Genomic DNA, 57,671 nt, shown 5'->3' with positions numbered 1-57,671 from the left:
CACCACGCTCAAGCGCCTGTCGGATTTCCTCAAAGAAGGCTTCCACCATATCTTTGGCTTCACGCTTGCTCATCCCGAGCTGGGTGAACAGGTGCTCTGCAATGTCGGCTTTGGTAAGCGCCATAGATCAATCCCTCAAGGATGCATTCAACTCTTCACCAAGGGCCCGCACGACATTGTCTACGGTCTCGGCAATCTCTTTCTCCTCCAGGGTGCGCTGGGTGTCTTGCAATACAAGACTGATGGCCAGGCTCTTCTTGTCCTCTGCCATACCAGCACCCTGGTATACGTCAAACAAGTTTATTCCAACTACCTGATTTCCGCCAACTTTTTTAATTACCGCAAGCACATCACCTGCCAGAACCTGACGATCGACTACCACGGCAATGTCGCGACGGTTCGCCGGGAACTTGGAAACTTCGGCCGCAACCGGCACCTTGGCAGGGGTCAGCTTATCCAGCTCCAGCTCAAACATCACCGCGCGGCTCTTGAGGCCCAGCTTCTTCTCGAGGCTCGGGTGGATCACGCCGATGTGGCCGATGATCTCGCCATTGCGCAGGATGGCTGCGCTCTGGCCCGGGTGCAGGGCGCTGTGCTCGGTGCGCTCGAAGGTAAAGGTGGCCCCTTCGGCGGTCAAGTCCAGCACCGCTTCCAGATCTCCTTTCAGATCAAAGAAGTCGGCTGCGCGGGTTTTGATATCCCAGTGTTCGTCGCTCTGGTTGCCAGTGATGATACCGGCCAGCATCGGCTCCTGACGGATACCGTTCTCGGCGCTTTCATCCTTGATGAAACGCAGACCCTGCTCGAACAGACGCACACGCGGCTGCTGACGATTCTGGTTGTAAACAACGGCTTGCACCAGACCCGGGAACAGAGAGACACGCATGGCGGACATCTCGACCGAGATCGGGTTCGGCAGCACGATGGCATCGCTCTGCGGGAACAGGGTTTGCTGGGTCTTGGGATCGACGAAGCTGTAGGTGATCGCTTCCTGGAAACCGCGGTCAACCAGCAGGTCGCGCACGCGCTTCAAGGTCACCTGCCCTTCTGCCTGCTCCACCATCGCCAGAGAAGCGGCGGGTTTCAGGTTCGGGATGTTGTTGTAGCCGTAGATGCGAGCCACTTCCTCAATGAGGTCTTCCTCTATGGCGATATCGAAACGCCAGGAGGGTGCCAGCGCAGTCCAACCGTCAGCATCCACAGTGACCTGCATGCCGAGGCGGGTCAGGATCTCGACCACCTGAGCGTCAGCCACGCTGATACCGATCACCTTGTCGAGCTTGCTGCGACGCAGCTTGATGGGGGCCGCTTTCGGCAGATGGGCATCGGATTTGACCTCGATGACCGGACCCGCTTCGCCGCCGCAGATCTCCAACAGCAGACGGGTGGCTCTGTCCATCACCTTGGCTTGCAACTCCGGATCCACCCCGCGCTCGAAGCGGTGGGAAGAGTCGGTGTGCAGACCGTAGGCACGGGCACGGCCGGTGATGGAGAGCGGCGCGAAGAAGGCGCACTCCAGCAGGATGTCGGTAGTGGTCTCGGATACACCGGTGCGATTGCCACCGAAGATACCGGCCATGCAGGCAGGACCTTTGGCATCGGCAATCACCAGGGTGGTCTCTTTGAGCTTCACTTCGTTGCCATCGAGCAGGGTCATCGGCTCATCGGCGTGGGCACGACGCACCACCAGTTCCCCTTCCAGGGTAGCCAGATCGAAGGCGTGCATCGGCTGACCGTATTCCAGCAGCAGGTAGTTGGTGATGTCGACAATGGCGTCGATGGAACGAATGCCGCCACGGCGCAGCTTCTCTTGCATCCAGAGCGGGCTCTGGGCCTGCAAGTTCAGCCCCTTGATGACGCGGCCCAGATAACGGGGGCAATCAGCTGGTGCTTCAACCCGGATCGGGAAAGTTGCATCAATGGTGGCAACAGCTGGTGCCCAGGTCGGCTCGACCACGTCCACGCTGTTGAGCACGCCAATTTCACGAGCCAGACCCGCGATACCGAGGCAATCGGCACGGTTCGGAGTCAGATCCACGTCGATGGAGACGTCGTTCAGATTGAGGTAGTCACGAATATCGGTACCGATGGGGGCATCGGCCGGCAGCTCGATGATGCCATCGGCTTCAACGTCGATACCCAGCTCGCTGAAAGAGCAAAGCATGCCGTGAGACGGCTGGCCACGCAGCTTGGCTTTCTTGATAGTGAAATCACCCGGCAGGGTCGCCCCTACTTTGGCCACACACACTTTCAGGCCCTGACGGCAGTTCGGCGCGCCACAGACGATGTCCAGCAGCTCGGCTTCACCCACGTTGACCTTGGTCACCCGCAGCTTGTCGGCGTCAGGATGCTGGGCGCACTCGACCACTTCACCCACCACCACATTGTTGAACTGGCCGGCAACTGCTTCCACGGCGTCCACTTCCAGACCGGCCATGGTGATCTGCTCGGCCAGCGCATTGTCACTCAACTCGGTGCGGACCCACTCCATCACCCAGGATTTACTGAATTTCATGTTCTCTCGCCCTTACTTGAACTGCTTGAGGAAGCGCAGGTCGTTTTCGAAGAAGGCACGCAGGTCGTTGACCCCGTAACGCAGCATGGTCAGGCGCTCAACGCCCATGCCGAAGGCAAAGCCGGAGTATTTTTCCGGATCTATGCCGACCGAACGCAGTACGTTCGGGTGAACCATGCCGCAGCCCAGCACTTCCAGCCACTTGCCGTTCTTGCCCATCACGTCTACTTCGGCGCTCGGCTCGGTGAACGGGAAATAGGAAGGACGGAAGCGAATGGTCAGGTCTTCCTCGAAGTAGTTGCGCAGGAAGTCGTGCAGAATGCCCTTCAGCTCGGTAAAGCTGGCATGCTCGTCAACCAGCAGACCTTCAACCTGATGGAACATCGGGGTATGGGTCATGTCGTAGTCGTTACGATAGACGCGGCCCGGTGCAATGATGCGGATCGGCGGCTGCTGATGCTCCATGGTACGGATCTGCACGCCCGAGGTGTGGGTACGCAGCATCAGATCAGGATTGAAGTAGAAGGTATCGTGATCGGTACGCGCCGGGTGATGAGCCGGAATGTTCAGTGCATCGAAGTTGTGGAAGCCATCTTCAATCTCGGGACCACGGGCAACCTTGAAGCCCATCTCGCCAAACAGGCGCTCAATGCGCTCGATGGTGCGGGTTACAGGATGCAGACCACCATTCTCAATGCGACGGCCCGGCAGGCTGACATCGATGGTCTCGGCGGCCAGCTTCTGGTTCAGCACGGCAGCTTCGAGCGCTTCACGACGCTCGTTCAGCGCATCCTGAACCTGCTGTTTTGCCTGGTTGATCACGGCGCCCGCGGCGGGACGCTCTTCGGCAGACAAGGCACCCAGGCCCTTCATCTGCTCGGTAAAAAAGCCCTTTTTACCCAGATATTTGACCCGGATTTCGTCGAGGGTCGCGATATCGCTCACGCCCTCAATTTCGGCTCTGGCTTGGCCGACTACTTCTTCAAGCTGTTGCATGTCTTCCTCGTCACCACTCCCGGTACAGGAGCCTTTAGGCTAAATAAGGTCAAGAGTGGAATAATACAAAAAAAGCCCCTTCGCTGACCATAGTTAAGGTGGGCTTTTCTCCCTACAAATCATTTTGTTATATCAAGCGAGTCTCATCGATTTACCGTCACTCTTGAAATAGTAGAATAAAGACATAGTTTGTTGGCATACAATCCATTTATAGAACTAGTGATCTCCCACATGTCACTTTGTATGGAGAAAACTGTAGCGCGTGTAAAACAGTGGACAAAACGTGGACGGGAGAAAGAAAAACGTGATGTAAAACCGTGAATGACAGATACAAAAAAGGAGGCCTGAGCCTCCTTTATTTTTTATAACAGTGCTGGAATTAGACCAGAGCTGCTTTAGCTTTTTCAACCAGGGCGGTGAAAGCCAGCTTGTCGTGAACGGCGATATCGGACAGGATCTTGCGATCGATCTCGATAGAAGCCTTCTTCAGACCGTTGATCAGACGGCTGTAGGACAGACCGTTCTGACGGGCAGCAGCGTTGATACGCGCAATCCACAGCTGACGGAATTGACGCTTTTTCTGGCGACGGTCACGGTAGGCATACTGACCAGCTTTGGTTACCGCTTGTACCGCTACGCGGTAAACACGGGAACGGGCGCCGTAGTAACCCTTGGCGGCTTTCATTACTTTCTTGTGACGAGCACGAGCAGTCACACCACGTTTAACTCTTGGCATTTTTCACATCCCCCCTTATGCGTACGGCAGACAAGCGACAACACGTTTGTGGTCGGCAGCGGAAACAAAGAACTTCGGTCCCAGCTGACGCTTACGCTTACTGCTCTTCTTGGTCAGGATGTGACGCAGGTGGTTGTGCTTGCACTTGAAGCGACCTGAGCCAGTCTTCTTGAAGCGCTTTGCGGCGCCCCGGTTGGTTTTCATCTTCGGCATTTCATACTCCGCATTGTGAGTGACAACAAAATCGCAAGGCGAACCGACTCATGGAGCGAGCCCCATGAGTCAATTTCTTGTGGGCCTTAAGATTTCTTCTTAGGTGCGAGGACCATCACAGCTTGACGGCCTTCGACTTTCGGGAACGATTCGACTACGGCCAACTCTTCCAGATCGTTCTTGACGCGCTCAAGAACCTTGATACCAAGATCCTGGTGTGCCATTTCACGACCACGGAAGCGCAGGGTGACCTTAGCCTTGTCCCCGTCTTCCAGAAAGCGAACCAGGTTGCGTAGTTTTACCTGATAGTCGCCTTCGTCAGTGCCAGGACGGAATTTGATCTCCTTGACCTGGACGACTTTCTGCTTTTTCTTCTGTTCTTTGGTGGTTTTGCTCTTTTCGTAGAGGAATTTGCCGTAATCCATGATCCGGCAAACGGGCGGCTCGGCGTTCGGACTGATCTCGACCAGATCCACTTCGGCCTCTGCGGCCAAGTTCAGTGCTTCCTGGATAGATACGATGCCAAGAGCTTCGCCATCCAGACCAGCCAAACGAACTTCTTTCAGACGGATCTCTTCATTGATCCGGTGAGCGCGGGCTTGCGGTTGCTTGCCCAGTTTTTTTCCGCCTTTTATAGCTTATTCCTCCACTTTCTTTTGTCCGCGGGTCTGAACTTCCTGGGTCAGCAGAGCGATGAACTCTTCAACAGGATAAGTGCCCAGGTCAGCCCCTTTACGAGTCCGTACTGCAATCTTACCGGCTTCAACTTCTTTATCGCCGCAGACCAGCATGAAAGGTACTCGCTTCAAAGTATGCTCGCGGATTTTAAAGCCAATCTTCTCATTTCTCAAGTCCGCTTTTGCGCGAAGGCCCGCATCATTCAATGCTTTGGCTACTTTCACCGCATAATCGGCCTGATTGTCCGTGATATTCATGACCACAGCCTGAGTCGGAGCCAACCAGGTCGGGAACAGACCGGCGTACTCTTCAGTCAGAATACCGATGAAGCGCTCGATAGAACCCAAGATGGCCCGGTGGATCATCACAGGTACATGACGATCGTTGTTTTCGCCCACATAAGTGGCACCCAGACGACCAGGCAGGGCAAAGTCGAGCTGCACGGTACCACATTGCCACGCACGATCAAGGCAATCGTGCAGGGTAAATTCAATTTTTGGACCGTAGAACGCCCCTTCACCCGGCTGCAAATCGTACTTCAGACCGTTGAGCTCCAGCGCTTCGGCCAGCGCTTTCTCGGCGCGATCCCACATCTCGTCAGAGCCGATACGCTGCTCGGGACGAGTGGAGAGCTTGACCACGATGTTCTCGAAGCCAAAGGTACCGTAGACGTCATAGACCATACGAATACAGCCGGAGACCTCTTCCATGATCTGCTCTTCGGTACAGAAGATGTGAGCGTCATCCTGAGTGAAACCGCGCACCCGCATCAGACCGTGCAGGGAACCGGACGGCTCGTTGCGGTGGCAGGAACCAAACTCGGCCATCCGCAGCGGCAGATCGCGGTAGGACTTCAGACCCTGGTTGAAGATCTGGACGTGACCCGGGCAGTTCATCGGCTTGATGGCGTACTCGCGGTTTTCGGACTGGGTGGTGAACATGGCCTGGGCATACTTCTCCCAGTGACCTGAACGCTCCCACAGGACGCGGTCCATCATGAACGGACCTTTCACTTCCTGATAGTCGTACTCTTTGAGCTTGCCGCGGATAAAGGTTTCCAGCTCACGGAAGATGGTCCAGCCATCGTTGTGCCAGAACACCATACCGGGTGCTTCTTCCTGCATGTGATACAGGTCGAGCTGCTTGCCGATCTTGCGGTGGTCGCGCTTGGCGGCCTCTTCCAGACGCTGCAGATAAGCCTTGAGCTGCTTCTTGTCAGCCCAAGCAGTACCGTAGATACGCTGCAGCATCTTGTTGTTGGAGTCGCCACGCCAGTAGGCGCCGGACATCTTCAGCAACTTGAAGTGGTGGCAGTGACGCATGTTGGGCACGTGCGGGCCGCGACACATGTCGATGTACTCTTCGTGATGATAGAGACCTGGCTGGTCATCACGGGCAATGTTCTGATCCAGGATTTCGACTTTGTAAGACTCGCCGCGCGCCTCGAATACATCGCGCGCTTCTTGCCAGGAGACTTTCTTCTTGATGACGTCGTAATCCTTGGCTACCAGCGCCAGCATGCGCTCTTCCAGGGCAGCCAGATCTTCATCGGTCAGGGTACGGTCAAGATCAACGTCATAGTAGAAGCCGTTGTCGATGACAGGACCGATGGCCATCTTAGTCTGGGGCCAGAGTTGCTTGATAGCATGACCCAGCAAGTGAGCGCAGGAGTGGCGCAGGATGTCCAGACCTTCTTCGTCTTTGGCGGTGATGATGGCCAGCGCAGCATCGGCTTCGATCAGCTCGCATGCATCCACCAGTTCACCGTTTACCCGACCGGCAATGCACGCCTTGGCGAGACCGGGACCGATGTCCGCAGCCACATCCATGACGGAAACAGAGTGGGCAAATTGACGTTGGCTGCCGTCAGGCAGAGTAATGATTGGCATTATGTGTTTCCTTATACAGTGGTGACCCCTACCAAAGGTCACATGCGGGATGGAAAAGAGATTCAAAAAGGTGATGTTCTGGTTCTCCACAGCACTTTGCGAAGACGGCCTGACACGCAAACAGCATGTCTAACATGACAAACCAAGCCAAAACGGCCCCCATGCTACCAGAAGTCGGGCGTGCTGTATCGGATTTGCAGATATTTTCTACAGTCAAATGAGTCGCCTACCGACTATTCGCCAAGCAGGGATTGCCAGTTGAAGTCAAAGTCACTGCTCCCCTCCTCTGCCAGCGCCAGCTCTTGCAGCACCTGAAGCGCCAGCTTGTTGCCCTTTTGTGCCGCCTGATAGAGCCACTGTTTCGCCTGAGCCAGATCGACCCTGCCGCTGACCCCCATCAGATGAAGCACACCGACTTTCAGCATGGCCGGGACATCACCATTGCGGGCAGCCTGCTCCATCCAGTGAAAGGCTTGGCGCAGATCTCGCTTGACCCCGACACCGCGCAGATAGAGCTCTGCCAGCCGATATTGGCCGAAGGGATCTCCTGCCTGCGCCGACTGGCGATAGAGGCTGATGGCCTGATGGATATCCTGCTCGCTCCCCTGCCCCACCTCATGACTCCAGCCCATCAGGGCTTGCGCCCGAGGTTGGCCTTGATCGGCCAGTGGCGACCAGATCCGGGTCGCCTCATCAAAGTGACCGGTACGCCAGGCACGGTTGGCGGCAGCCATCTCCTGCTCGGTGGAGAGCGGAAGCAGACGCCAGATAACCAGCGCAAACAGACCGATAAACAGCCAACGGGAAGTGGTGGGGCTCATGATGATTTCCGTGATCCAGTTCTCATTTCGTCTATGTAAACGAAATGTAGCGTTGCGATCAAGCAAGAGATCCCTACGACAACCCTTTTTGCACCCGGTCGATCAGCAGTTGTTGTCATTTATCCGGGGTACCTGCAAAATAACTGTATGTATAAACAGTGTCGGTGCACACCATGGCAGGACGAGGCAGCCCCAACAATATCGATCACCGTTTTAGCGGCCCCCTTGTCGAAGCGGTCGATGACGGCTGGCAATCGTCCGATTGGGATGCCGCCTTCACTTCTTCTGTGCCTGGCACCGAGGTGCGGGAGATCGATGCACGCAGTATCATCAGCTACAACAGCTCGCCGGATGTCCCCTTTGGTCGCTCCATCAACCCCTATCAGGGGTGCGAACACGGCTGCATCTACTGCTATGCCAGACCCAGTCACGCCTATCTGGAACTCTCCCCTGGTCTTGATTTCGAGAGCAAGCTGTTTGCTAAACGCAATGCAGCCGATCTGCTGCGTCGGGAGTTTGCCAAACCGGCCTATCAGCCACAGACCATCTTCATTGGCGCCAATACCGACCCCTATCAACCCATCGAGCAGCGCTATCGCCTCACCCGGCAGTTGCTGGAAGTGATGCTGGCCCACCGCCATCCGGTCGGACTCATTACCAAGAGCGCCATGATCTTGCGCGACCTCGATCTGTTGACCGAGCTGGCCAGAGAGGGACTGTGTCAGGTGATGGTATCGGTGACGACCTTGAACGAAACCCTGCGGCGACAGCTGGAGCCCCGCGCCAGCACGGGCACCGGCCGCTTGAAAGTGATCGAAAAGCTGGCCAACGCTGGTATACAGGTGGGGGTATTGGCCGCCCCCATGATCCCGCGGCTCAATGAGCCGGAGCTGGAGCAGATCATCAAATCGGCTGCCGAGGCTGGCGCCAGCTGCGCCGATTACATTCTGCTGCGCCTGCCCCACGAGCTGGCGCCGCTATTTGGTGACTGGCTCGATACCCACTATCCGGGCCAGAAGGAGGCTATTTTGAATCAGTTGCGAGCCAGCCGCGGTGGCGGGCTCAACAGTACCGCCTTCGGTACCCGCATGCGCGGTGAGGGGCACTTTGCCGATCTGCTGGCCCAGCGCTTTCGCCTTATCAGCAAACGACTTGATCTGGGCAAACGCCATATTCAGCTCAGGCTGGATGGGTTTATCCGCCCCGGGGAGCAGCTGTCGCTCTTCTAATCCCCCTGCTCACGCCCTTCACGCATCAGGCACAGAGCCCTTGCCTGCCAAGAGGTCGAGAGGAAGATATGCCGCGATACATCCTGTGGAAAACCCGCTTTCCTAATTTTCCAAATTGGCCAACGAAGTAGCCATGTCGCCACAAGATCGCGCAATCCGGTAAAGGCTGTGTTAGCGCCTTAGCCTGCGCGCTGATCCCGACCCTGCTGCACCATTTCAACCGGTAGTCGCGAGGGTTCATGAGCCACTTCGTGCTCATCCTCTTCATACAGCGGCACCTCTGACTCGCCCCATACCCGGCTCCACCAAATTTCCCACGTGATCCAACTGGTCATATGCAGCTCCTGACGGTGAAGGTGATGGCAACAACGCACCACTCGCCTGGCAGGATAGCGGCTGGGAATGACAGGGAAATGACAAAAAAATCACTTGTAAAAAGCAACTGGCGGTGGCGAGGAAAAGCCGAAACAGTTCACATATTCGGCGAAATCATACTGAAAGCGGTCACAAATCTGCAGGTTGTTGATTGCAGCTCACTCTGTTCCCGCCAAAGCTGAGTTGCCCATTCAGGCATCTATAAAAACAGGGACACAATAATGAAACACACAGCGGGAATATGGGCGATCGCAGGCATGCTGATCGCCCCCTTGGCGCACGCCGACGTCATACTGCACGCCTTCAACTGGAAATACAGTGAAGTGACCGCCAAAGCCGACCTTATCAAGTCGGCCGGTTACAAACAGGTACTCATCTCACCGCCCCTGAAATCATCAGGCAACGAGTGGTGGGCCCGTTACCAACCGCAGGATCTGCGCCTTGTCGACTCCCCTCTTGGCAACAAGCAGGATCTCGAGCAGCTGATCGCCGCCATGAAGGCGCGTGGCATCGCCGTCTATGCCGATGTGGTGCTCAACCACATGGCCAACGAAAGCTGGAAACGCAGCGATCTCAACTATCCCGGCAACGAGCTGCTGCAAAGCTACGCCAGCAACCCGGCCTATTTCGAGCGCCAGAAACTGTTTGGCGATCTGGGGCAAAACCTCCTCTCCGGTCAGGATTTTCATCCCGAAGGGTGCATTAGCGACTGGAGCGATCCGGGTCATGTCCAGTATTGGCGACTCTGTGGTGGTGCCGGTGACAAGGGGCTGCCGGATCTGGATCCCAACAACTGGGTAGTGAGCCAGCAACAGGCCTATCTCAAGGCGCTTAAGGGGATGGGGATCAAGGGTTTTCGGGTCGATGCGGTCAAACACATGAGCGATTACCAGATCAATGCCGTGTTCACCCCCGAGATCAAACAGGGGATGCATGTCTTTGGCGAGGTGATCACCACAGGGGGCGCAGGCAGCACCGATTACGAGCGCTTCCTCAAACCCTACCTCGACAGCAGCGGTCAGGGGGCCTATGACTTTCCGCTGTTTGCCTCCCTGCGTGGCGCGCTGGGGTATGGCGGCAGCATGAACCTGCTGGCGGATCCGGGCGCCTATGGTCAGGCGCTACCGGGCAGTCGCGCAGTCACCTTTGCCGTGACCCACGACATCCCCACCAACGACGGCTTCCGCTATCAGATCCTGACCCAGACTGACGAGAAGCTGGCCTACGCCTACCTGCTCGGCCGCGATGGTGGCTCGCCGCTGGTCTATTCGGATCACGGCGAGACCCAGGCCAAGGATGGACTGCGCTGGCAGGATTACTACCAGCGCGCCGATCTCAAGGGGATGATCCGCTTCCACAATGCGGTGCAGGGTCAACCCATGCAGCTGGTCGGCAGTGGCGACTGCTTCGTGCTGTTCAAACGTGGCAAACAGGGGCTGGTCGGCATCAACAAGTGCGACTATGAGCAGGAGTACTGGCTCGATACCGCCAGGTTCGAGATGAACTGGTATCGCAACTATCGGGACGTGCTCGACCAAGGGGCCGTAGTCAACGTGCAGAGCCAGTGGGTACGGGTCGCCATTCCTGCGCGCAGTGCCAGAATGTGGCTGCAGGAGTGATCCAGCCGTAAGAGCAGCGTAAAGTCATAAAAAGCAGACAAATAAAAAGAGCGACCACCAGGGTCGCTCTTTTTGCTCAGAGACGTTGCTCGGGTAACTGGTGACGATTACTCGTCGCCCGCTTCCCCAGCATCGACCGCATCAGTGCCGGTCACGGTATCGGTACCTTCAGATACCTCACCGTCAACGGCCAAAGCGTCGTTTTCGTCTTCGTCGCTCTCGGCGATACGCTGCAGGCCAACCACGGTCTCGTCTTCACCGGTACGGATCAGACGGACACCGCCGGTGTTACGGCCAATGACGCTCACCTCGGCAACACGGGTACGCACCAGGGTACCGCCGTTGGTGATCAGCATGATCTGGTCGGTATCTTCGACCTGGATCGCATCGATCACCTTGCCATTGCGCTCATCCACCTTGATGGAGATAACGCCTTGGGTACCACGGCTCTTGGTCGGGTATTCGGCCAACGCAGTCCGCTTGCCGTAACCGTTCTCGGTGGCGGTGAGGATGGCACCTTCGCCGCGCGGAACGATGAGGGAAACCACCTTGTCACCGGCGCCCAGCTTGATGCCACGGACACCGGCTGCGGTACGACCCATGGGACGCACACCCTTGAAGGTACCCTTGCTTTCGGTGCCTTCGCCGTTGTCGCTACCATCATCGTCGTTGCCGGCATCGTCGTCGGTTTCAACGTCATCGCTGACATCGGCATCAGCGCGACCGCTGCCTTCCGCGAAGCGAACGACTTTGCCCGCGTCGGAGAAGAGCATGATCTCGTTGCTGCCATCGGTGATATCCACCCCGATCAGCTCATCGCCCTCTTTGAGGTTGATGGCGCGGATACCGGAGGAGAGCGGACGGCTGAAGTCAGAGAGGCTGGTCTTCTTCACGGTACCGTTGGCGGTGGCGAAGAAGACATACTTCTCGGCGTCATATTCCTTCACCGGCAGGATAGCGGTGATACGCTCACCCTCTTCCAGCGGCAGCAGGTTGATGATCGGACGACCACGGGCGCCACGGGATGCTTCCGGCAGCTGGTAAACCTTGAGCCAGTAGACCTTGCCACGGGTGGAGAAGCACAGAATGGTGTCGTGGGTGTTGGCCACCAGCAGACGCTCCACAAAGTCCTCTTCCTTGATCCGGGTGGCCGACTTGCCACGACCACCGCGGCGCTGGGCCTCGTAGTCGGAGAGCGGCTGATACTTCACATAGCCCTGGTGAGACAGGGTAACCACCACATCTTCCGGAGTGATCAGATCTTCGATGTTGATCTCGGCACTGGACATGCTGATCTCGGTGCGACGCTCGTCGCCATACTGCTCGCGCACGGCCAGCAGTTCATCGCGGATCACTTCCATCAGACGAGCCGGGCTCGCCAGGATGTGCAGCAGCTCGGCGATCAGATCCAGCAGAGATTGGTACTCTTCCAGGATCTTCTCGTGCTCGAGGCCGGTCAGCTTGTGCAGACGCAGGTCAAGGATGGCCTGGGCTTGCTGTTCGGTCAGGAAGTATTGACCTTCACGGATACCGAACTCGGGCTCCAGCCACTCTGGCCGTGCCGCGTCGTCGCCCGCTTTTTCCAGCATGGCGGCCACATTGCCGAGTTCCCAGCCCTTGGCAACCAGGCCCGCTTTCGCGTCGGCCGGGGTCGCGCTGTGGCGGATCAGCTCGATGATGGGATCAATGTTGGCCAGCGCAACCGCCAGACCTTCCAAAATGTGTGCCCGATCCCGCGCCTTGCGCAGTTCGAACACGGTCCGGCGAGTCACCACTTCACGGCGGTGCAGCAGGAACGCATCCAGGATCTCTTTAAGATTCATCACCTTGGGCTGGTTGTTATCGAGCGCCACCATGTTGATGCCGAACGTGGTCTGCATCTGGGTGTGCTTGTAGAGATTGTTCAGCACAATCTCGCCGGACTCGCCGCGCTTGATCTCGATAACGATGCGCATGCCGTCTTTGTCAGACTCGTCGCGCAGGGCACTGATGCCCTCTATCTTCTTCTCTTTGACCAGCTCGGCGATCTTCTCGATCAGTCGAGCCTTGTTCACCTGATAGGGGATCTCGTGAACGATGATGGTCTCGCGACTGGTCTTCTCGTCCACTTCCACTTCAGCTTTGGCCCGCACATAGATGGAGCCACGACCGGTACGGTACGCCTGCACGATGCCGGAACGACCGTTGATGATGCCGCCGGTGGGGAAATCCGGGCCGGTGATGTAGGTCATCAGCTCGTCAATGGTGAGGTCGCCGTTTTCGATCAGCGCCAGGCAGCCATTGACAATCTCGGTGAGGTTGTGAGGCGGAATGTTGGTCGCCATGCCCACCGCGATACCGGAGGAGCCGTTGACCAGCAGGTTGGGAACCTTGGTAGGCATGACCGCCGGGATCATCTCGGTGCCGTCATAGTTCGGCACCCAGTCCACGGTCTCTTTGTCCAGATCGGCCAGCAGCTCGTGGGAGATGCGGGCCATCCGCACTTCGGTATAACGCATCGCCGCGGCGCTGTCGCCGTCGACTGAACCGAAGTTGCCCTGACCATCGACCAGCATGTAACGCATGGAAAAATCCTGCGCCATCCGGACAATGGTGTCATACACAGCGCTATCGCCGTGCGGGTGATATTTACCGATTACGTCACCGACCACACGGGCCGATTTTTTATAGGGCTTGTTCCAGTCGTTCCCCAACTCGTTCATAGCAAACAGAACGCGGCGGTGAACCGGTTTCAAGCCATCACGCACATCCGGCAGAGCTCGTCCTACGATCACGCTCATGGCGTAATCAAGATAGGAACTCTTGAGCTCTTCTTCGATGTTGACCGGCGTGATCTCTCTGGCCAGATCGCTCATAGAAAGCCTTATCCCTAATTAGTTGTTCTTTGGCTTAAACAGCGCGACATGGTAACACACTGAGCCAAATACCTTAAGCCACAAATCGGGTATCAGATCGGGCTGGTGTGACAAAGTCCGTCCGTTATAATGCCCGCCAGGACAATAGATTGCGCCCATGACTCAGAAGCGGGCGCCCTGCCACAGGATCTTCGAAAAATGAACAGTGATGCCAATGTCGATCTGACAGAAATCGCCAAGTTTGAAGCCATCGCCTCCCGCTGGTGGGACATGGAAGGTGAATTCAAACCCCTGCATCAAATCAATCCGGTACGCCTTGACTGGATCACCGACAAAAGTGGCGGTCTGTTTGGCAAGCGCATTCTCGATATCGGATGTGGCGGTGGCATTCTCTCCGAGAGCATGGCCCACCGTGGCGCCAGGGTCACCGGCATCGACATGGGCAAGGAGCCCCTCGGCGTCGCCCGCTTGCACGCTCTGGAGCAGGGTGTCGAGCTCGAGTACCGCCAGATCACCGCCGAAGCCCATGCCGCCGAAGTGCCGGGCCAGTATGACGTAGTCACCTGCATGGAGATGCTGGAGCATGTACCGGACCCCGCTTCCGTGCTGCGCGCCATCGCCACCTTGGTGCGCCCGGGCGGTCGGGTGTTCGTCTCCACCATCAACCGCAACCCCAAATCCTATCTGATGATGATCATCGGGGCCGAATACCTGATGAAGATGGTGCCCAAGGGTACCCACGATCACAAAAAATTCATCACTCCGGCCGAACTGTGTCGCATGGGTGAAGCAGCGGGCCTGCTGGTGCGGGATATGAGCGGGGTGCACTATGCACCGCTCTCCAACAGTTTCAAGCTCGGCAAGAATGTCGACGTCAACTATATGGTGGAGTTTGTCCGCCCGGAGCACGGTTGATGAGCGCCTCTCACCCTCTGCCCCTGCGCGGTGTGCTGTTCGATCTGGACGGCACCCTGCTCGACACTGCCCCGGATCTGGGGGCCGCCGTCAACCATGTCCTGATCAGCGAAGGCTTTGCGCCGCTCTCTGACGAGATTATTCGTCAGACCACCTCCCACGGGGCGCTCGGGCTGCTGAAAGCGGGCCTCGGCGACGAACTACTTGAAGAGCTGGGGGCCACGCGCCTGCGCAATGCCTTGCTCGACTACTACGCGGCCAATCTCTGCGTTGGTACCCACCCCTATGTGGGAATGGTGGATCTTATCGAGTGGCTGGATGAAAAACAGCTCCCCTGGGGTATCGTCACCAACAAGCCGGGCTTTCTCACCGAACCGCTGCTGGCAGCCCTGCCAGAGCTTGCCAGCTGCGGCGTCACTGTCAGTGCCGATACCCTGCCAGTACGCAAGCCCGACCCCGCCCCTATGTTCTTTGCCTGTGAGAAACTGGGGGTCGAGGCGGCTCACTGCCTCTATGTGGGGGATCATGTGCGGGATATCGAAGCAGGCCGCAATGCTGGCATGCGCACCGCCGTCGCTGGCTGGGGCTATCTCAATGATGAGGAAGATCCCGCCCAGTGGGGCGCCGATCTGCACTTTGATACCGTGCAAGCCCTGCACCACTGGCTGCGCTATGAGTTGACGGCCAAGGCGTAACGCGCAGCCTTACCGGCTGACATGTGATAACGGGGCGAAGAGACTCTCCGCCCCTTGCATCTTTCCTTTAAGCTCCTGCCTCCTGCGCCACCAGCACCCCTCTATTCATGGATAATAAAGGCAGCTTTCTGCCTGTTGGATACCCATTTGACAAGCTCTCAGCCGTCACAAAGCGGCCACAAACCACCGTCATCTGATGCAAAGCCCTTGCCACGCTGAGCCCGCGGCTGCGACAACTGGACAGCTTTTGACCCTTGTTGCATAAGGGATAATCAGCCGCCGTTAGCTAGTAAAAAGCCCCCCATTTCGCAAGCAAAAAAAGTTATTTAAATTTTCCATCTTCGATCGGGAGACTTGCATTTAGCGGAGCGGACGAATGAAAACCCGCTCACTGTGAGCGGTCACTAACTGATGGGGCAAGACTCACAATTTATCCACAGCTCGTCACTTATCCACACATTGCAATGGCGGGCTGACCTCACTATCTTGTAGCTCGAACTTAAAATAACACTACATCTTGTGATTCATCGCACAATCTCTACCCAACTCCCGCACACCGCCGGAGCCTAGGTGGCGCCATTGTGCGATGGTTTTTCGGGAATCAACTGAAGGTCATCAGCCAATGAACTTGTTTGTGACGAAGCGTAACGGACACAAAGAACCCATCGATCTGGATAAAATTCACCGCGTGCTGGACTGGGCCGCCGAAGGGCTCGACAACGTGTCGGTCTCCCAGGTAGAGCTCAAATCCCACATCCAGTTCTATGACGGTATCCGTACCGCCGACATTCACGAAACCATCATCAAGGCGACTGCTGACCTCATCTCCGAGCAGACCCCGGACTACCAGTACATGGCAGCCCGTCTGGCCATCTTCCACCTGCGCAAGAAGGCCTACGGCCAGTTCGAACCGCCCCACCTCTACCAGCACGTGGCTCGTCTGGTGGACATGGGCAAGTACGACAAGCACCTGCTGGAAGACTACACCCAGGCCGAATTCGAAGAGCTGAACACCCATCTGGATCACTGGCGCGACATGGATTTCTCCTACGCGGCAGTCAAACAGCTGGAAGGCAAATATCTGGTCCAGAACCGCGTTACCGGCGAGATCTACGAGAGCCCGCAGTTCCTCTATATGCTGGTTGCGGCCTGCCTCTTCTCCAAGTATCCGAAAGATACCCGTCTGGACTACATCAAGCGCTTCTATGATGCGGTCTCGACCTTCAAGATCTCCCTGCCGACCCCGATCATGAGCGGCGTGCGCACCCCGACCCGTCAGTTCAGCTCCTGCGTACTGATCGAATGCGACGACAGTCTGGACTCCATCAACGCCACCGCCAGCTCCATAGTGCGTTACGTTTCCCAGCGCGCCGGTATCGGCATCAACGCCGGTCGCATCCGCGGTCTGGGCAGCCCTATCCGTGGCGGCGAAGCGTTCCACACCGGTTGCATCCCCTTCTACAAATACTTCCAGACTGCCGTGAAGTGCTGTTCCCAGGGCGGCGTGCGCGGCGGTGCGGCCACCCTGTTCTACCCGCTGTGGCACACCGAAGTGGAAAGCCTGCTGGTGCTGAAGAACAACCGCGGCGTGGAAGAGAACCGTGTTCGTCACATGGACTACGGCGTGCAGATCAACAAGCTGATGTACCAGCGCCTCATCAAGGGCGGTGACATCACCCTGTTCTCCCCGTCCGATGCGCCGGGTCTGTACGATGCTTTCTTCGCCGATCAGGACAAGTTTGAAGAGCTCTACGTCAAGTACGAGCAGGATCCGGCCATTCGCAAGAAGACTCTGAAAGCGGTAGACCTTTTCTCCCTGATGATGCAGGAGCGTGCCGGTACCGGTCGCATCTACATCCAGAACGTGGATCACTGCAACACCCACAGCCCGTTCGACCCGAGCGTGGCGCCGGTACGCCAATCCAACCTCTGCCTCGAGATTGCGCTGCCGACCAAGCCGCTCAACAACATCGACGACGAGAACGGCGAGATCGCCCTGTGCACCCTCTCCGCCTTCAACCTGGGTGCCATCGACAAGCTGGAAGATCTGGAAGAGATGGCCGATCTAGCCGTGCGTGCCCTCGATGCCCTGCTCGACTATCAGGACTACCCGATTGCCGCCGCCAAGCGTGGCAGCATGGGTCGTCGTACTCTGGGGATTGGCGTCATCAACTACGCCTACTACCTGGCCAAAAACGGTGCCCGCTACTCTGACGGCTCCGGTCTGGCCCTGACTCACCGCACCTTCGAGGCGATCCAGTACTATTTGCTGAAAGCCTCCGTGCAGCTGGCCCGTGAATTCGGCCCCTGCCCGCTGTTTGGCGAGACCACCTATGCCCAAGGCATCCTGCCGATCGACACCTACAAGAAGGATCTGGATGCGCTGTGCAACGAGCCGCTGCATCTGGATTGGGAAAGCCTGCGCGAAGAGATCAAGTCTGTTGGCCTGCGCAACTCCACCCTGACCGCCCTGATGCCGAGCGAGACCTCCAGCCAGATCTCCAACGCCACCAACGGCATCGAGCCGCCGCGCGGCCTGGTCTCGGTCAAGGCCTCCAAGGACGGCATTCTCAAACAGGTGGTGCCCGAGTATGATCGCCTGAAAGATCAATACGAACTGCTCTGGAAGCAACCGAGCGTTGACGGCTACCTGCAGCTGGTCGGTATCATGCAGAAGTTTGTGGATCAGGCGATCTCCGCCAACACCAACTACGACCCGGCCCGTTTCGAAGGCAACAAGGTGCCGATGAAGCAGCTGCTGAAGGACTTGCTGACCGCCTACAAATACGGCCTCAAGACCCTCTACTATCACAACACCCGTGATGGTGCAGACGACACCCAGACCGACCTGCAAGATGACGGTTGTGCTGGCGGGGCTTGCAAAATCTAAGTCACGGCAAGACCTGATAACCGGGCGGGAGCGACAAGCTCCCGCTCTCCTGTTTTCTCCATACAGACATTCTGGTAACCATGGCCTATTCAACTTTCTGCCAAACCCAAAACGACCAGCTCAAAGAGCCGATGTTTTTTGGCCAATCGGTCAACGTAGCCCGTTATGACCAGCAAAAGCACGAAGTGTTCGAGCGGCTGATCGAAAAGCAACTCTCCTTCTTCTGGCGCCCGGAAGAGGTGGATGTCTCCCGTGATCGCATCGACTATCAGGCCCTGCCCCCCCACGAGCAGCACATCTTCATCTCGAACCTGAAGTACCAGACCCTGCTGGACTCCATTCAGGGGCGCAGCCCCAACGTGGCACTGCTGCCGCTAGTCTCCATTCCGGAGCTGGAAACCTGGATTGAGACCTGGGCGTTCTCGGAGACCATCCACTCTCGCTCCTACACCCATATCATCCGCAATATCGTCAACACCCCCGCCCAGGTGTTCGACGACATCGTGACCAACGAGCAGATCCTGAAGCGCGCCGGCTCCATCAGCCACTTCTACGACGACCTGATCGAAGCGACCGCCCTCTACAACCTGCACGGTGAAGGGACCCACACTGTCGCGGGCCGCGATGTGACCATCACCTTGCGCGAGCTCAAGAAGAAGCTCTATCTCTGCCTGATGAGCGTCAACGCGCTGGAGGCAATCCGCTTCTACGTCAGCTTCGCCTGCTCCTTTGCCTTCGCCGAGCGCGAACTGATGGAGGGCAACGCCAAGATCATCAAGATGATCGCCCGCGATGAAGCGCTGCACCTGACCGGCACCCAGCACATGCTGAATCTTATGCGCAGCGGTCAGGACGACCCGGAGATGGCCGAGATCGCGCTGGAGTGCGAGCAAGCCTGTTTCGACCTGTTCAAAGAGGCCGCCATTCAAGAGAAAGAGTGGGCCGAGTACCTGTTCCAGGGAGGCTCCATGATCGGCCTGAACAAAGACATCCTCTGCCAGTATGTCGAGTACATCACAAACCTGCGGATGGCCGCGGTCGGCCTGCAGCCAGCCTTTGCCGGCACCAAGCAAAACCCGATCCCCTGGATCAACACCTGGCTGTCGTCCGATAACGTGCAGGTCGCCCCGCAAGAGGTGGAGGTCAGCTCCTATCTGGTGGGTCAGATCGACAGCGAAGTCAATGCCGATGACCTGGGTGATTTCGAGCTGTGAGTGACGCCACCAACACGCTGACCCCTGCCCCGCACGCTGCTGCCGAACAGCATGCGGTCGTGGCACCACGGGTACATACCCGGGATGGTGCCGTGCTGCACGCCCATCCCGGCGAAAGTGTGTTGGAGACCCTGGAGCGCCATGGTCATCATGTGGAGTTCCAGTGTCGCAGCGGCTATTGCGGCGCCTGCCGCACTCCGCTGATGGCTGGCAAGGTGCACTACCCCAATGTGCCGCTGGCATTTGTCGCCCAGGGGGAGTGCCTCCCCTGCTGCTGCACACCGGTCGGCGCCATCCGGCTGGATATCCAGAAGAGCTGACGCAGCCACAGACTGGCAACTCGCACAAAATAGAAAGCCGCCGGAGCAATCCGGCGGCTTTTTTTGTCTCTTCACATTGCTCGGGCGCCCGATGACAGACGCCCAACCCCTCAGAGGATTACAACCAGGGGGCAGCGGTCGGCCCGTGGTGCAGGCCCAGCTTCCAGACCCGGCCAAAGTGCTTGTAGTGGCCGGCTGCGACACCGGCCTTCTCACCCATACCGTGGTAGAGATCGAGGTGGCCCTTCTTCACCGCCCCGCCCACATCCAGCGCAATCAACAGCCGCAGCTGGTGCTTGCCGGTCCAGTTGCCCTCTTTGTCGAGCAAGGGAACTTCGGCGAGGATCGGGGTACCCATCGGTAGCAGGGTCTTGTCGGCAGCGACGGCCGCCAGCGGCAGCAGCGGGATACCGGCGGCACCGATCACATCATTAGTCGGGCGACGCTCGAAGAAGACATAGGAGGGGTTCTGCTCTACCAGCTCCTTGACCCTGTGCTCAGGTTGCTGGTTGGCCCACTCCTTGATGGCCTTCATCGACATCTGCTCCTTGGGCACTTCACCGCGGTCGATCAGCACCCGGCCAATGCTCACATAGCCGTGGCCGTTCTTGCCGCTGTAACCCAGATATTGCAGCCTATCGTCGTCACCGTAGTGAACAAAGCCCGATCCCTGCACGTCCATCAGGAAGTTGTCGATAAGGGATTTGCTGTAACCCAGCTCCAACCCGCGGTTGGCAAGGGCGCCCTGGTGGATCTGTGCCCGGGTCGGACAACGGCTGCCGCAGTTGGGCATGGCATAGATGGGGTACTTATACTCGGCATCCGGGCGGTGACGCACCTCCAGCACCGGCGAGTAGTAGCCGGTAAAGAGCACGTTGCCCATCCGATCCGCACCGCCCAGCTGGGCCAGGCTGATGCCGTAACGGGTGATGTCGGCCGGATTGCCGCCGTTCGCTACCCAGCGGGAGAGCAGACGATATAGTTCACCATAACGGCTCGCCATCCGCCCTGAACGCTGCATGACAATGCGACTCTGGGGGCCAAACTTGCTGTAATCGACACTGGCACGACTGTTGACCCGCTCGACCCGCACCAGATCCCCCGGCAAGGTACCGTCCAGATACTGCTTGCCCAGATTTTCCGGCACCTCGCAGTTGAGAAAACATCTGTCATCAGTCTGTTTTTTGGGCACCTCTGCTTTGTCAGAGTTACCCGCACACCCGGCCAACCCCAGCACTATCGCGGCCAGCCAGAATCCGTGTTTGTTCATATGTCCTCATTTAACACCAAGAGTCCTGCTCGGCGGCAAGATGCCAAATTTGCAGGGGGAAAGCAAACGACATCAATCACTTGAAGAGAGATTTCTCCAAAGGGAGGATGCTGGGTTATAACAAGGTGACAGGATATGCGAGGTAATGGATGGAACAGCTCGAAATATTCCCGTTGCAGAGCCCCTGTATCGGGGTCTGCGAGGTGAACAACAAGGGCTATTGCAAAGGATGCCTGCGCAATCGCGAGGAGCGTTTCAACTGGCAGAAAATGAGCCCGGCCCAGCAACAGGATGTAATGCGTCTGTGTCGCGCCCGCAAGGCGCGGGTTGAGGCTGCGCGGCGCAAAGCGCTGGAAGGAGCGCAACCCCAGTTGCCAGAACAACAAGGCTGGGAGTTTTAACCACTCCCTATCTTCCCCTCACAGGTTACCTGTCCTCCCGACAAAACCAAAAGCGGCCCGCAGGCCGCTCTTGGTTATGACGTCTTGCCGGGTGGCGAGGCTTATGCCGTGGCCAGCTTGGCCTGCTCTTCGCCGCGCTTGAGCATGGCGTAGGAGACACCGGTCAGCAGCGAGCCTGCTGCAATGGCCACGATATACATCATGACATTGCTGATGGCGTGCGGGATGAACAGCACAAACAGGCCGCCGTGGGGTGCCATCAGCTCACAGCCGAGCAGCATGGAGAGCGCACCGGTCAGGGCGCCGCCAACCATACAGGCCGGGATAACGCGCATCGGATCCTTGGCGGCAAACGGAATGGCCCCCTCGGAGATAAAGCACAGTCCCAGTACGAAGGAGGCTTTACCCGCTTCCTGCTCCGCCTTGATGAACTTGGTGCGGGCCAGGAAGGTGGCAATACCCATGCCCAGTGCCGGCACCATACCAGCGGCCATCACCGCTGCCATCGGGGCGTAGGTTTTGGAGGCCAGCAGGCCGACACCGAAGGCGTAAGCCGCCTTGTTGACCGGGCCGCCCATGTCGAAGCACATCATGGCCCCGATGATCACACCCAGCAGCACGGCATTGGCAGAGCCCATGTTGTTGAGGAACTCGGTCATGGCATTCATGATGCCAGCCACCGGACCACCCACTACGTAGATCATCACCAGACCGGTAAAGAGGCTGGCAAAGAGCGGAATGATCAGGATGGGCTTGAGCGCTTCCAGGGTAGTCGGCAGGCGCACCTTGTCACTCAGGTACTTGGCGCTGTAACCGGCCAGGAAACCGGCCACGATGCCGCCGAGGAAACCGGCTCCCAGCGAGCTTGCCAGCATACCGCCGATCATGCCGGGAGCGAGACCCGGGCGGTCAGCGATGGAGTAGGCAATGTAACCGGCCAGCACCGGGATCATCAGGGCAAAGGCGGAGCCACCACCGATCTTCATCAGAGCGGCGGCCAGAGTGCCTTCCACCTTGAACGCTTCGATACCGAACACAAACGAGAGCGCGATGATAAGGCCGCCCGCCACCACCATGGGCAGCATGAAGGAGACGCCGGTCAACAGGTGCTTGTAGGGGCCTGCTTTTTCCTCTTTCTTGGGCTGGCTGGCACCGCTGTGGCGATAGGTTTTCGCCTCACTCCAAGCCTTGTCCAGCTCGGCGCGGGTTTTCTTCAATGCCGCACCCGTGCTGGTGCGATAAACCTGCTTGCCATCGAAACGGGCCATGTCCACTTCGATATCGGTGGCGAGGAACACCAGATCAGCAGATGCAATCTCCTCGGCAGTCAGGGCATTCTGGGCACCGACCGAGCCTTGAGTCTCGACGCGGATCTGATAACCCAGCTGTTTGGCCATGGTCTCCAGCGCTTCTGCCGACATAAAGGTGTGGGCCACACCGGTCGGGCAGGCAGTCACCGCCACGATGCGCTTGCCTGCGGCGGCCGGTTTGGCGGCAGCATTGGCAACGGCGGAGGCGGCTTGATGACGATAGACGCTGGCACCGCTGGTGGCTGCTTCCAGCAAGGCGGCCGGATCCTGCAGGGCGAGATCCATGCTGCCCTGATAGACTCGCTTGCCATCATAGGCGGCGAGATCCACCGGGGCACTGGCGACAACCAGCACCAGATCGGCGGCGGCAATCTGCTCCTTGCTCGGTACTTGGCGGGGCTGCACGCTGGAGCCGACGTCGAGGGTGAGTTCCCAGCCAGCCAGTTTGGCCTGCTGTTCTATCCGTTTTGCAGCGAGAAAGCTGGTGGCAATGCCCGCCGGGCAAGCCGTAACCAAGATTGCTTTCATTGGGCATCTCCTGAGTTTTCCATTGAGGGGGTATGGCATTGAACTTGTGCCAGCGCATCCAGACGCTCTACGCGCACCTGTTCAAGTAAAGGGTTGAGCACATTGATATCGTCAAAGCCGACCGCCACCTGACTGACCGCCAGTGCCGAGACGGCGGTGGCCAGCCGCAGGGTCTGCTCCGGCGCCCAGCCAAGGCTCAGACCATGGGCGAGACCTGCCACCAGAGAATCGCCAGCACCAACCGTGCTGACCACCTGCATCCGCGGTGGAATGGCTTGCCAAACGGCATCCGGGGCAAACCAGATGAGGCCATCGGCGCCGTTGGAGATCACCACGTTGGGGATCCCGCTCGCCTGCAGCGCGCGGGCACACTCGGCCTGCTCGCTCAGGGTCTTGATGGGGCGACCAGCCCACTGGCTCAGCTCCTCCAGATTGGGTTTGACCAGGGTCGGCGCCGCCTTGATCCCTTCGCTTAACGCCGCACCGCTGCAATCGAAGATCACCTGCTTGCCCTTGGCCTTGAGCAGGCGGATCAGATGGGCGCAGTAATCGGGGGCCACCCCTTTGGGCAGGCTGCCCGCCAGCACGAACCACTCGGCGTGAGGTGCCAATTTGTCGATGGCCTGCTCCAGCGCGCACACTTCCCCTTGCTGGATGGTGAGCCCCGGCAAGTTGAGATCGGTGACCCGACCGGACTGCTCGGAAATCTTGACGTTGATGCGGGTGCTGCCCGCGACACGGACAAAGTGATCATCCAGCGCACGCTCTGCAAACAGGGAGACAAAGCTCTGCTCATTGTCTGCGCCCAGCCAGCCGGTGACGCCCACCTCGCGGCCCAAGTCCTTGAGCACCATGGCGACGTTGATCCCCTTGCCTGCGGCACGCAGGTTGGCCTCGCTCACCAGATTGACCTCACCGAGGCTCATCGCCTCGAGGCGAGTAGTGAGATCAAGGGCCGGATTGAGGGTGATGGTAACAATCTTCATTAATGCGCCCCCTCGCCGAGACCAGCGGCGATCGCCTCACCGATCCCCTTGAGAGCCGCTTCGGCATCAGCCCCTTCGGCGCGAAACGCCAGACGGTGCCCGCATTTGACCCCAAGGCCGATCACTTTCATCAGGCTCTTGGCGGAAACCGCTTCGCCGCTGCCATCCAGATTGGCCACCCGGATGTCGGATTCAAACTCTTTGGCCACCTTGACCAGCATGGCGCCGGGACGAGCGTGCAAGCCGTGGGGATTGATGATGGTGAAGGTTTCGGAAAGACCGCTCGCGGGGCCTGCTTGCAGCATGGCCAGTCCCTCGCCGCCCGCCAGCGTAGCGAGTTGGCCGGCAGCCGCCAGTTTGGCCAGATTCTCCAGTTGCGGCAGATGGCTGCTATCTGCGGCGCACAGCAGCAGCATGGCGCTGACCGGCAGCTCCCCTGCGCGAAGTTCGCTGCTCGGGGTGGCCAGCACCCAGCCAGTCTGGGCCGATGCTGTTTGCTGAACATTGGCGCGGGCGAGCCAGACGCCCTCGCCCAGATAGGCAGGTTCGCTTGCCAGCAGCGCGCTCACCATGGCGGCATCGCCCCAGCCCGCCGATTTGGCGCGGGCGGCTGCTCCCAGCAGCAGTTGATCGCGATCATCGGCCGGGAAGTCAGCCAGGGTCAGGTATTGCACCTCTTTGGCGGCAGTGGCGCCAGTCAGGATGTTGATGATGGTGTCGGCATCGGTGGCCTCTTTGAGCTGAGCTGCCGCCTGCTCGTCACCCAGCACATGGGTGAGCTGGCGCAAAATGCCCAGATGCTCGTCGGACTTGGCGGCGATGCCGATGGCGACATAGGCGATCTGCCCCTCATCCCACTCGATACCATTGGGGAACTGGGCCACCATGACGCCTGTGCTCTTCACCAGATGACGGGTATCGGTGGTGCCGTGGGGAATGGCGATGCCACTGCCAAGATAGGTGGCATGCTGCGCTTCACGGGCCAGCATCCCATCCACATAGCCCGCTTCCACCAGACCGGCTTCGGTCAGTTTGCCTGCCAGCAGGGCAATGGCGTCCGACTTGGTCGCCACCGACTGCCCCAGCAAGATCTGCTCTCGCGCCAACTTCAACATAGAGACTCTCCATCAGGTTCCGGCCACGCCGGTACGTCACAATTGAACATTCGGATAACTCGCCAGCTGACAATAGACCTGAACACGGTTCACTGTGATCGGGGCCTGATTTTCAGGCCACTGGGTCTCTTCGTTGCTGACAGGCTGAATCGTTTCACTTACACTCAGACTGAATCGTTTCAGCGAATTGATCAAGTACCCACAAAGAGTGCTTTTCAATGATATGATCCCGCGCACACTTTTCGGTGCCCTCACCCGGCAGTGACCGTGGGCCTTGCAACTCAAACAGAGCCAATATGATGAAACTGGATGAAATCGCCGCCCTCGCCGGTGTCTCGCGCACCACGGCAAGCTATGTGATCAATGGCAAGGCCGACCAATACCGCATCAGCCAGGCCACCCGCGACAAGGTGATGGCCGTGGTCACCGCCCACAACTATCAGCCGGACAGCCGCGCAGCCTCCCTGCGTGGCGGCCAGACCAAGACCCTCGGCTTTATCCTGCCCGACCTTGAGAACGCCAGTTACGCAAAGCTGGCCAAACGGCTGGAACAGGGGGCCCGGGCGCAGGGCTATCAGCTGCTCATCGTCTGCTCGGAAGATGAGCCCGCCACAGAAAAAGAGCTGGCCCATATGCTGGTGAGCCGCCATGTGGACGCCCTGCTGGTGGCCAGTTGCCTGCCGCCAGACGACCCCTTCTACGGCAAATTGCAGGCGCAAGGCAGCCAGATCCTCGCCATCGACCGGGCGATGGCCGCCGACAAGTTCGTCACCGTCGCCAGTGAAAACGAGAAAGCGAGCTTTGATCTCACCAGCTCCCTGCTCACCCCGACCTTGCGCCATATCGCCTTGATCACCGCGCTGCCGGCACTCACGATCAGCAAGGAGCGCAAAGCCGGTTTCGAGCAGGCGGTCGCCAGTCATAGCACGGCTCGCCACCTGTGTGAGGGGGATCACTTCTCCCGCCTTGAGGGGTATCGCCTGATCAAGGATCTGCACCTGCAGCTGGGTCAGCTACCCGAGGCACTGATCACTACCTCCTATATCCTGATGGAGGGGGTACTCGACTACCTGTTGGAGCAAGAGATCGATATGAGCCAGCTCGCCATGGCCACCTTCGGGGACGATCGGCTGCTCGACTTCCTCCCCTTTGGCATCAACTCCCTGCCTCAGAAGCACGACGCGCTGGCGAGCCAGGCGCTGGAGCTGGCGCTCAAGGCGGTGAACGGCGACTACCAGAGCGGGCTGCACTATGTGAGCCGCACCCTCAAGCGCCGTCGCTAACCTGACCGCAGCAGACCCGATTTGCTGTCAATGGGTGGGTAAAGCGAACAGATGACAATAAGGCTGCCAGGATTGGCTGCCTTATTGTTTTTCCCCACAACCCTACCCGTCCGCTTTGCTGTTTCTACCGTCTGGCCGACTAAACAACCGGCCTCAACACTCCTTTCACCCCGCAACTAAACGCCAACGCCACGACAAGGCACTCCCCCATCCGTGCAGCAACCACTTGGCTGACCTGTATCAATGAGCCCCTGCCAGTCATTTTTTCGGTGCTTTTTTCTGCAATTAGCCATCACTGTCATCATTTATTTCCACTTGTTGCCACAAGACAGCACATGATCCGTATAAAAGGGGTTGTTTCCGCTATTTCGATCCGCTAACGTGGCAACCATATTTTACAACTGACAGGTTTTAGGTACAGATGTTCCCGTTCCGATATTGCTAGCCTCCGGCCCTATCACCGGAGGCACCTTCTGATAACGCCAATCGGCCCCCTTTTGTCAATGCTGACATCGCCTGTTTGCACTGACACCGCTACGTTCGGATGGATAACATGAATACCAAAACCCTGGGTTGTACCCTGTTGATTGCCGGCACCACCATAGGTGCCGGCATGCTGGCCCTGCCGCTGGCCTCCTCCTCCCTCGGCGGCCCCGCCACCCTGATGTTGATGGTCGGCCTCTGGGCCCTGATGGCCTTTACCGCCATGCTGCAAGTAGAGGCAAGCCTCAACACCGGCAAATGGTACCTGCACCAGCTGGCGGACCATCTGCTCGGCCCCTGGGGCAAGCGTATCGCCTCCTTCTGTATCCTGATGCTGTTCTACTCGCTGGCCTCCGCCTACATCAGCGGCGGCAGCAGCCTGCTGGCACAGGCGCTGGCCGATGCCGGCATCACCCTGAGCCAGGAGCAGGCCGCTTGGGCCTTTACCCTGCTGTTTGGTGGCATGGTCTGTGTCGGCACCCGCTCGGTGGATTACCTCAACCGACTGATGTTCACCGTCAAACTGGTGATCATGGTGGTGGTGCTGGCGTTGCTGCTGCCCCGCACCGAAGGGCAGCATCTGCTCTCGATGCCGCTGGGTCAGGGCCTGTTGCTGGCGGGCCTGCCGGTCATCTTCACCTCGTTTGGCTTTCACGGCTCCATTCCGAGCGTGATGCTCTACCTCGGTGACTGCCCAAAACAGCTGCGTCGGGTCTTTGTCTGGGGCTCAGCCCTGCCACTGATCCTCTACGTGCTGTGGCAGGTAGCGATCCTTGGTTTGCTCGGCCAACAAGCCCTGCTGCAAACCGGTGGTGCGCTGGACAGCCTGCTGGCAAACGTCGGCAAACTGGTGAGCTGGCCTGTGTTTAATCAGGCGATGCACTTGTTTGCCGACCTAGCGCTCGCCACCTCCTTCCTCGGGGTAACGCTGGGACTGTTTGACTTTATGGCCAAGGTGACCCGCCGCAAGGACAACTGGCAGGGCCGCACCCAGACTGGCCTTATCACCTTTGTGCCGCCATTGCTGTTTGCCCTCTACTTCCCGCAGGGCTTTATCATGGCCCTCGGCTACGCTGCCATTGCGCTGGCGATCCTCGCGGTACTGCTGCCGGTGGCGCTGGTATGGCAGAGCCGCAAGCAGGCGCCTGCCCACCACTACCGCGCCCCGGGTGGCGTAGTGGCGCTGGGAGTGGCCGCCGCCATGGGCGTGCTGATTGTTGGCGTCCAGATCAGCGTCAGCATGGGGCTGCTGCCCGCGCTGTAATCCCCGATACTGAAAGCAAAGCCCCGCCAATTAACTTGGCGGGGCTTTGTGCTATCAACGCTGCCATGATTCTGCCCATTCCCTCCTCGCACAAGAGGGATAAAGGACGTTTCAGCTACGCTTTTTCCATATGCAATGGAGTGGGGAGCAAGGTATGAAGTGGGCTGGCTGGTGGCTGCTGTTTTGCCTGAACTCGATTGCCCAGGGCGCGCCCCTGACGCTGGCGGCGCCCGTGGAATATATCCCCCTGCTGCGCCCCTTCTATGAGGAGTGGTTTGGCAAGGCCAGGGTCGATTTTACCTTTATCCCCTGTACCAGCGCCCGCTGCAAAAAGCTGCTTGATTCCGATAGCACCATCGCTGGCGATATCGCCCGGATCAAGGGCTTTGAGCAGACCCATCCGCATATGATCCCGGTCGGCACGGCGATTGGCGAAGTGACCATCTATGCCCAGAGCAAGCAGGACGCCAGCTGGCCACCCGCCAGTCAGGAGCGGGTTGGCTGCCTGCGCGGCATTCAGTGGTGCAGCCGCTATCTCGACAGTCGACGCATCGTCTGGTTCAACGATGAGAAGCAGGGTCTCGCCCTGCTCCAGCGCGGCAGAACCGACTGGGTGATCCGGCTACTGCCCACCAATCAATCCCCCCTTGCCGCACCATGGAAACGGGTCTCCGATATCGAGGTTTATCTCTACCTCAACAAGAGCCGCCAGGCCGATATCGCCGCCCTTGTCCAATCCCAGCAGCAGCTGATAGCGAGCGGCCGCTGGCAGCAGATGCAGGAGCGCTACTTCTCGGCCCTGCTGACCCCCATCCGCTGATCGGGGCACCACCGAACAAACCGCCAAGAACCGTGTTTTATACAATCTTTTTTGCCACCGAAGCCTGAACGGACAGTTCAAAACCCGTTCATGCCCGCTCGCTACACTGCCCCCTCGTTTATCGCTTTCAGGAGCCTGAAAACAATGATGTTGCATCTCACGAAGAGTTCCCTTGCCCTTGCCCTTGCTCTGCTGGCAGCCAGCGGCGCCCTCAGCGCGGCCGAAATCACCAACAACAATATCACCGAGGCCGACATCAAGGCGGCGCAGGATGCCTGGGGCGCGGCGCTCATCAAGATCAGCGATGACTATCGGGCCGGCGGCATTGAGCGCGCCAAAGCCACCGCCGAGGCGGTACTCGACAGCGCTTATGGCTACCAGCAGGGGCCGGTACTGTTCAAACCCACCCTCGCCGGTGGTGAGCAGACCTTTCGCACCACCCGCGAGGGGGCGCTGGCCTATTTTGTCGGCAACAACAGCGCCTATCCGGCAGATAGCGGCTTTGCCCTGAAAAACTGGCAGAGCTACCGCTATGACAATGCCGCCGTCTATATCAACGGCAACATGGCGCTGACCATGGGCAAGGTGCATCTGGTGGATCGCGACAACAAGGAGACCACGGTCGACAAGAGCTGGGGTTTCAAGAAGGGGAATGATGGCAAGGTGCGCATCGTGCTGCACCACTCCTCTCTCCCCTACGGCGCCTGACTGGCGAAGTGCAGCTGACAGAGCACGCCACCTAAAACCAGACAACAAGCCCTGCCAGACTGGCGGGGCTTTTTTATCCGACAAGGGTGCTTTGGGCGCCAGGGCCGAGCCCCCTTTACTGCTACCCTCAAGGGCAAGCCATTGAGCGCGCAACAGATCCATGCTTATCCATCACCTCGGGAGCCCTACGCCATGACCATACTGCCCATCTATGCAGCCCTGCTTGCCCTGCTCTTTGTCCTGCTCAGCGTACGCACCATTCGCACCCGTCACCGCCAGAAAGTGGCGCTCGGCCATGGCGATGATCCCGCCATGCTGCGGGCCATGCGGGTGCACGCCAACTTTGCCGAGTATGTCCCCCTCGCCCTGCTGCTCATCTATTTCGTCGAAACCGGCAGCCATGCCCCCTGGCTGGTTCATCTGCTAGGGAGTGCCCTGCTGCTTGGTCGCCTCTGCCACGCCTTCGGCATGAGCCGCACGCCGGAGAATTTCCGCTATCGAATAGTGGGAATGGGGCTGACTTTCACCGTCATTTTGCTGAGTGCGGCCTGTCTCCTGATCACCGCCCTGCTCTCCTGACCAGAGCAGGTCAGCCAAACGCGGAGCCGCAGAAGCAGAAATAGAAAAGCCCTGCCGATATGGCAGGGCTTTTCGTTTAACCGATCAGGGTGGGAGAGTGGCTCTCCTTGCCCTTACTGGTTATGGCTGGCGCGACGGGGGCGACGGGCGTGAGCCGGCTTGGCGGCGCCATCAGCCGGACGCTGACCCCCCTGGGGCTTGGGCTTGCCGCCGTTGCCGGAGCGAGCGGCACCCTGACGCTGGCCTTGACCTTGCGGACGCGGCGCACGGCGCTGCTCGCTCGGATCACGGGGCTCTTTGCGCAGCGGCGCGCCGATACCACGGGCGATGTTGTCGAGGGTCTCGCGGGACGCTTCAAAACCAGCCACCTGCTCGCAGGGGATGTTCTGCTTGGTCAGACGCTCGATGGCTTTGATCAGTTTGCCTTCATCGGCCGCAACCAGGGAGATGGCGTGACCGGCCGCGCCGGCACGACCGGTACGACCGATACGGTGCACGTAATCTTCCGCCACGTTCGGCAGCTCGAAGTTCACTACCTGCGGCAGCTTGTCGATATCGAGGCCACGGGCCGCGATGTCGGTCGCCACCATCACGCGCACACTGCCATCCTTGAAACCGGCCAGCGCGCGGGTACGGGCGCCCTGGCTCTTGTTGCCGTGAATGGCGGCAGCACTGATGCCGTCTTTTTCAAGCTTCTCGGCAACGCGGTTGGCGATGTGCTTGGTACGGGTAAAGACCAGCACCTGCTGCCAGTTGTTGCTGGAGATCAGGTGGCTCAGCAGGGCAATCTTGTTGGCCTTGTCGCACGGGTGCACCAGCTGCTCGATACGCTCGGCGGTACTGTTGCGCGGGGCAACTTCAATGACAGCCGGGTTGTCCAGCAGGCCAGTGGCCAGCTCGCGAATTTCATCGGCGAAGGTGGCGGAGAAGAGCAGGTTCTGGCGCTTCTTCGGCAGCAGGGTCAGGATGCGGCGGATGTCGCGGATAAAGCCCATGTCGAGCATGCGATCCGCTTCGTCCAGTACCAGGATCTCCACTTCGTCAAACTTGACGGCATTCTGGTTGTAGAGATCGATCAGACGGCCAGGACAGGCCACCAGCACGTCCAGACCACGGCGAGTCGCCATCATCTGCGGGTTGATGCTCACGCCACCGAATACCACGTGGCTGCGCAGGGGCAGATGCTTGCCATAGTTGCGCACGCTCTCGCCCACCTGGGCGGCCAGCTCGCGCGTCGGGGTCAGTACCAGCGCACGGACGCGGTTCGGAGAGACCTTGCGCTTGCTCTCCATCAGACGTTGCAGCATCGGCAGGGTAAAGCCTGCGGTCTTGCCGGTCCCTGTTTGGGCCGCCGCCATCAGATCGCGGCCAGCCAGAACGGCGGGGATCGCTTGTTGCTGAATGGGAGACGGGGTGTCGTAGCCTTGTTCGGCAACGGCACGCAACAAGGGTTCGGCCAGACCGAGGGAAGTAAAACTCATAGTTACCTGCTAGGGATAGGGGCGCCGACAATCCGGGATGGGGCTCCTCTGCTGAGCCGATGCCATCTCGCCAGACTCGGGCCTGTTGAGAACACAACGATTTCCCCGGGGAGCAGAGCAAAGGGGAAAGAATAGGGGCGCAGTCTAACGGAGTTGTGCCGGATAAACGAGAAAAATGTGATGCTCCTCCCAGCACGCACAGAAAAGCCCTCTGCTCTCCACCGAATAATCCCGTTGACCAGTGAAGCACGCACCACACTATTAACTGACAACTTATTACCTGTCCCGCCATCGTGATGCGCGGGTCGCAGGCGCACGGGATAGCAGAGAACAAAAAGCAGAATAACGAGGTTAAGCTATGAGCACGCAATATCGTCCCCACGGCAACTGGCAGGCCAAGCTCTGCCTGCTGCTGCTTTTGCTGACCCCTTCCCTGCAGGCCAGTCAGACCCTGACCGTGGCCTGGAGCCACTGGCCCCCCTTCAGTCAAATCAACAACAGGGGTGAGCTGGACGGGCTGGATGTCAGCCTGACTCGCCAGATCCTCACCCAGGCGGGCTTTGCCCCCAAATTTCGTGAGATCCCCTGGGCGCGGGCACTCCATCTGGTGGAGCACGATCAGCTGGATGTGGCGATGGCCGCACTACCACTACCGGAGCGGCAGAAGTATGCCCGCTTCTCTGCACCCTATCGCCAGAGCGCCTATGTGCTGTTGAGTAATAACCCGATTCCAGGCCATCAGGATCGCTGGGGAAAGCTCGATACCTTGTCCAAACTGTGCCACAACAAGGATCTCAAAATTGGCAAACTGCGCGGTACTCGCCCCATTCATCAAATGGACGAGTGTCCTGCCCTCAAGGGGGCGACCGAGTACAATGCCGATGATCGACTAATCGAACTGCTGCTGGCCCGCCGTCTCGATGGCATCATTATGGAGTGGCAATATGCACGCTATCGGCTCTCCCAATTGGGCGCCGAGGGGTTTATCAGTTGTCAGCTGTTGCTGCACCATCAGCCGGTCAGCCTGATGTTTGCCAAAAACAGCATGAGCGAAGAGCAGCTCCTCAAGGTCAACGAGGCCATTCACGCTATGCCCAAACACCATGGGAAGTTCTCTCCCCCCAACTGCCGTCTCGATGCCGATCCGCAGGACGCTGATCACTCTTGATAACCGACGAGTGATAGAAGTACCGCAGAGCATAAGAACAAAGGCGACCCGAAGGTCGCCTTTGATTTGGTTGACGAACCAGCACCCTGAACAGGGTGCGATCAGTCGATGTGCAGCAAGAGCGATCAACGCAGCTGTGGGGTACGGGTCAACACCCCCTGATTCTGGGCACGATGGCGCAGCAGGTGATCCATCAACACCAGCGCCAGCATGGCTTCGGCGATGGGCACGGCGCGAATGCCGACACAGGGATCGTGACGCCCCTTGGTGATCATCTCGATTGCCTCACCTTCGGTATTGATGGTCTTGCCCGGCACAGTGATGCTGGAAGTCGGTTTGAGCGCCATGCTCACCACAATATCCTGACCCGACGAGATGCCGCCCAGAATGCCACCCGCATGGTTGCTGGCAAAGCCCGCCGGGGTCATCTCGTCGCGATGCTCGGAGCCTTTTTGCTCCACCACCGCAAAGCCATCACCGATCTCCACCCCTTTCACCGCATTGATGCCCATCATGGCATGGGCAATGTCGGCGTCGAGACGATCAAACACCGGCTCACCCAGGCCCACCGGCACATTGCGCGCAATGACCTGCACCTTGGCACCGATACTGTTGCCCTCTTTTTTCAGGTCGCGCATATATTGATCGAGCGCTTCCAGCTTGCCCGCATCGGGGAAGAAGAAGGGGTTCTGCTCAATCTGCGCCGCGTCAAACGCCTCGGCCTTGATGGGGCCGAGCTGGGAGAGGAAACCGGTGATCTCGATGCCGTGCACCTGTTTCAGGTACTTCTTGGCAATGGCACCCGCCGCCACCCGCATCGCGGTCTCGCGGGCAGAAGAGCGACCACCGCCACGATAGTCCCGCTGACCATACTTTTGGTGGTAGGTGTAATCAGCGTGACCCGGCCGGAACAGATCCTTGATATCGGAGTAGTCCTTGGAACGCTGATCGGTGTTCTCGATCAAGAGCCCGATGGAAGTGCCGGTGGTCTTGCCCTCAAACACCCCGGAGAGGATCTTCACCTCATCCGGCTCGCGGCGCGGCGTGGTGTAGCGAGAGGTGCCCGGCTTGCGCCGATCCAGATCTCCCTGCAGATCTGCTTCGCTTATCTCCAGCCCTGGCGGGCAACCATCGACCACGGCGCCCAGCGCCAGGCCGTGGCTCTCGCCAAAGGTGGTGACCCGAAAGAGTTGACCAAAACTGTTCCCTGCCATGCGCGCTCCTGCTTAGTTCTTGTAGATGGCGAAATGATCCTGATACTGCACCAGCTCGTCACGGGTCATCACAAAGACGCCGTGCCCGCCGTTTTCGAATTCAACCCAGGTAAAGGGGATCTCGGGGAACTGGGCTTCCAGATGGATCATGCTGTTGCCCACTTCGACCACCAGCACGCCGTTATCCTTGAGGAAATCTGCCGCATGGGCCAGCAGACGCTTGGTCAGCTTGAGGCCATCGGAACCGGACGCCAGCGCCAGCTCTGGCTCGTGACGGAACTCTTCCGGCAGATCCGACATATCTTCGGAATCCACATAGGGCGGATTGGAGACGATGAGATCGTACTTGTCACCCGCGGGCAGATCGCGGAACAGATCGGAGCGGATCGGAATGACCTGCTGCTCCAACCCGTGATCGTTGATGTTGCGCTCGGCCACGTTCAGCGCATCGATGCTGATGTCGATGGCATCCACTTCCGCTTCCGGGAACTCGTGGGCCATGATGATGGCGATACAGCCGGAGCCGGTGCACAGGTCCATGATCCGGGTCGGTTCATGTTTGAGGAAAGGCGCGAAACGGTTGGCCACCATCTCGGCAATGGGGGAACGGGGAATGAGCACCCGCTCGTCCACGTAGAACTCCCAACCTGCATACCAGGCCTTGTTGGTCAGGTAGGCGGCAGGTACCCGCTCCTGTACGCGGCGGATTATCAGCTCGGCAATACGGTGACGCTCGCTGCTGGTCAGACGGGAGTGGCGCATGGCCGGGTCTACATCCGGTGGCAGATGTAACGCGGGCAGTACCAGCTGCACAGCTTCATCCCAGGCGTTGTCGGTTCCATGACCGTAAAAAATCCCGGCGTCGTTGAAACGACTCATGGCCCAACGCAACATGTCCTGGATGGTGTGCATCTCGGCAACCACCTCATCGATAAATATCTTGTCCAAATCCACCTCCAAGTCGAGTAATATCCGGCCCGAGCCCCGTTTACCTAGCGGGCAAGACGCATACCTAATACATGAGCATCTGATGAAAAAAACGCCCTCACCGACAGACGAGGAAACCCTGCTGTTCCGCGATGCGATAAAAGGTACCCGGAAAATCAAGCAAGATACCATAAGGGCCGAGTTACGCCCGGTCAAGCAGAAACGCGAATTGCGCGAAACCCGCGAAAAGCTTGGGGTTGACCACTATTTCAGCGATGAGTATCAGCCCCATCTTGACGACGATGGGCCGACCCGTTACGTGCGGGAAGATGTGTCAAAATTTGAGCTGAAAAAGCTCAAGCGGGGCATTTATCCGCCGGAGATCTATCTCGATCTGCACGGCATGAACCAGCAGCAGGCAAAACAGGAGCTGGCCGCCCTGCTCACCCTCTGCCAAAAAGAGAACATTCACGTCGCCTCGGTGATGCACGGCATCGGCAAACATATTCTCAAGCAGCGCATTCCCAGCTGGCTGGCCCAGCACCCCAATGTGCGCGCCTTCCATCAGGCCCCCCGTGAATGGGGTGGCGACAGCGCCATTCTGGTGTTGCTGGATATTGAAGAGTAGAAGGGAGTAAAAGCAGTGCCCCCACTCGCCCAGCCTAACGGGCCACTCGAATCGTAGCAGTGATAGAGTCGGGACAAGATTGGCCGCTAACCGGGGGATTTGATGCTGCGATAACCGAGAGTGGCACCTGAGGTTGCACAAAAGCAGCACCGCATCACCTCCAAGGAGACATATTCAGTCAGTACACCCATAGCCATTACCGGAAAAACCCTCCAGGCGCCGACCGGTGCGTTTGTGGTGCGCTGACAATCCTGGCTGTGGAAAAATCGGTAGCAAAGGGGGCGGCCAGCATCTTGTAGCGGACTTTGTAGCGGACTACACCACAATGGCAACCTCCCTCTAATATCCCGTTACGAGAAATCACCATCTTGTTTACCATCCAGTCCACGTTTAAAGGCATATATTGCCAGCCTAACATCCCGTTACACTAAGTTGATTAGTGCAGAAAACCAATGAAATTTGCGATTTATCAGCGCCCGTCTCAGATAGTATTGACACAGTTCACCATTGTTCAGACAGAAGATAACCACTCTCACCTCCCATCATAACGGTTATGGGGGCTCTGATTATTCATCCCGCTGACAATATGAGATATTGCCACTCACTACTGGCCTGCGAATATAAGACAAGCTCACCCGAGCCCATATAAATCTGTTCGTCGCAGCCATATTCCACGCTATTTAATTGGAACCTGCATGATGAAGTTATTCACTCCCCTGGTGGTTGCCACGGCGATCTTCTCTTCCGTGGCGATAGCAACCCCCTCTCCCCATATCGTCGGCGCCACCCTTGGCTATGGCACCCAGTCATTCAAAGCACAAAATGGGGATCAGGCCGATGGCGGTGACAATATGACTGCCGATCTCTATTACCGTTATATGTTCAACAATTATATCGGTATCGATTCAGGAATATTGTTTGGTACCGGTGGCGTAGTCAGCGCCCTCTTCGATGCAACCCTCAATGACGTAAAAGATATCCATTACAAAGGGATCCGCTCTGCCTTGTATGCACAATTCCCGGTCTCTTCCGGCAACAGCTTTTATGCCAAACTGGGTGCCAACGCCCACAGAGTCGAATACACCATCAACAAAGAAGATCAGAGCAACTCCGGGGTCGGTTTATATGGCGCTGCGGGTTGGCAATATCGCTTTGATTCGGGTATCGGACTCAATGCGGAGTACCAATATATCCCCATGCCTCGACTCGATGTCAAAGGGGTCAGTGTCGGTCTCAACTACCGTTTCTGATCCCGCCTGATGGGGCGAAAACAGGCCGATAACGGGTAAAAAGCAGGGAGATATCTCCTCCCTGCTGCCTACTTGTTTCCACTACCGATAGATCATGGTGATTGACCATGATCCCAACGGCAACCTTATTTGGTCACCACCACAGCCCAGGGGCCACCTTTGGCGGGATCATCCCCTTGCGTCCACCATTTGGCCTGATAGACGGCGCCCTTGTAGCTCACCTTGTTGCCCGCGGTATAGACCTTGCTGGCCTCCCAGGCAGGCTGGCCATCAATGGGCGGGTCAACCGGATCGACCGGGGCAGGATCGAGCTTGGCGACGATCCGCACTTTCGGCCAGTTGGCGTGGGAACCGTAGAAGTTGGTCACGCACTTCTCGTAATCACCCGGCACCAGCGCAGAATAAGCGGTCTGGAAGCCCACCAGCTCACACTCGAAGGAGTAACCGCCCGGGCGATCAGGATAGTACTTCCAGTTGCCATCCCAGTTGGTGTAGAGCACGTCGGTAGCGCCGTTGAGATTGAGGCTGCCATAGGGAGTCTGCTGCCAGCAGGTGTTCTTCTCATCCGCCTTGACCGGGATCTGGTAGTGGTTGGCCAGCCCTTCCCAGTAGCGGATGCGATTGACCGGCTGCCCTTTGTCCTTGTTCTGTTCACCACACTCGATACCGCCGTTGATGACGTTGATGGTGGTACCGAAGCCATAGCCGATACCGGCGTCAGCTTCCCGTTTGGAGGGTACCCAGGTGCGATCAATCACGTGCAGCATGGCCGGTTTCGGGGCCTGCGGGGTGAGGAAGAACCAGATGGCAGAAGCGAGGTTGAGCCAGGAGTCCGCCACCAGCCCCGGGTTGTTGAGCAGCACTGAGGCATCGCCATCAAACATCGCCTCGGAGAAGGCACCGTAGTTGAAGTGGTAAGAAAGCTGCTTGGCGCCGCGGCCAAAGTAACCTTGTCCGGTACTGCAGGGCCACTTCTTGTTCTGCCAGTCGTTCTGGCCACAGCCGGTGGTATAACCGGTCTGTCCCTCTGACCAGCCCATCTCCCGCACATGCACCAGCGCCTGTTGCCACTCCTCCAGCCCCAGCGGGTTATCGGAGACGTTCTCCTTGGCAATATGGCCGCCGGTCTCCTGAGAGAAGTGGGCAAAGGCCGTCACAATGGATTTTTTACAGATCGCATCAGAATCGCGCCCGTCGGTATATTCGCCGCAGAACGCAGGAAATTTACCGATGGCCCGCAAGAAGCGGACATAGGTATATTCCGGCGCGGCCATCTGGGTTAAATATTCCCATTCAGATTGGGGAAATACCCGTTCAACCCGTTTTACGTTGTCAGGATTGCTTGCCAGACCCGGTTCAATGGCATCGACTATTTTATTTGACCGGGTGGCCAGTGCCTTGGCCCATATTGTATACATGGGGTTGGCCGTCTTGGCCTTTTCCACCGCGGCCAGATCCGGGGCCGCAATCACATATCCACCCACATTTTGCGGATCGGGTTGAATATTCATGGTTGCACTTATTACGGCATAGCTTGGCAATGTGCAAGCGGCAGCGATCAGCCAGGCACAACGCTTGGGTTTGAACATGTTTATCGTCCTTGTTTGAATTAATGCGCTCCAAGAGTAGGTGTTCCAACAACTAAATTCACGATGAAAATTAAGAAATGCGCGTAATTTGTGAACCATTTCACCTTGTGCTACTCAACGCAGCTAAAACGACATAAAAGAACTCAAACGATGACCATTTTGGCCTGTTTTGCCACCCGTATGGGGAGGCGAAAGACGATCAGATGATCTGTCACCAATTAATTATTCGTGGCAAAAAAATGGCTGACCCGCTTCACCAGTCAGCCATCAACAATGTTCAAATCACGCTCACAAAGAGCTCGGTGTCAGGCGCGCACGGCACGGATCAGGATATTGCGCGGGGTCATGGGTTTGGCACAGAACTCCCCCACTTCGACCCGATAACCCTGCTCTTGCAAAAAGAGCGCGCGATCCAGCGCCAGCCAGATCTCGAGAGGACGGCGAAACAGATGACGCACCAGCTCCATGCGGGCGACATCACCAAAGCGACGCTCCCCGTGCTCCAACCAGGCGGGGTAGTCCAGCCCGGCGGGCAGCACAATCCCTTTGCGTTCAGCAGCCCAAACGCAGAATGCCTCGAAAGTGCCGGTCAGCAGGCTCTTTTGCATATTGGGCACCGGCAGATACTCATCCACCCCGCGCACCTGACGCTGCTGGCAGTCAAACCCGAGCCGCCACACCACTTCCTGCTCGCGCAGGCGGGCGATCCGCGCACCGCCGGTGACCGTCTCCTGTAGCGGCAACTTGAGATCCGCCTTGCTCAACACCAGCTCGCTGGAGTTGGCCGCGGCCGACAGCGGGCGATAGTGCCTGGTACGGATCAGGTGGTAACAACAGGGAGAGATGGTCACGCCGCGGGCACTGCGCTCGGCCACCCGCTCCAGCAGATGGGTGTGCAGCTCGCCGCAGGCATGGAGTGCCATAGCGTGATGTTCGGGGGCGATCAGCGCCGCCGACTCGGGGGCAAAAGCATCGGCGCAGGTAAAGGTCATATTGGCGCCATCCCGCTCGGCCAGCAGCCGACCTTCGTCACAAAGCTGCCCTTGCAGCTCCAGACTGAGGATCGGAGCCTGTCGATGGAGCGATACAAGTCGCCCAAGATGCCCTTTGCCGGCACACCACTCCAGATAGGGGCCCTGATGGGCCGGCAAACAGGCGGTGAACGCCTCGATCTGGGCCTGCTTGCGCCCCGGCATATGCAGCGCCATCTCCTTGCTGCAGCTGATGGGCTCAGGAGTAAACGGGGCAAGCTGGCTGAGTTGCTGCAGCTCGGCTCCCTCGGCAATCCAGGGGGCAAGCAGACTGCTGAGGGCGCCCATATCTGCATCGAGCTCTGCCAACTGGGCAAGGGTCAGCCCATTGAGCAGCGCCGCCAGTTCGGGCGCCTCATCGGCAAAGGCCATGGTCAAATGATGATATGGCTGATATTGCCACCAGCGTCGGTAGCGGGTGAGCAGTCGATCCAGTTGTTGAAAACGTTGAGCCAGCACGAATGCCCCTGCCTTGCAGTCAAAAAGGAGGCTCATTCTAGCGATCCCGCTTCAAATTGCACTCTCAATACCTGACGATCTGTGCCGCACAACAGCACCGCCAACCCTGTGACCCAGGGCAGACCTGACAAAGTACGGGGTTTTATGCTATATTCCGCCCCCTCTTTCACGCGCCCCGCCCAACTCGGGTCGTTTTACACTAGCTATGGGACCAACAACATGACCATCAACGCCATTCTGCAAGCGCGCGCGGGCGCCAAGTGTGAACTGTGCAGCGCCGAGCAGGCGCTGACCGCCTTCGTGGTGCCTCACTCCCCCGCCAGCGACGATGATCACAGCGTTGCTATCTGTGACACCTGCCGTGGTCAGCTGGAACAACCGGATACCCTGGTGGTCAACCACTGGCGTTGCCTGAGTGACAGCATGTGGAGCCAGGTGCCTGCGGTGCAGGTGATGGCATGGCGCCAGCTGAAAGCACTCTCCGGCAAGGGTGAAGTGTGGGCTCAGGATCTGCTGGACATGATGTACATGGAAGACGAAGCCAAGGCCTGGGCTGAAGCTGGTATTGCTGACGAAGATGATGACAGCGTACCAACCGTTGACTCCAACGGCGCCGTGCTGCAAGAGGGCGACTCCGTCACCCTGATCAAGGATCTGGACGTGAAAGGCGCCGGTTTCACCGCCAAGCGCGGCACCCTGGTCAAGGGCATCCGTCTGACCAACAACCCGCTCCATATCGAAGGCAAGGTCAACGGCGTGCAGATCGTACTGGTTGCTGCCTACCTTAAAAAGGCCTAAGCCAAGGGCGATTGCTCTGCTGTCTACTGCCAGAGCACAAGCACAACGAAAAAAGGATGGCGTCACGCCATCCTTTTTTATGCCCGCTTGCCGCAAACGGCCAACTTGAGCCCATAACAGACGAGCCAAAGCTAAAAGGCGCATCCGGATGGACGCGCCTTCTTTACAGGCCGATGCCGTTAACCGGCAGCGGAAACGGTCACTCAGGAGGAGAGTTTGCCGTCCAGCTCTGCAATTTTCGCAGACCAGTAGGCCGGGCCGGTTTCGTGGATATTGTTGCCTTCGGAGTCGACCGCTACGGTCACCGGCATATCTTCCACTTCAAACTCGTAGATCGCTTCCATGCCGAGATCGGCAAAAGCTACCACACGCGCCTTCTTGATAGCCTTGGCCACCAGATAGGCGGCGCCGCCCACCGCCATCAGATAGACGGCCTTGTGCTGCTTGATGCTCTCGACGGTTTTCGGGCCACGCTCGGACTTGCCGATCATGCCGATCAGGCCGGTTTCACCCAGCATCATGTCGGTGAACTTGTCCATCCGGGTGGAGGTGGTGGGGCCAGCCGGGCCAACTACTTCGTCACGCACCGCATCGACCGGGCCAACGTAATAGATGAAGCGGTTGGTGAAATCGACCCCTTCCGGCAGCCCTTCACCATTTTTCAGCATGTCGGCGATACGCTTGTGGGCTGCATCCCGACCGGTAAGGATTTTGCCCGATAGCAGCACGGTATCACCGCTCTTCCAGCTGGCCAGTTCGGCCTTGGTGATGCCATCGACGTTGACGCGGCGCACGTTGCCACCCGCTTCACGGGTGATCTCCGGCCAGTCACTCAGTTTCGGCGGGGTCAGCTCGGCGGGCCCTGAACCATCCAGCTCGAAGTGAACGTGGCGGGTCGCGGCGCAGTTGGGGATCATCACCACCGGCTTGGAAGCGGCGTGAGTCGGCGCAGATTTCACCTTCACATCCAGCACGGTCGTGAGGCCGCCCAACCCCTGGGCACCGATCCCCAGCTTGTTGACCTTGTCGTAGAGCTCGACCCGCAGCTTCTCTTCGGTGGTTTGCGGGCCGCGGGCGATCAGCTCCTGAATGTCGATGTGCTCCATCAGGGCCTCTTTGGCCAGCACCGCCGCTTTCTCGGCGGTACCGCCGATGCCGATGCCCAGCATGCCGGGTGGGCACCAGCCTGCGCCCATGGTCGGCACGGTTTTCAGCACCCACTCGACGATATCGTCAGAGGGGTTGAGCATCACCATCTTGGATTTGTTCTCGGAGCCGCCGCCTTTGGCCGCGATGCTCACTTCCACCTTGTTGCCGGGGATCATGTCGATATGAACCACAGCAGGGGCGTTGTCTTTGGTGTTTTTGCGACTGCCGGCCGGATCGGCCAGCACGGAGGCGCGCAGCGGGTTGTCAGGATTGGTGTAGGCACGACGGGTCCCTTCGTCCACCATCTCCTGCACTGTCATGTCGCTGTCCCACTGAACTTGCATGCCAATTTTGACGAAACAGGTCACGATGCCGGTGTCCTGGCAGAGCGGACGATGACCTTCGGCGGACATGCGGGAGTTGATCAGGATCTGGGCCAGCGCATCTTTGGCGGCCGGGTTGGCCTCACGGTCATACGCCGCTTTGGCAGCCTGAACAAAATCCAACGGGTGGTAATAGGAGATGTACTGGAGGGCATCTGCGATAGAATCGATGAAATCCTGTTTTTTTATAATGCTCATATCATCCTCACTGGTCCTTGTCTCTGCCACAGAGCAGGGCAAGGGCTTCCATATGATGGGCCGTGCTGACGTGCTGGCTAAAAACTATCAACCAGCAAAAAACGAACGACACGGCAGTTTTTTCTTAAGTCACCGACACCTATGATACGCTTGCCCACCAGCACCGACTAGGGTTCGGGAACCAAACTGTTGCCTGTGTAACATAAAATGACGCCAACACTTCATATCCATCATCTAGACCATAGTGCTGAACTCCATCAGCTTTTTGCCCGCCTGCAACATCAGCCGTGGGCCATGTTGCTGGAATCGGCGGGACCACTCGGTGCCGATAACAGCTTTGATATCATCACTGCCGATCCGCTGGCGACCCTCGAAACCCGCGGCGAAGTGACCACTCTGCGTATCGGGGCGAATATCAGCAAACACCACGAAGATCCCCTCGCCCTGCTGGCCCATACCCAGCAACAGCTGCTGGGGGAACTGGATCTGTGTGCCACTCACCTACCCTTTATTGGCGGCGCCCTCGGCCTGTTTGGCTATGATCTCGGCCGCCGCTTCGAACGACTGCCGGAGCAGGCCGCCGCCGATATCGCGGTGCCGGACATGGCGGTGGGCATCTACGACTGGGCGCTGCTGCGCAATGTGGCGACCGGCGACTGGCAGCTGGTGCACTGGGGGGATGAAGCGGGACTTGCCAATCGGCTGGCCTGGCTTGAACAGCAGCAGGCCAAACCGACCCCCGCTTTTGCCTTGCAGGGGGAGTGGCAGAGCAATATGAGCCGCGCGGAATATGGCGAGAAGTTTGCCCGCATTCAGGAATACCTTGCCGCGGGGGATTGCTACCAGATCAACCTGACCCAGCGTTTCAGCGCCCCCTATCACGGTGATGAGTGGCAGGCCTATTGCCTGCTGGCGGCTGCCAACAAGGCCCCCTTCTCTGCCTTTATCCGCTTGCCGGATAGTGCGCTGCTGAGCCTCTCCCCCGAGCGGTTCCTGCTGCTTGATGGCCGTTATATCGAAACCAAACCCATCAAAGGCACTCGCCCTCGCCACCCCGATCCGGCGACCGATCGACAAGTCGCGCAGGAGCTGGCGCAGGCGGACAAGGACAGATCAGAGAATCTGATGATCGTTGATCTGCTGCGCAACGATATCGGTCGGGTCAGCCGGTCTGGCTCGGTCAGCGTGCCTCATCTCTTTGCGGTGGAGTCGTTTCCGGCGGTACATCATCTGGTCTCCACCATCCATGGTGAGCTGGATGCACGCTGGCAAGGGGTCGATCTGCTACGTGCCTGTTTCCCTGGTGGCTCCATCACAGGCGCCCCCAAGATCCGCGCCATGGAGATCATCGAAGAGCTTGAGCCACAGCGCCGCAATGCCTATTGCGGCAGCATCGGCTACCTCAGCCAGCATGGCCGGATGGACACCAGTATATGCATTCGCACTTTGATCGCCGAAGCGGGTCGTCTGCACTGCTGGGCCGGTGGCGGCATCATCGCCGACTCCGACGCCGACAGCGAATATCAGGAGACCTATGACAAGGTCGCCCGCATCCTGCCGCCGCTGTCGGCGCTGTAACCTTCCCCACTGTCTGGCCAACGCACAGGAGAGCTCCCCGCCATGGATCGCCACGAACTGCTGACCCGCTTCCAGTTGCAGCGACCCGCCCCGGCCCATCGCCTCGCCATCGGCGGGCTCAGTCCGGCGGCGGTGTTGATCCCGGTGGTGATGCGCGATGAGGGGCTCAGCGTGTTATTGACCCGGCGCAGCCCACGGCTGCGTCATCATGGGGGGCAGATCAGCTTCCCCGGCGGGCGACAGGATCCCGGCGACGAAAACCTCATTACCACGGCGCTGCGGGAGACCGAAGAGGAGCTCGGCATTCCGGCCCGACTGATTGAAGTGATCGGCACCCTCAACCCGCTCAATACGGTGTCACGATTCGAGGTACTGCCGGTGCTGGGGCTGCTCGATGGCAACTATCCCCTCATTCTGAGTCCGGATGAGGTGGATCACGCCTTTGAAGTGCCACTGACCCATCTGCTGGATCGGCGCAACCATATCCCCCTGACCCTTTCCAGAGGGGGGAAAGCGCACACCATCTACTGGATCCCCTGGCAACAGCACTTTATCTGGGGGGCTACCGCCAGCATGATCAACCAGCTAGCCCAGCATCTCGCAAAATAACAATTCACCTACATTTGACTGAGCGAGATTTAATCATCAACACTAAAATAACGTGCCAATTAATAAACAATAATTGAATTTTTCTTGTTTTGATCACATTTCCATAAGAAAGTGCGGTTTTTCGTGCCGTAAAGATGAATTTGATCAACATTTTTGATTAGAAAAACCGTATCCTTGCGCCGACTTAATAAGAACCACACATTCGGGGTGAGATAGATGTCAAACACAGTCACTGGCACGCAGGGAGTTGCGGCGTCAACAGAGCAAGGGATCAGCTCTACTCAAACCACTCGTTGGGAAAAACGCGACTCTACCTGGGTCATCAGTCTGTTCGGGACCGCGGTTGGCGCGGGGATCCTGTTCCTGCCGATCAACGCGGGTATGGGCGGTTTCTGGCCGCTGGTCGTCATGGCGCTGCTGGTAGGTCCCATGACCTATCTGGCCCACCGTGGTCTGGCCCGCTTCGTGCTCTCCTCCAAAAAGCCAAATGCAGACATCACCGAAGTGGTGGAAGAGCACTTTGGCGTGGGTGCCGGTAAATTAATCACCCTGCTCTACTTCTTCGCCATCTACCCCATCGTGCTGATCTACGGCGTGGGCATCACCAACACCGTGGAAAGCTTCATGGTCAACCAGCTGCAGATGAGTGCCCCGCCGCGCTGGATCCTCTCCATCGTGCTGATCATGGGCATGATGTCGGTGATGCTGGCCGGTGAAAAGCTGATGCTGAAAGTGACCGAGCTGCTGGTTTATCCGCTGATCGCCATTCTGGCCGGTATCTCTTTGTACCTGATCCCGGACTGGACCGGTGCCGCGCTGGAGCAAGTGCCCTCTGCCAAGGATTTCGCCACTACCCTGTGGCTGACCATCCCGGTACTGGTCTTCTCCTTCAACCACAGCCCGGCCATCTCCAGCTTCTCTCTGGCCCAGCGCCGCGACCACGGTGATCAGGCGGTCGAGAAAGCCGATGCCATCCTCAAGCGTACCGCCATGGTGCTGCTGGGCTTCGTGATGTTCTTCGTCTTTTCTTGCGTCATGAGCCTGACACCGGCCCAGCTGGCAGAAGCCAAGGCTCAGAACATCGCCGTGCTCTCCTATCTGGCCAACCAGCATGCCAGCCCCATCATCTCCTACTTCGGTCCGCTGGTTGCGTTCGTCGCCATCGTCTCCTCCTTCTTCGGCCACTATCTGGGGGCCCGTGAAGGTCTGAAAGGGATGATCGTGCAGAACATGCGCAAGTCAGGCAAAGAGCCGAACGCCAAGAAAGTCGAGATGTTCATCATCGCCTTCTTCATCCTGACCCTGTGGGGCACTGCCATTGCCAACCCCTCCATCCTGGGCATGATTGAATCCTTGGGCGGCCCGATCATCGCCACCATCCTGTTCATCATGCCGATGTACGCCATCAAGCGCGTACCGGCCATGGCGAAGTATCAGGGTCATATCAGCAACGTATTTGTCGCTGTGATGGGGATGATCGCCATCTCCGCCATCCTCTATCAGCTGGTCGGTTAATCCCCTACCTGCCGCTGATAGCAAAAAGCCAGCCGAACACTCGGCTGGCTTTTTTATCTCTGCAATCTGTGCATCCGCGATTGCCCTGCTCTCTCCTTATTACTCTCCTCACCTTGTTGGATATCTGCATGCTCACCAGCGCCATGGCAGAGCACTTCGGATATCAACATGACGCCCCCCTGCCCGCAGCTCAATATCGCCAACACGTTTACTCCCCCTCACCAAACCATGATGGCGTGTCTGATAGGACGGGTTGGGTTCATCTGCCGCAGCCAGCCACCTCCATTCTTCTGTGATGATGTGATTGTCTTGAAGATCTGGGGTAAGCCATAGCAATCGGCTGTTAGCAGAACAGACAAAAATGTGTAACGCACAACAGAAGGAGGAAGCACAACTCCAAGGGATAAAGATAAGGCAGCGCCCTGGACAAGGGCGACAGAATGTCTGGCACATCAGCCAAAGAGCCTGCTTAAAGAGGAAAAGAGAGCAAATCCGGCAATAAAAAGCGCCCTCCGAAGAGGGCGCAAGTGTGTTGCGAAACTGACCGTTGCGAGATCAGGCTTCGCGGCTCGGTACCGGAGCCACATCCAACAGGGTTTCATCCTCGGCCATGCACGCTGCGGCGGTGAACAGCACGTCGGTGGAGCTGTTCAGCGCTGTCTCGGCAGAATCCTGCAACACACCGATGATAAAGCCGACAGCAACCACCTGCATGGCGATGTCGTTACTGATGCCAAACAGACTGCACGCCAGCGGGATCAGCAGCAAAGAGCCACCGGCGACACCGGACGCGCCACAGGCACTGATGGTGGCTACCACAGAGAGCAGCACGGCCGTTGCCATGTCCACTTCCATCCCCAGGGTATGTACCGCCGCCATGGCGAGCACAGTGATGGTGATGGCCGCACCCGCCATGTTGATGGTGGCACCCAGCGGGATGGAGACCGCGTAGGTATCTTTGGGCAGGCGCAGTTTTTCACACAGCGCCATGTTGACCGGAATGTTGGCGGCAGAGCTGCGGGTAAAGAAGGCGGTCACGCCGCTCTCTTTGAGGCAAGTCAGCACCAGCGGATAGGGGTTGCGCTTGATCTTCCAGAAGACGATCAACGGGTTGACCACAAAGGCGATAAACAGCATGCAGCCGATCAGCACCACCAGCAGTTGGGCATAGCCAAACAGGGCGTCAAAGCCGGTCTCTGCCAGAGTGGAGGCAACCAGACCCAGGATCCCGAGCGGAGCACAGCGGATCACCGCTTTCACGATGGCGGATACACCGTGAGACAGGTCAGTGATCAGCGCCTTGGTGCTCTCGTTGGCATGGCGCATGGCGATACCCAGACCGATGGCCCACGCCAGGATCCCGATATAGTTGGCATCCATCAACGCCTTGACCGGGTTGGTCACCACGTTGAACAGCAGGGTCTGCAGTACCTCGGTGATCCCGCCGGGCGGGGTGATCTCGGCAGTATTGGCCACCAGATGGAGGTTGGAGGGGAACAGGAAGCTGGCAATCACCGCGACCACGGCCGCAGAGAAGGTACCAAACAGGTAGAGCGCCAGCAGCGGGCGAATATTGGTCTTCTGACCCTGTTTGTGACCAATGATGGCCGCCATCACCAGTACGAATACCAGCAGCGGAGCTACCGCTTTCAGTGCACCAACGAACAGACTGCCAAGCAGACCTGCCGTTTTCGCCCACTCGGGCGCAAACAGTGCCAGCAAGATACCGAATACCAGACCAACCAGGATCTGGCTGACCAGGCTGGTGCTATTGACCAGCCGAAGGAGGGGGTGTTGTTGTGTCATCAAAAAAGTCCCTAAGCACCGTAGTGCATGAATCATGAGTCCTGTCTGCAACCACTCATCGGGAGACCCCTGTCGCCCGAATGTGGTGTCTGTGGCCAGCCTTCTGTCGGGCCGATCCGCCAGTCACCGGATTGCATGACGGAATATCCCATTCGCCATCTTTTTTTTCCAGAGACTCACCAAAAAATATCCCGTTTCCATCACAAAAAACCGCAACAAAACCTTAACTACAGCGCAACCACCCATTTTTGTACGTTTTATCGACACTCTCTGCCCTCACCCTCACGACCATTCCTGTGTCACCCGTGACCGGCATCGCTGTGCTATCATCCCCCATTTGCCGCGGAGCCTTGCCATGATCCCATCCCTGCTCAACCAATATTTTGGTTTCTCCGCACTCAGGCCAGGTCAGGAAGCGGTGATCAGCCGGGTACTGGCAGGTCAGAGTGCCGCCGCCATCTTTCCCACCGGCTCCGGCAAGTCCCTCTGTTATCAACTGCCGGCCCTCGTCCTGCCTCACCTGACCCTTGTTATCTCGCCGCTGCTGGCGCTGATGCACGATCAGCTCGCCTTCCTTAAAAGCAAGGGAATAAGCGCCGCAACCCTCGACTCAAGCCAGAGCCCGGAGGAGAGCCGACGAGTGATGCAACAGGCACTGGATGGCCAGCTCAAGATCCTGATGATCTCGGTGGAGCGACTCAAGAACGAGCGCTTTCGCCGCTTTATCCAGCAAGTGCCGCTCTCGCTGCTGGTGGTTGACGAAGCCCACTGTATTTCTGAGTGGGGCCACAACTTTCGCCCCGACTACCTCAAGCTGCCGAGCTATCGCCATGACCTGAAGATCCCGCAGGTGTTGCTGCTGACGGCCACCGCCACACCGGCGGTGATTCAGGATATGCAGACCAAATTCGGCATCGCGCCGGAGGGGGTCGTGGTCACCGGTTTCTATCGCCCCAATCTTGATCTGGCGGTCATTCCACTGTCGCCCGACGCGCGGGATAGCTGGCTCGCGCAGGAGCTGGCCAACGATCCGGCGGCCCCCACCATCGTCTACGTCACCTTGCAACACACCGCAGAAGCCTGTGCCGAGCAACTCATTAGAGAAGGGATCAACGCCCGCGCCTATCATGCCGGACTCGACTCGGCGCTGCGCAGCCAGATCCAGCACGACTTCATGGCGGGCAAGGTGGACTGCATCGTCGCCACCATCGCCTTTGGCATGGGGATCGACAAAGCGGATATCCGGCGGGTCATTCACTACGATCTGCCCAAATCCATCGAGAACTACAGTCAGGAAATTGGCCGCGCCGGACGGGATGGCCAGCCATCGCGCTGTATTGTGCTGGCCAACCAGAGCCAGCTGCCGGTGCTGGAGAACTTCGTCTACGGCGATACGCCGGATTTGAGTGCCATCCTCCAGCTCCTTGCCATCATCAAGCAGAGCGGGAACGAGTGGGAATTCACCCTGCTGCGCCTCTCCAACGACACCAATATCCGCCAGTTGCCCCTTAAAACCCTGCTGGTCTATCTGGAGATGGCAGGCATCATCACCCCGGCCTATAGCTACTACGCCGACTACCGCTTCAAATTTGTGCTGGATAAAGGCGAGATAGTGAGCCGTTTCAATCCGGATCGCCGCCAGTTTCTGGAGCAGCTGTTCGCCTGCGCTCCACAAGCGCGCAGCTGGTGCACCATGGACTTTGACGCCCTCTGGCAGGGCTATCAGGGGGAGCGGCAGCGGGCTGTTGCGGCGCTCGACTACCTGCAGCAGCAAGGCTGGATCGAACTCGAAAGCAAACAGATGACCGAGGTCTACCGGATCACCCGTCAGGGGTGGGACAACGAGCAGGAAGCAAAAGCCCTGCACGCACTGTTCCTGCAAAAAGAGCAGAGCGAGCTGGCAAGACTGCAAGCCATGCTCAACTTTTTCACCTCAAGTGAGTGCCTGAGCCACCGCCTCGCCCGCTATTTTGCCGATGAGGTGGCGCCGGTTCATTGTGGCCACTGTTCGGTTTGTCGCGGCGAGGTGGCGCATCTTCCTCCCCTGCCCCAACTGGCCATGCCAAACGAGACGGGGATCCGCGCCTGGTGCGATCCGCTGATTGCCAAGACAGGTTCCGTGGATGCTCGTGTTCTGGCCCGTTTCCTGTGCGGTATCGCCACTCCGCTGACCAGCCGGATCAAGGCCAAATCGCTGGCGGGCGCAGGCCAGTTGGCCGCTCACCCGTTTGCCAGCGTCCTGGCGGCAGTGCAACAAGCCTACCCTTGCTAGGTGAGTGCTGGCGGCTTCAATAGCCACCAGCAGAAACAAGCATTTATAGACACAGAAAAAGAAGACCCTCGCGGTTGCGAGGGTCAAGCCAACGGAAACGTGCTTAAACAGAGCTTGGTGAGGCAACAGTCAACTCTCTTGCTAAAGCATCTTGCTGCTCACACCTCGCCAATCTAGGGCACTCAAATTGTAGCGTCAATGTAAAAATTAGAGCCAAAACTCCAAAAAAAGTGATTTACGTTGACGTTCACGTAATGACATTCTCATCCATAACCCCGCCAACCCGCAGCCTCATTGCCTTTCATCAAACCCCTTAATCTTTTCGCAATAAGTTCCCTCTTTCCCATAAACATTTATTTTTTATGTCTTTGACATTTACCTCGCTATCGTGGCAAAAATAATTTAACAGTCAGTAACATAGCGGTGTTGTTGACTGACCCTCCCCGCAAAAGGATCGGGCAGGTTTCTTCAGAATTTAACCTATCAACCGTGATGGATTACTGGAGTCTGTTGACTAGGCTTTAAAAGCGCACAACACAAAAGCAGTCATCCACTTTTTTCAGGGTAAGCGACTATAACGAGGGCAAAGTTATGGGCATATTCGAGCATTACCAACAGCGATATGAAAAAGCGAGAGAAGAGGAATATACCATCCAGGAGTTCCTGGATATGTGTAAGCAGGACAAAGCCTGCTACGCCTCCGCAGCCGAACGTCTGCTGACCGCCATTGGTGAGCCGGAGATGGTAGACACCTCAGCCAACCCCAGACTGAGCCGACTCTTCTCCAACCGCGTCGTGGCACGCTATCCCGCCTTCAAGGATTTCTACGGGATGGAAGAGGCCATCGAACAGATCGTCTCCTACCTCAAACACTCCGCCCAGGGGCTGGAGGAGAAGAAACAGATCCTCTATCTGCTGGGCCCCGTTGGCGGTGGTAAATCCTCGCTGGCAGAGAAACTCAAATCCCTGATGCAGAAGGTGCCCATCTATCGCATCAAGGGCTCACCGGTCAACGATCACCCCTTCTGCCTGTTCGACATCGAAGAGGATGGGGAGATCCTGGAAAAAGAGTACGGCATCCCGCGCCGCTACCTGCGTCCCATCATGTCCCCCTGGGTGGCCAAACGCCTGCACGAGTTTGGCGGCGACATCACCAAGTTCAAGGTGGAGAAGGTCAACCCCTCCATCCTCGATCAAATCGCCATTGCCAAGACTGAACCCGGTGATGACAACAACCAGGACATCTCCTCACTGGTCGGCAAGGTCGACATCCGCATGCTGGAGCACTTCGCCCAGGATGACGCCGATGCCTACTCCTACTCAGGTGCGCTGTGTAAAGCGAACCAGGGGGTGATGGAGTTTGTGGAGATGTTCAAGGCCCCCATCAAGGTGCTGCACCCGCTGCTGACTGCCACTCAGGAGGGGAACTATAACGGTACCGAAGGGCTCTCCGCCCTCCCCTTTGACGGCATCTTGCTCGCTCACTCCAACGAATCCGAGTGGCAGCAGTTCCGAAACAACAAGAACAACGAGGCCTTCCTCGACCGGGTCTACATCGTCAAGGTGCCTTACTGCCTGCGCGTCTCGGAAGAGGTGAAGATCTACGAAAAACTGCTGATCAACAGCGAATTGACCGAAGCCAAGTGCGCCCCGGGCACCCTCGAACTGCTGGGCCAGTTCTCGGTGCTGTCACGGCTGAAAGAGCCGGAGAACTCCAGCATATACTCCAAGATGCGGGTCTATGATGGCGAAAGCCTGAAAGACACCGATCCCAAGGCGAAGAGCTATCAGGAGTATCGCGACTACGCCGGTGTGGACGAGGGGATGAATGGTCTATCTACCCGTTTTGCGTTCAAGATCCTCTCCCGCGTCTTCAACTTCGACCACGCGGAAGTGGCCGCCAACCCGGTGCACCTCTTCTATGTGCTGGAGCAACAGATCGAGCGCGAGCAGTTCCCGCAAGAGCTGCACGATCGCTACCTTGAGTTCATCAAGGGCTATCTGACCCCGCGTTATGTGGAGTTCATCGGCAAGGAGATCCAGACCGCCTATCTCGAGTCCTACTCCGAGTACGGTCAGAACATCTTCGATCGCTACGTCACCTACGCCGACTTCTGGATCCAGGATCAGGAGTACCGTGACCCCGAAACCGGCCAGCTGTTTGACAGAGCGTCCCTCAACAGCGAGCTGGAGAAGATCGAAAAACCTGCCGGGATCAGCAACCCGAAAGATTTCCGCAACGAAATCGTCAACTTCGTGCTGCGTGCCCGGGCCAACAATGCAGGCCGTAACCCCAACTGGACCAGTTACGAGAAGCTGCGCACCGTGATCGAGAAGAAGATGTTCTCCAACACGGAAGAGCTGCTGCCGGTTATCTCCTTCAACAGCAAAACCTCGGCCGAGGAGCAGAAGAAGCACGATAACTTTGTCGAACGGATGATGGAGAAAGGCTACACCCGCAAACAGGTGCGACTGCTCTCCGAATGGTATCTCAGGGTACGCAAGTCATCCTGACCCTGACTGTTCAAGGGGGAGTTATGGCGCATTTTATCGACCGCAGGCTCAACGGCAAAAACAAAAGCGCTGTCAATCGGCAGCGCTTCATCCGCCGCTACAAGAAGCAGATAAAACAAGCGGTCTCGGATGCTGTCTCCAAGCGCAGCATTCAGGACGTAGACAAGGGCGAGAGCATCAGCATCCCGACCAAGGATATCGGCGAGCCCCATTTTCATCAGGGGCACGGTGGTAAACGGGAGATGGTGCATCCCGGCAATGACCAGTTCGTCTCCGGCGACAAGATTGACCGCCCCAAAGGAGGGGGCGGTGGACAGGGTTCCGGCGAGGGGCAGGCATCCAATCAGGGAGAAGGGGCCGATGATTTCGTGTTCCAGATCTCCAAGGATGAGTATCTCGATCTGCTGTTTGAAGATCTGGAGCTGCCCAGGCTGCAGAAAACCCAGCTCAACCAGCTGATGGAAGTCAAAACCTACCGTGCTGGCTACACCTCAAACGGGGTGCCCGCCAACATCAACGTGGTGCGCTCGCTGCAAAATTCGCTGGCGCGGCGCATGGCGCTGCAAGCAGGCAAGAAACGCCAATTGCATGAACTGGAAGATCGGCTGGCCCTGCTGGCCACCGATCCCAACGAGCACTTTGCCGAAATAGCCCTGCTCGAGAAGGAGATCAGGGAGCTGAAACGACGGATCGATGCGGTGCCGTTTATTGACACCTTCGATCTCAAATTCAACAACTTCGTCAAACGGCCCGTCCCCTCCAGCCAGGCGGTGATGTTCTGTCTGATGGACGTCTCGGGCTCCATGGATCAGGCCACCAAGGAGATGGCCAAGCGTTTCTATATTCTGCTCTATCTGTTCCTGAGCCGGACTTACAAGAACGTCGAAGTGGTCTATATCCGCCACCACACCCAGGCCAAGGAGGTGGATGAACACGAGTTCTTCTACTCCCAGGAGACTGGCGGCACCATCGTTTCCAGTGCGCTCAAAATGATGAATGACATCATCAACGAGCGTTACCCGGCCAACCAGTGGAACATCTATGCGGCGCAGGCGTCGGATGGTGACAACTGGGCTGATGACTCACCGCAGTGCAGGGAGATCTTGGCGCGGGATATCATGCCAAGGGTGAGGTACTACTCCTACATCGAGATCACCACTCGTGCCCACCAGACCCTGTGGCACGAATATGAGTCGGTAGCCAGCCAGTTCCCCCACTTCGCGATGGAGCACATCCGCAAGGTGGAAGACATCTATCCGGTCTTCCGGGAGCTGTTCAAGAAGCAAGCGGCTTGAGGGATCACATATGATAGAAACCGCGAGAAAAATAGCGCCGCTGGACGATGGTCCTGACTGGAACTTCGAGCTGCTGGAGATCTATCACCAGGAGATTGCCCGGGTTGCCAAGTTCTATCGGCTGGACACCTACCCCAACCAGATCGAGGTGATCACGGCGGAGCAGATGATGGATGCCTACTCCAGCGTCGGCATGCCCATCGGCTATCAGCACTGGTCGTTCGGCAAGCGCTTCATCCACACCGAGCGCAACTACAAGCGCGGCCAGATGGGGCTGGCTTACGAGATCGTCATCAACTCGGATCCCTGCATCGCCTACCTGATGGAGGAGAACACCATGCCGATGCAGGCGCTGGTGATGGCACACGCCTGCTACGGCCACAACTCCTTCTTCAAGAACAACTACCTGTTCAAGGCCTGGACCGATGCCTCCTCCATCATCGACTACCTGCTGTTCGCCAAGAACTACATCACCCAGTGTGAAGAGAAGCATGGCATCGAGGCAGTGGAGCAGCTGCTCGACTCCTGCCATGCCCTGATGAACTTCGGGGTGGATCGCTACAAGCGTCCCCAGAAGATCTCGATGGCCGAGGAGAAGCGGCGTCAGAAGGCGCGGGAAGATTATCTGCAGACTCAGGTCAACGAGCTGTGGCGAACCCTGCCCAAGCAGCATAAAGCCGCGGGTGTGGAGGACAGGCGCTACCCCGCCGAACCCCAGGAGAACATTCTCTACTTTATCGAGAAGAATGCCCCCTTGCTCGAGCCCTGGCAGCGGGAAGTGGTGCGCATCGTGCGCAAGATCAGCCAGTACTTCTACCCGCAGAAACAGACCCAGGTGATGAACGAGGGATGGGCCACCTTCTGGCACTACACCATCCTCAACCACCTCTATGACGAGGGCAAGCTGAGCGATCGCTTCATGATGGAGGTGCTGCACAGCCACACCAACGTGGTCTATCAACCGGCCTACAACAGCCGCTACTACTCGGGGATCAACCCCTATGCGCTGGGGTTTGCCATGTTTACTGACCTGCGCCGTATCTGCGAGAACCCGACCGAGGAAGACAGATACTGGTTCCCCGACTATGCCGGCAGCAACTGGGTCGAAACCCTCCACTTTGCCATGCAGAACTTCAAGGACGAGAGCTTTATCAGCCAGTTCCTCAGTCCCAAAGTGATGCGGGATATGAAGCTGTTCGCCATTGATGACGACGATCTGAAGAACTATCTGAAGGTCTCCGCCATCCACAATGACGAGGGGTACCGTCAGGTGCGCAATACCCTGTCGGCCCAATACAACCTCAGCAATCTGGAACCCAATATTCAGGTCTACAACGTGGCCGTGAAGGGGGATCGATCCCTCACCCTGCGCTATGTGCCCCACAACCGCATCCCCCTTGGCGACTCTCGCCATGAGGTGCTCAAACACCTGCATCAACTGTGGGGATTCGACGTGGTGCTGGAGCAGGATAACGGCGAGCTGCCACCCGATATTATCGGCCGCTGCCCGGAGCGCAAACCGGGTATCTAAGCTTACCACCTCGCAAATGGCCCACTTCAGTGGGCCGTTTTTTTATCAGCTTTCGCCTCTGCCTGCATCATCGCAGCACAACCCGAACAAACCACAACATAGAAAGAGGCCCGCATGGGGTGCGGGCCTCGTGGTCTTGCGGTCAATCTGCAGCGGTTATCAGTAGAAGGTCTGCTGCTCTGCGGCCATTGCCTTGAGGCGGGCACAGGGGGCAAACCGATCGCCATGGCGCTTCTGATAATACTCCAGACGGCCAACCAGATGATCAATTCCTAAGGTGTCCATGTAGCGGAACGGGCCGCCAAGGAAAGGCGGGAAACCGATGCCGAAGATGGCGCCGATATCGCCATCACGGGCCGACGCCACCACGCCGCTATCCAGCGCCATGGCCGCTTCGTTGAGCATCAGCAGCACGCAGCGCTCGGCGATCTCCTGACGGGCCAGCTTGGCAGACGGCTTGATGCCGAGCACGCCATAGACGCTCTCGTCCACTGTCTTCTTGCCCTCTTTGCCGGTCAGCTTGTTGCGCGGTGCCGCCTTGCCATAGAGGTAGAAGCCCTTGCCGTTCTTGCGTCCCTTGCGATCATTTTGCAGCAGCTTGTCGAACGCCTTGGGCGCCTGGAACTGCTCGCCGCCCAGTTCTTTTTCGAGAATAGGGGAGATCTTGGCGCCCACATCAATCCCCACCTCGTCCAGCAAGGTGATGGGGCCAACCGGGAAACCAAAGTCGAGCAGCGCGCTATCCAGCACCTCCACCGGCTCCCCTTCCAGCACCAGTCTTGCCGCCTCATTCATGTAGGGCGCCAGGATGCGGTTGACGTAGAAACCGGCTTCGTCCTTCACCACGATGGGCGTTTTGCCCTGGGCGCGGGCAAAAGCCAGGGTGGTAGCGACCGTCTCGGCACTGGTGCCAGCGTGGGGGATGATCTCCGCCAGCGGCATCTTGTCCACCGGGCTGAAGTAGTGCAGCCCCACGACTCGCTCCGGGTGCGCCGCCTCTGCCGCAATCTGGTTGATGGGTAAGGAAGAGGTGTTGGAGGCAAACACTGTGTGCTCACCACACTCGCGCTCCACGTCTTTCACCATCTGGTGTTTGAGATCGAGATCTTCAAACACCGCCTCCACCACTATGTCCACCCGGTGAAAACCGGAGTAGTCGAGGGTGCCGGTCAGCAAGCTCATCTGCTTTTCCAGCTCGCTGCGCAGGATGTGACGGCGCTTGAGCTTCTTGGCCAGAATGTCATAGCTGTAGCGCATGGCATTGCCGATCCCGGCGCTTGCCACATCCTTGATCCGCACCGGCACGCCCGCCTTGGTAGCGGTGACGAACGCGATGCCGCCCCCCATCAGACCACCGCCCAGCACGGCGGCATGGCCCACCTTGCGCGGCTCGGCTCCCTGATAGGTGACCTCTTTCTTCATCTCCGTGGTGGCAAAGAAGATGGAACGCAGGGCCGCAGACTCAGCAGTCATCACCAGCTCGCCAAAGTGGCGGGATTCAGCGGCCAGACCGGCCTTCATCCCCTCCTCCACGCCGATGCGCACAACATCCAGGATCCGCTCCGGCGC

Annotated in this window: 46 protein-coding genes (2 of these 46 cut by a window edge); 24 read left to right on the top strand and 22 right to left on the bottom strand. The window is 58.2% G+C overall.

Annotation, left to right across the window (positions count from 1 at the left end; genetic code table 11):
• The 8 genes from ihfA to G5193_RS02655 form a co-directional block, all read right to left on the bottom strand.
• Positions 1-124, bottom strand: the start of a protein-coding gene (gene ihfA, locus G5193_RS02690; RefSeq protein WP_005300715.1) for an integration host factor subunit alpha. Its footprint begins 173 nt before the window's first position; 124 of the gene's 297 nt are visible here — the first part of the coding sequence; it begins with the start codon at positions 122-124; the stop codon falls past the left edge of the window.
• A 3-nt stretch (positions 125-127) separates the two neighbouring features.
• The gene (gene pheT / locus G5193_RS02685; protein ID WP_376901005.1) at positions 128-2,515 is read right to left on the bottom strand and encodes a phenylalanine--tRNA ligase subunit beta; all 2,388 of its coding nucleotides are present in this window, start codon (positions 2,513-2,515) and stop codon (positions 128-130) included.
• A gap of 12 nt (positions 2,516-2,527) precedes the next feature.
• Complete coding sequence (pheS, locus tag G5193_RS02680) at positions 2,528-3,511, bottom strand: phenylalanine--tRNA ligase subunit alpha (RefSeq protein WP_376901004.1); 984 nt, start codon at positions 3,509-3,511, stop codon at positions 2,528-2,530.
• 379 nt (positions 3,512-3,890) lie between these two features.
• A complete protein-coding gene (rplT, locus tag G5193_RS02675) occupies positions 3,891-4,247 on the bottom strand; it encodes a 50S ribosomal protein L20 (RefSeq protein WP_005300683.1) in 357 nt (118 codons plus the stop codon).
• 15 nt (positions 4,248-4,262) lie between these two features.
• Entirely contained in the window at positions 4,263-4,460 is a 198-nt protein-coding gene (gene rpmI, locus G5193_RS02670) for a 50S ribosomal protein L35 (RefSeq protein WP_005300673.1), read from the bottom strand.
• 86 nt (positions 4,461-4,546) lie between these two features.
• Positions 4,547-5,077: a translation initiation factor IF-3 gene (infC, locus tag G5193_RS02665; protein ID WP_234923365.1), complete on the bottom strand. Its 531-nt coding sequence runs from the start codon at positions 5,075-5,077 to the stop codon at positions 4,547-4,549.
• A 21-nt stretch (positions 5,078-5,098) separates the two neighbouring features.
• A complete protein-coding gene (gene thrS / locus G5193_RS02660) occupies positions 5,099-7,027 on the bottom strand; it encodes a threonine--tRNA ligase (RefSeq protein WP_005336690.1) in 1,929 nt (642 codons plus the stop codon).
• Positions 7,028-7,260: 233 nt separating this feature from the next.
• Entirely contained in the window at positions 7,261-7,848 is a 588-nt protein-coding gene (locus G5193_RS02655) for a tetratricopeptide repeat protein (RefSeq protein WP_227342860.1), read from the bottom strand.
• Between the two features lie 173 nt (positions 7,849-8,021).
• On the opposite strand from G5193_RS02655, the gene G5193_RS02650 reads away from it, so the two are divergent.
• Entirely contained in the window at positions 8,022-9,077 is a 1,056-nt protein-coding gene (locus G5193_RS02650; protein WP_005336693.1) for a PA0069 family radical SAM protein, read from the top strand.
• A gap of 179 nt (positions 9,078-9,256) precedes the next feature.
• On the opposite strand, the gene G5193_RS02645 is transcribed toward G5193_RS02650, so the two are convergent.
• Positions 9,257-9,412, bottom strand: coding sequence for a hypothetical protein (locus G5193_RS02645; RefSeq protein ID WP_005345370.1), 156 nt, complete (start codon positions 9,410-9,412; stop codon positions 9,257-9,259).
• A gap of 261 nt (positions 9,413-9,673) precedes the next feature.
• On the opposite strand from G5193_RS02645, the gene G5193_RS02640 reads away from it, so the two are divergent.
• Positions 9,674-11,071: an alpha-amylase family protein gene (locus G5193_RS02640; protein ID WP_254203406.1), complete on the top strand. Its 1,398-nt coding sequence runs from the start codon at positions 9,674-9,676 to the stop codon at positions 11,069-11,071.
• A 107-nt stretch (positions 11,072-11,178) separates the two neighbouring features.
• Here G5193_RS02640 and gyrA read toward each other — a convergent pair whose 3' ends face one another.
• A complete protein-coding gene (gene gyrA, locus G5193_RS02635) occupies positions 11,179-13,926 on the bottom strand; it encodes a DNA topoisomerase (ATP-hydrolyzing) subunit A (protein ID WP_216962815.1) in 2,748 nt (915 codons plus the stop codon).
• 198 nt (positions 13,927-14,124) lie between these two features.
• Between gyrA and ubiG the strand changes: the two genes are divergently transcribed.
• The 5 genes from ubiG to yfaE all read left to right on the top strand — a co-directional run bounded on the left by ubiG (position 14,125) and on the right by yfaE (position 19,960).
• Positions 14,125-14,841, top strand: a complete 717-nt coding sequence (gene ubiG / locus G5193_RS02630) for a bifunctional 2-polyprenyl-6-hydroxyphenol methylase/3-demethylubiquinol 3-O-methyltransferase UbiG (protein WP_421204893.1) — start codon at positions 14,125-14,127, stop codon at positions 14,839-14,841.
• Complete coding sequence (locus tag G5193_RS02625; RefSeq protein ID WP_204479250.1) at positions 14,841-15,536, top strand: HAD family hydrolase; 696 nt, start codon at positions 14,841-14,843, stop codon at positions 15,534-15,536. The genes ubiG and G5193_RS02625 overlap by 1 nt, the downstream gene beginning before the upstream one ends.
• A 622-nt stretch (positions 15,537-16,158) precedes the next feature.
• On the top strand, positions 16,159-18,426 hold the full coding sequence (gene nrdA, locus G5193_RS02620) for a class 1a ribonucleoside-diphosphate reductase subunit alpha (RefSeq protein ID WP_421204892.1): 2,268 nt from the start codon (positions 16,159-16,161) through the stop codon (positions 18,424-18,426).
• An 80-nt stretch (positions 18,427-18,506) separates the two neighbouring features.
• The gene (gene nrdB / locus G5193_RS02615; RefSeq protein WP_421204891.1) at positions 18,507-19,640 is read left to right on the top strand and encodes a class Ia ribonucleoside-diphosphate reductase subunit beta; all 1,134 of its coding nucleotides are present in this window, start codon (positions 18,507-18,509) and stop codon (positions 19,638-19,640) included.
• Positions 19,637-19,960 (top strand): class I ribonucleotide reductase maintenance protein YfaE, encoded by a 324-nt coding sequence (yfaE, locus tag G5193_RS02610; protein ID WP_421204890.1) that lies wholly within the window; start codon positions 19,637-19,639, stop codon positions 19,958-19,960. Before nrdB ends, yfaE begins: the two co-directional genes overlap by 4 nt.
• A gap of 118 nt (positions 19,961-20,078) precedes the next feature.
• On the opposite strand, the gene mltA is transcribed toward yfaE, so the two are convergent.
• Positions 20,079-21,230 (bottom strand): murein transglycosylase A, encoded by a 1,152-nt coding sequence (gene mltA, locus G5193_RS02605; protein WP_421204889.1) that lies wholly within the window; start codon positions 21,228-21,230, stop codon positions 20,079-20,081.
• 149 nt (positions 21,231-21,379) lie between these two features.
• Between mltA and G5193_RS02600 the strand changes: the two genes are divergently transcribed.
• Positions 21,380-21,631 carry a DUF1289 domain-containing protein gene (locus G5193_RS02600; protein WP_216953548.1) on the top strand — a complete coding sequence of 84 codons (252 nt, stop codon included), beginning with the start codon at positions 21,380-21,382 and terminating at the stop codon, positions 21,629-21,631.
• A gap of 101 nt (positions 21,632-21,732) precedes the next feature.
• Here G5193_RS02600 and fruA read toward each other — a convergent pair whose 3' ends face one another.
• The 3 genes from fruA to fruB are packed head-to-tail and all read right to left on the bottom strand — an operon-like array spanning position 21,733 to position 25,570.
• Complete coding sequence (fruA, locus tag G5193_RS02595) at positions 21,733-23,469, bottom strand: PTS fructose transporter subunit IIBC (RefSeq protein WP_421204888.1); 1,737 nt, start codon at positions 23,467-23,469, stop codon at positions 21,733-21,735.
• Entirely contained in the window at positions 23,466-24,455 is a 990-nt protein-coding gene (pfkB, locus tag G5193_RS02590; RefSeq protein WP_421204887.1) for a 1-phosphofructokinase, read from the bottom strand. The genes fruA and pfkB overlap by 4 nt, the downstream gene beginning before the upstream one ends.
• Positions 24,455-25,570, bottom strand: coding sequence for a fused PTS fructose transporter subunit IIA/HPr protein (gene fruB / locus G5193_RS02585; RefSeq protein ID WP_421204886.1), 1,116 nt, complete (start codon positions 25,568-25,570; stop codon positions 24,455-24,457). Before fruB ends, pfkB begins: the two co-directional genes overlap by 1 nt.
• Before the next feature lie 296 nt (positions 25,571-25,866).
• Between fruB and cra the strand changes: the two genes are divergently transcribed.
• The 5 genes from cra to G5193_RS02560 all read left to right on the top strand — a co-directional run bounded on the left by cra (position 25,867) and on the right by G5193_RS02560 (position 30,707).
• Positions 25,867-26,853, top strand: a complete 987-nt coding sequence (gene cra / locus G5193_RS02580; protein WP_421204885.1) for a catabolite repressor/activator — start codon at positions 25,867-25,869, stop codon at positions 26,851-26,853.
• 553 nt (positions 26,854-27,406) lie between these two features.
• Positions 27,407-28,600: an aromatic amino acid transport family protein gene (locus tag G5193_RS02575; RefSeq protein ID WP_421204884.1), complete on the top strand. Its 1,194-nt coding sequence runs from the start codon at positions 27,407-27,409 to the stop codon at positions 28,598-28,600.
• 154 nt (positions 28,601-28,754) lie between these two features.
• On the top strand, positions 28,755-29,420 hold the full coding sequence (locus tag G5193_RS02570) for a hypothetical protein (RefSeq protein ID WP_216953544.1): 666 nt from the start codon (positions 28,755-28,757) through the stop codon (positions 29,418-29,420).
• A 144-nt stretch (positions 29,421-29,564) separates the two neighbouring features.
• On the top strand, positions 29,565-30,128 hold the full coding sequence (locus tag G5193_RS02565) for a hypothetical protein (protein ID WP_421204883.1): 564 nt from the start codon (positions 29,565-29,567) through the stop codon (positions 30,126-30,128).
• 192 nt (positions 30,129-30,320) lie between these two features.
• Positions 30,321-30,707 (top strand): MAPEG family protein, encoded by a 387-nt coding sequence (locus tag G5193_RS02560; protein ID WP_108571800.1) that lies wholly within the window; start codon positions 30,321-30,323, stop codon positions 30,705-30,707.
• Positions 30,708-30,820: 113 nt separating this feature from the next.
• Here the strand turns inward: G5193_RS02560 and G5193_RS02555 are convergent, their stop codons facing one another.
• Positions 30,821-32,188: a DEAD/DEAH box helicase gene (locus tag G5193_RS02555; RefSeq protein WP_421204882.1), complete on the bottom strand. Its 1,368-nt coding sequence runs from the start codon at positions 32,186-32,188 to the stop codon at positions 30,821-30,823.
• Positions 32,189-32,546: 358 nt separating this feature from the next.
• On the opposite strand from G5193_RS02555, the gene G5193_RS02550 reads away from it, so the two are divergent.
• Positions 32,547-33,356 (top strand): substrate-binding periplasmic protein, encoded by an 810-nt coding sequence (locus G5193_RS02550; protein WP_106843347.1) that lies wholly within the window; start codon positions 32,547-32,549, stop codon positions 33,354-33,356.
• A gap of 125 nt (positions 33,357-33,481) precedes the next feature.
• Here G5193_RS02550 and aroC read toward each other — a convergent pair whose 3' ends face one another.
• Positions 33,482-34,570 (bottom strand): chorismate synthase, encoded by a 1,089-nt coding sequence (aroC, locus tag G5193_RS02545; protein ID WP_421204881.1) that lies wholly within the window; start codon positions 34,568-34,570, stop codon positions 33,482-33,484.
• A gap of 12 nt (positions 34,571-34,582) precedes the next feature.
• A complete protein-coding gene (gene prmB / locus G5193_RS02540) occupies positions 34,583-35,518 on the bottom strand; it encodes a 50S ribosomal protein L3 N(5)-glutamine methyltransferase (protein WP_113739592.1) in 936 nt (311 codons plus the stop codon).
• 82 nt (positions 35,519-35,600) lie between these two features.
• Here prmB and smrB point away from each other — a divergent pair, with 82 nt between their 5' ends.
• Both smrB and G5193_RS02530 read left to right on the top strand, forming a co-directional pair.
• Positions 35,601-36,125 (top strand): endonuclease SmrB, encoded by a 525-nt coding sequence (smrB, locus tag G5193_RS02535; protein ID WP_005333198.1) that lies wholly within the window; start codon positions 35,601-35,603, stop codon positions 36,123-36,125.
• 695 nt (positions 36,126-36,820) lie between these two features.
• Complete coding sequence (locus G5193_RS02530; protein WP_421204880.1) at positions 36,821-37,375, top strand: porin family protein; 555 nt, start codon at positions 36,821-36,823, stop codon at positions 37,373-37,375.
• 125 nt (positions 37,376-37,500) lie between these two features.
• Here the strand turns inward: G5193_RS02530 and G5193_RS02525 are convergent, their stop codons facing one another.
• On the bottom strand, positions 37,501-38,964 hold the full coding sequence (locus G5193_RS02525; protein ID WP_421204879.1) for a chitinase: 1,464 nt from the start codon (positions 38,962-38,964) through the stop codon (positions 37,501-37,503).
• Positions 38,965-39,269: 305 nt separating this feature from the next.
• Positions 39,270-40,490: a methyltransferase gene (locus G5193_RS02520; protein ID WP_421204878.1), complete on the bottom strand. Its 1,221-nt coding sequence runs from the start codon at positions 40,488-40,490 to the stop codon at positions 39,270-39,272.
• A gap of 183 nt (positions 40,491-40,673) precedes the next feature.
• On the opposite strand from G5193_RS02520, the gene G5193_RS02515 reads away from it, so the two are divergent.
• The gene (locus tag G5193_RS02515; protein ID WP_005333203.1) at positions 40,674-41,252 is read left to right on the top strand and encodes a PhnA domain-containing protein; all 579 of its coding nucleotides are present in this window, start codon (positions 40,674-40,676) and stop codon (positions 41,250-41,252) included.
• Between the two features lie 203 nt (positions 41,253-41,455).
• On the opposite strand, the gene G5193_RS02510 is transcribed toward G5193_RS02515, so the two are convergent.
• Positions 41,456-42,982 (bottom strand): fumarate hydratase, encoded by a 1,527-nt coding sequence (locus G5193_RS02510; RefSeq protein WP_005351759.1) that lies wholly within the window; start codon positions 42,980-42,982, stop codon positions 41,456-41,458.
• A 294-nt stretch (positions 42,983-43,276) separates the two neighbouring features.
• Between G5193_RS02510 and pabB the strand changes: the two genes are divergently transcribed.
• From pabB to G5193_RS02495, 3 genes are all read left to right on the top strand, one after another.
• Positions 43,277-44,560 (top strand): aminodeoxychorismate synthase component I, encoded by a 1,284-nt coding sequence (gene pabB, locus G5193_RS02505; protein WP_421204989.1) that lies wholly within the window; start codon positions 43,277-43,279, stop codon positions 44,558-44,560.
• Between the two features lie 42 nt (positions 44,561-44,602).
• The gene (locus G5193_RS02500) at positions 44,603-45,169 is read left to right on the top strand and encodes a CoA pyrophosphatase (protein ID WP_421204877.1); all 567 of its coding nucleotides are present in this window, start codon (positions 44,603-44,605) and stop codon (positions 45,167-45,169) included.
• 216 nt (positions 45,170-45,385) lie between these two features.
• Positions 45,386-46,684 carry a serine/threonine transporter gene (locus tag G5193_RS02495; protein ID WP_005345325.1) on the top strand — a complete coding sequence of 433 codons (1,299 nt, stop codon included), beginning with the start codon at positions 45,386-45,388 and terminating at the stop codon, positions 46,682-46,684.
• Positions 46,685-47,239: 555 nt separating this feature from the next.
• On the opposite strand, the gene sstT is transcribed toward G5193_RS02495, so the two are convergent.
• Positions 47,240-48,490 carry a serine/threonine transporter SstT gene (gene sstT, locus G5193_RS02490; protein WP_139473892.1) on the bottom strand — a complete coding sequence of 417 codons (1,251 nt, stop codon included), beginning with the start codon at positions 48,488-48,490 and terminating at the stop codon, positions 47,240-47,242.
• Between the two features lie 355 nt (positions 48,491-48,845).
• Between sstT and G5193_RS02485 the strand changes: the two genes are divergently transcribed.
• From G5193_RS02485 to G5193_RS02470, 4 genes are all read left to right on the top strand, one after another.
• On the top strand, positions 48,846-50,762 hold the full coding sequence (locus G5193_RS02485) for a RecQ family ATP-dependent DNA helicase (protein WP_421204876.1): 1,917 nt from the start codon (positions 48,846-48,848) through the stop codon (positions 50,760-50,762).
• A 591-nt stretch (positions 50,763-51,353) separates the two neighbouring features.
• Positions 51,354-53,276: a PrkA family serine protein kinase gene (locus G5193_RS02480; protein ID WP_005333223.1), complete on the top strand. Its 1,923-nt coding sequence runs from the start codon at positions 51,354-51,356 to the stop codon at positions 53,274-53,276.
• A gap of 23 nt (positions 53,277-53,299) precedes the next feature.
• A complete protein-coding gene (locus G5193_RS02475; RefSeq protein WP_005360363.1) occupies positions 53,300-54,571 on the top strand; it encodes a YeaH/YhbH family protein in 1,272 nt (423 codons plus the stop codon).
• Positions 54,572-54,581: 10 nt separating this feature from the next.
• The gene (locus G5193_RS02470; RefSeq protein ID WP_421204875.1) at positions 54,582-56,102 is read left to right on the top strand and encodes a SpoVR family protein; all 1,521 of its coding nucleotides are present in this window, start codon (positions 54,582-54,584) and stop codon (positions 56,100-56,102) included.
• Between the two features lie 159 nt (positions 56,103-56,261).
• Here G5193_RS02470 and fadJ read toward each other — a convergent pair whose 3' ends face one another.
• Positions 56,262-57,671, bottom strand: partial view of a fatty acid oxidation complex subunit alpha FadJ gene (fadJ, locus tag G5193_RS02465; RefSeq protein WP_421204988.1) — the 3' portion only. Its footprint extends 738 nt past the window's final position; only the last 1,410 of its 2,148 coding nucleotides appear in the window; its start codon lies beyond the right edge, outside the window — the gene reads right to left on this strand; its stop codon occupies positions 56,262-56,264.

Origin of the sequence: Aeromonas sp. 601027, assembly GCF_049174455.1 — a bacterium.
Taxonomy (GTDB): domain Bacteria; phylum Pseudomonadota; class Gammaproteobacteria; order Enterobacterales; family Aeromonadaceae; genus Aeromonas; species Aeromonas veronii_A.
Note: the sequence above shows the minus strand (reverse complement) of the source record. Positions and strands in the feature narration are given on the sequence as shown.

Coding starts and splice junctions, on each gene's coding strand:
- pheT (WP_376901005.1), bottom strand. CDS start 2,515: ATGAAATTCAGTAAATCCTGGGTGATGGAGTGGGTCCGCACCGAGTTG.
- pheS (WP_376901004.1), bottom strand. CDS start 3,511: ATGCAACAGCTTGAAGAAGTAGTCGGCCAAGCCAGAGCCGAAATTGAG.
- rplT (WP_005300683.1), bottom strand. CDS start 4,247: ATGCCAAGAGTTAAACGTGGTGTGACTGCTCGTGCTCGTCACAAGAAA.
- rpmI (WP_005300673.1), bottom strand. CDS start 4,460: ATGCCGAAGATGAAAACCAACCGGGGCGCCGCAAAGCGCTTCAAGAAG.
- thrS (WP_005336690.1), bottom strand. CDS start 7,027: ATGCCAATCATTACTCTGCCTGACGGCAGCCAACGTCAATTTGCCCAC.
- G5193_RS02655 (WP_227342860.1), bottom strand. CDS start 7,848: ATGAGCCCCACCACTTCCCGTTGGCTGTTTATCGGTCTGTTTGCGCTG.
- G5193_RS02650 (WP_005336693.1), top strand. CDS start 8,022: ATGGCAGGACGAGGCAGCCCCAACAATATCGATCACCGTTTTAGCGGC.
- G5193_RS02645 (WP_005345370.1), bottom strand. CDS start 9,412: ATGACCAGTTGGATCACGTGGGAAATTTGGTGGAGCCGGGTATGGGGC.
- G5193_RS02640 (WP_254203406.1), top strand. CDS start 9,674: ATGAAACACACAGCGGGAATATGGGCGATCGCAGGCATGCTGATCGCC.
- gyrA (WP_216962815.1), bottom strand. CDS start 13,926: ATGAGCGATCTGGCCAGAGAGATCACGCCGGTCAACATCGAAGAAGAG.
- ubiG (WP_421204893.1), top strand. CDS start 14,125: ATGAACAGTGATGCCAATGTCGATCTGACAGAAATCGCCAAGTTTGAA.
- G5193_RS02625 (WP_204479250.1), top strand. CDS start 14,841: ATGAGCGCCTCTCACCCTCTGCCCCTGCGCGGTGTGCTGTTCGATCTG.
- nrdA (WP_421204892.1), top strand. CDS start 16,159: ATGAACTTGTTTGTGACGAAGCGTAACGGACACAAAGAACCCATCGAT.
- nrdB (WP_421204891.1), top strand. CDS start 18,507: ATGGCCTATTCAACTTTCTGCCAAACCCAAAACGACCAGCTCAAAGAG.
- mltA (WP_421204889.1), bottom strand. CDS start 21,230: ATGAACAAACACGGATTCTGGCTGGCCGCGATAGTGCTGGGGTTGGCC.
- G5193_RS02600 (WP_216953548.1), top strand. CDS start 21,380: ATGGAACAGCTCGAAATATTCCCGTTGCAGAGCCCCTGTATCGGGGTC.
- fruA (WP_421204888.1), bottom strand. CDS start 23,469: ATGAAAGCAATCTTGGTTACGGCTTGCCCGGCGGGCATTGCCACCAGC.
- pfkB (WP_421204887.1), bottom strand. CDS start 24,455: ATGAAGATTGTTACCATCACCCTCAATCCGGCCCTTGATCTCACTACT.
- fruB (WP_421204886.1), bottom strand. CDS start 25,570: ATGTTGAAGTTGGCGCGAGAGCAGATCTTGCTGGGGCAGTCGGTGGCG.
- cra (WP_421204885.1), top strand. CDS start 25,867: ATGATGAAACTGGATGAAATCGCCGCCCTCGCCGGTGTCTCGCGCACC.
- G5193_RS02575 (WP_421204884.1), top strand. CDS start 27,407: ATGAATACCAAAACCCTGGGTTGTACCCTGTTGATTGCCGGCACCACC.
- G5193_RS02570 (WP_216953544.1), top strand. CDS start 28,755: ATGAAGTGGGCTGGCTGGTGGCTGCTGTTTTGCCTGAACTCGATTGCC.
- G5193_RS02565 (WP_421204883.1), top strand. CDS start 29,565: ATGATGTTGCATCTCACGAAGAGTTCCCTTGCCCTTGCCCTTGCTCTG.
- G5193_RS02560 (WP_108571800.1), top strand. CDS start 30,321: ATGACCATACTGCCCATCTATGCAGCCCTGCTTGCCCTGCTCTTTGTC.
- G5193_RS02555 (WP_421204882.1), bottom strand. CDS start 32,188: ATGAGTTTTACTTCCCTCGGTCTGGCCGAACCCTTGTTGCGTGCCGTT.
- G5193_RS02550 (WP_106843347.1), top strand. CDS start 32,547: ATGAGCACGCAATATCGTCCCCACGGCAACTGGCAGGCCAAGCTCTGC.
- aroC (WP_421204881.1), bottom strand. CDS start 34,570: ATGGCAGGGAACAGTTTTGGTCAACTCTTTCGGGTCACCACCTTTGGC.
- smrB (WP_005333198.1), top strand. CDS start 35,601: ATGAAAAAAACGCCCTCACCGACAGACGAGGAAACCCTGCTGTTCCGC.
- G5193_RS02530 (WP_421204880.1), top strand. CDS start 36,821: ATGATGAAGTTATTCACTCCCCTGGTGGTTGCCACGGCGATCTTCTCT.
- G5193_RS02525 (WP_421204879.1), bottom strand. CDS start 38,964: ATGTTCAAACCCAAGCGTTGTGCCTGGCTGATCGCTGCCGCTTGCACA.
- G5193_RS02520 (WP_421204878.1), bottom strand. CDS start 40,490: ATGAGCCTCCTTTTTGACTGCAAGGCAGGGGCATTCGTGCTGGCTCAA.
- G5193_RS02515 (WP_005333203.1), top strand. CDS start 40,674: ATGACCATCAACGCCATTCTGCAAGCGCGCGCGGGCGCCAAGTGTGAA.
- G5193_RS02510 (WP_005351759.1), bottom strand. CDS start 42,982: ATGAGCATTATAAAAAAACAGGATTTCATCGATTCTATCGCAGATGCC.
- pabB (WP_421204989.1), top strand. CDS start 43,277: ATGTTGCTGGAATCGGCGGGACCACTCGGTGCCGATAACAGCTTTGAT.
- G5193_RS02500 (WP_421204877.1), top strand. CDS start 44,603: ATGGATCGCCACGAACTGCTGACCCGCTTCCAGTTGCAGCGACCCGCC.
- G5193_RS02495 (WP_005345325.1), top strand. CDS start 45,386: ATGTCAAACACAGTCACTGGCACGCAGGGAGTTGCGGCGTCAACAGAG.
- sstT (WP_139473892.1), bottom strand. CDS start 48,490: ATGACACAACAACACCCCCTCCTTCGGCTGGTCAATAGCACCAGCCTG.
- G5193_RS02485 (WP_421204876.1), top strand. CDS start 48,846: ATGATCCCATCCCTGCTCAACCAATATTTTGGTTTCTCCGCACTCAGG.
- G5193_RS02480 (WP_005333223.1), top strand. CDS start 51,354: ATGGGCATATTCGAGCATTACCAACAGCGATATGAAAAAGCGAGAGAA.
- G5193_RS02475 (WP_005360363.1), top strand. CDS start 53,300: ATGGCGCATTTTATCGACCGCAGGCTCAACGGCAAAAACAAAAGCGCT.
- G5193_RS02470 (WP_421204875.1), top strand. CDS start 54,582: ATGATAGAAACCGCGAGAAAAATAGCGCCGCTGGACGATGGTCCTGAC.